Source organism: Thermobifida sp., assembly GCF_017577275.1.
Classification (GTDB): domain Bacteria; phylum Actinomycetota; class Actinomycetes; order Streptosporangiales; family Streptosporangiaceae; genus Thermobifida; species Thermobifida fusca.
Map to the genome: position 1 here is coordinate 576716 of NZ_PITY01000020.1, position 57671 is coordinate 634386.

Below are 57671 nucleotides of genomic sequence, written 5' to 3' on the forward strand. Positions count from 1 at the left end.
GCTGGCTGGAGGTCGTTGGTGAGTGCCGCACCCAGCCGACGGGCGTCCCCGGCGGCGAGCGCGGCGACTAGCGCGTCGTCGAGCGTGGGCTCGGGGGCGTCCGGTCGCAGCCGGTCGTATTCCGCGAATACTTTCGCCGTGGACAGGCCCCCGTCGACGAGGGCGAACACCCAGTGGAACGTCCCCTGGACGGGGAGCGGGGAGAGCTGCTCGCCGCGCCCGGTGCCCACCGCGGTGCAGCCGATCAACGGGAAGGCGACGTCGCTGCCGAGCTCTGCGGCCAGCTCCAGCAGCCGCTCGCGGGGGGTGCCGCCTTCCCAGAGCGCATCGCACGCCACGAGCGCGGCAGCCGCATCAGCGCTTCCCCCAGCCATGCCACCGGCCACAGGAATGGCCTTGTGCACGTGGATGTGCACCCCGGTGGCGTGGGGCACGTGGCGGGCCAGCAGGGCGGCGGCGCGCGCCGCGAGGTTGCTGTCGTCGAGGGGCACGCGGGCCACGTGGTCCGGTCGCTCCCCGTCCACACTGAGCACCGCCTGTCCGGGCGCAAGGTCGGAGCGGGGAGAAACGGTAACCTCGTCGTAGAGCGAGACCGCGTGGAAGACGTTGACCAAGCCGTGGTATCCATCGCCGCGGACCGGCCCCACGGCAAGCCGCAAGTTCACCTTCGCGGGGACCCGCACGGTGACGGAAGTCGGGGCGTTCACGAGTCCCCCATCGTACGGGAAAGCCTGCGCCGATGATTCTGCGCGCCCAATATGGGATTCTTGTGTGGGTCATCTCGTCACTCCTGAGGCGTTGACCCACCAACAGCAGCGATTCTCGTATTACCGACGTCGCTTGCGTTACCACATCTGGACTTGACAATCCGCGTGGGTGGGTATCGGGAGGCAAGGCCCGCTACCGTTAAAGCCAAGACGGAGTTTGGACACCGTCGGGGAGGATCGCTTGCCGTCGGATGGGCTCCCGAAGAACTTGGAACCGCTGGCCGCCGGAGACCCGGCGACCATCGGTCCTTACGTGCTGGTCGGACGTCTAGGCAGCGGAGGCATGGGGACGGTCTACTTGGGCCGCGCCCCGGAGAAGGGAACCCATGTAGCGATCAAGGTCATCCGCCCCGAACTCGCTTTCGACGAGGCCACCCGGGCGCGTTTCCGCGACGAGATGGAAAACGCCCGCAAAGTCGCCTCCTTCTGCACGGCTAAGGTGCTCGACCACGGCACCTTCCAAAACCGGCCGTACATGGTCACCGAGTACATTGCGGGCACGGCCCTCGCCGAGCACATCGCCGAGCACGGTCCGCTCGACTCGGGCACCCTGCACGGTTTCGCATTGGGGGTGGCCGCGGCGCTCGCCGCGATCCACAAGGCCGGTCTGGTCCACCGCGACCTGAAACCCGCCAACGTGCTGCTGTCCCTGTCCGGGCCGCGGGTGATCGACTTCGGTATCGCCCGGGCGCTGAACACGTCCACGAGCCACACCCAGACGGGGATCGTCATGGGCAGCCCGGGGTGGATGGCCCCCGAGCAGTTGCTGGAAGAAAAGGTCACCACCAAGGCCGACATTTTCGCTTGGGGCTGCCTGGTGGCGTTCGCGGGCAACGGCCGACACCCGTTCGGCAACGGCGACGCCATGACCCTCGGCAAGCGGATGCTGTTCGCAGAGCCCGACATCGGGAACCTGGACCCGCCGCTGGACCGCCTCGTCGCCCGGGCGCTGGCGAAGGACCCCGACCAGCGTCCCACCGCCCAGGAGCTGCTGCTGGAGCTGGCAGGGGGCACGGACAGCAACGACACCAACGACGTGGTCAGCCATGCCCTGCACCAGTCGTGGCGGCCGAACTTCCCGCCGATGCCCCCCGGGTATCCGCCGCCGTCCCCCCAGGCGCACTCGGGGATGCCCGGCCCGCAAGCCCAGGCCCAGGCGCCGGGGCAGACCACCATCGCCCCCCAGCCTTACGCGCATCCCCCGCAAGGGGGCCCGGGGCCGATGCCGCCGCAAGCCGCTGGCCCCCAAGGCGGCCCGCAGGGCGGTCCGCAAAGCCCGCCGATGCCGCAGCGGCCGGGACCGCAAGCTCCCCACCACACCGGCCAGATCCCCGTGGTGCCGCCCACCACTGGAAGACAGCCGCCCCGCTCCCCTGCCGCCCAGGGCTCTTCGGGAGGCCCTCAGGCCCGCCCGTACGTGCCGCCCAACCCGCTTCCTCCACACCGCCCGCTCCGCCCCGACAGCTCCCGTTCCCGGCTGCTGATCGTCTTCGCGGTGCTCGGCGCGGTGCTTCTGGCTGTGGTCCTCGTGTTCGGCCTGGTCTTCTTCCAGGACTGGTTCTCCTCCACTAGTGACACCAATCCCCCCGGTCAAGGGCAGGAGCAGCAGTCGTCGGCTCCTAAGGAAGACCCCGACGACGAGTCGGACAAGTCCGACACCCAGGCAGCGGATCCGCAGGCGGGGGAGAGCCTGCGCTTCGACCTCCTCGACTGGTACTGCGGCAACCAGGTGCTGGACCGGCCGCTCATCGTCAACGGCGGCGAATACTGTGTCGCGGAAATCGAGGCGCACAATTCTGCGAACTACCCGGTGAAGTTCCGGCACGACCTGCAGATCCTGGCGCATGCGAGCGGCGAGCAGACCAAGGCCGACGCGCCGCTGCACGGGGAGGGAGCCGACCCGCTGTGGGCGGGACCGATCCAGCCGGGCGACACCGTGCGCGGATACCTGGTGTTCATCGTGCACTCGGAGCTGACCCCCGAGGTCCTCATCCTCCGCAGCACGGTGGACAGCCCTGGCCAGCAGATCGAGATCCCCTCAGGACAGCCCGCTTAAGCCGTGCCGGCCCTGGCACAGGGTCAGGGCCGGTGCTCCGCGATCCGGGCGAAGTCGGCGATCCCCAGGGTCTCACCGCGGCTCCGCGGGTCCACGCCCGCACTGCGCAGCGCAGCCTCTGCGGCCGCGGCCGAGCCCGCCCAGGAGCTGAGGGCAGCGCGCAGGGTTTTGCGGCGCTGCGCGAACGCCGCGTCGACGACAGCGAAGACGTCTTCGCGGCTGGCTTTCGTGGGGGGTGCGGGACGGCGCCGCAGCGCGACCAGACCGGAGTCGACGTTGGGCACCGGCCAGAACACGGTGCGGCCGATCGCCCCGGCCCGGCGGACGTCGGCATACCAGGCGATCTTCGCTGACGGGGCGCCATACGCGCGGTCGCCGGGCCGGGCAGCCAGCCGCTCCGCGACTTCCGCCTGCACCATGACCAGGCCGTGCTCCAGGCTGGGCAGCAGGTTCAGCAGGTGCAGGACGACGGGGACCGCCACGTTGTAGGGGAGGTTCGCGACGAGCGCGGTGGGCTGCGGGTCGGGAAGTTCTGTGATCCGCAGCGCGTCAGCGGTGACCACCCGGAGCCGGTGGGCGTAGGCGGGTGCGTGGTCGGCGACCGTGCCGGGCAGCGCCTCGGCGAGCCGCGGATCGATCTCTACCGCGGTGACGTGCCGCACGTGCGGCAGCAGGGCCAGGGTGAGCGAGCCGAGGCCGGGACCGACCTCGACCACGACGTCGTCGGGGCTGACCTGGGCGGCACGCACGATGCGGCGCACGGTTCCGGGGTCGATGACAAAGTTCTGCCCGAGGGTCTTGGTGGGGCGTATCCCCAACTGGGCGGCGAGCCGCCGCACGTCTGCGGGGGTGAGCAGGCGGGCATCAGCGCTGTCGGATTCGGTCACCCGCCCATTGTGGCAGGCAGGCCGGGGGCGAGGTTCACGTCCGTGCCGCGGGGTCCTTCCAGGTGAGGGTCACTTTGAAGGAGGCGTCCGCGGTGGACTGGGCGATGAACACGTCGGCGGTGGCGGTGAGCCCCACGCCGAGTTCCACGGTGACCTCGTCGGGTTTCCCTGGCAGGTCCTGGACCTTTTCGGCGACGGTCTCGGCAATCTGCCGAATCTGCCCGAAAACCTGGTCAAGCTGCTTTCGCACCCGCTGGGTTCCGGGAAAGGCCACATTGACGGGGCCGGTGCGCTCGCCCGCCGGTTCGATGAGGATTTCTGTTTCGTCGTCAATGGCCAGGGCGACGAGTTGGTTCACCTGCGCTCCCCTCCCCTTCCCATCTGGGAAAGCGACAGTTCCTGGGGAATTTTCAGGGTTTGTTCAGCTTCCATGATGACATGAAGTTTCCCCTTCTTGGGGATATACCCCCTTAGTCACAACAGTCAGGAATTTCTCAGTCAGGGGAGGACCGTGCACCGCATGAGTGCTGCACCGGACCAGGAATGGTCTACCGGGGGACCAGCAGCAAGAAGTCGGACAAGGTCCGGTTTTGTGCAACACCGCCGGCCCGGGGCGTCCGGAGGTCTGGCTTCCCGTGGTGCCGATGGCCTCGAGAGAACGCCCTGGCGGAAATCGAGTCATTCCGAGGGAAAGGATGGGTGCAAATGTGTCGAAGTGCGATTTGTGCGTTCTGAAGGCATAGAGATTCGCGACTCCACTTACCCGGACGGTCCGGTTCTCTCCGTCACCGCCCGGGCGTGGATTCTCTTTATTCACAACGTGAAGAGGAATGACCTCTAGAGTTCTTGTGACTATGTGATTTTTCTGTCCTCGTTACCTTGCATTCTGCTGTGACGAGCTGTCACAGGTTATTGAGGTGAAGGTCAGCGTTTCCCCGCTCTCTCCGACGCATTGACAGTGTCGCGGGATGTTGATCCCCCATGACCTCGGCATACAACCGTTCGACGGCGGCAATCTCCTCTGCCACGTCCTCGTTCATGGCTTTGCGGCCAAGGACGAGGTTGCGCCGGGCCAACAGGGTGAGGGGGTGCCGCTCGGAGAGGGCTCTCCGGCAGCGTGCCAGCGTCTCCGTGTCGCGCCGCACCGACTCAGCGACATCATCGAGGCCAAAGAAATCGCTGGCCAGATTGAGCGCGCTGGAAAGTGTGCTGCTGTGGTACTCCCCGAGCCGGTCCGTGAGCACCTGCAACGCCCGCTCATCGATCACCCGGGCTTCCTCAGTTCTGCCCATCTGGCGTAGGACCACCGCCCGGTTGACGTTGATCGCGGCGACATGGGGGTGGTCTTCGCCGAGGAGTTCGGCGCAACGGCGATACGCCTTCTCCACGAGGTCCAGAGCTTCGTGATAGCGGTTGACTGACCGCAGGGCTGCGGCGTGGTTGGCAGCCGCAACCACCGCAATCATGCTGTCTTCACCGAACCGGTCTTTTGTTTCTCGCCAGACCTCCCCGGAGATCTTGACCGCCCGCTCCAGGTTTCCGGTACGGCGAAGTACGGCAGCGAGAGCTGCCATATTCTCCAGCGTGCCCCGATGGTTGATGCCGAAAAGCGAATAGATCCGCTCAGTGTTGTCTTCCTGGTACCGCAGCGCCTTAAAGTAGTCCCCGGCCTCCATGAGGGAGCCCGCGTATCCGTCGACAGCCGCCAATGTAGAGGGATTATTGGGCCCTAGGATCATCTCGTTGGTCTGGTAGATCTCCCAGAAGAGGTCGGCGGCTCTCCGATGGTCTCCGGCGAGCAGGAGGGCGTAGGCGTAGACGTGGGAGGCGGAGATCGTCTCCGGGTCGTCCGGTCCCAGGATCCGCCGGTAGCGGTCCCGGGTGTCGCGGGCAAGTTCCACCGAGTCATGGAACCGTCCCGCATACCGCAGGTCGCGCACGAACTCGAGGCTGGCCTCCAGCGCCTCTTCTGAATCCGGCCCGTGCTGCTCGGTGAGGATACGCAGCACCCGTTCGCACAGTTCGTAAGCGCGTTTCCGCTCCCCTAGGTTGCGCAGGGCCCGCACCAGGTAAAGCTCTGCCCGCAACGTCTCCGGGGCGGTCTTCCCCAGCTTTTCTCGCCAGACCGACAGCGTGGCCTCCGCCAGCTGTTTGCTGTCACTGTGCTCTCCCCGCAGGTCAGTGACGTAGATCTCTTGGAGGACAAGTCGACGCACCCACGAATCAGTGCAGTCCCACGCCTCGGTCGCCCACACGTGGGGAAGCAGCTGGGCGTAACGGATTCGGGCCCCAGGAGATGAGGTGTCCTGCGGGTCGTTCTTGGCGAGCAGCAGGTGGGCGCAGTGTCGCCGCTGTTCTTGATCGTCCGCGGTCAGCGGAACACGCAACGCTTGCTGGACCAACCGGTGCACTTGGACGGTACGGGTCCGGTGGTTGAGCACCGCCAGTCCATAGCGGCCGATGTCACTGAAGGCGCGGTGGAGCTTGTTGGGTTCCTGTAGCGCGGCCTCCAGCTCAGGAGGTGCCGCCACGTCCTGCGCGTGGCGGAAGAGGGACCGGGGAATCGGCGCGGTAGAGAAGAACGAGCAGACCTGAAGCAGTTGCAGCGCCGCCGGATTGGTGACGGCGAGCCGGTCCAGGGAGACGTTCAGCGCGGTGATCACCGTCTCCGGGTAGTCGGGGTCGGCGGGCGCAAACATCGGCGCCAACTGGGCTTGCTTGTCCCGGTAGAACTCCAGGTATTCGGCGATGGTGGTGGCGCTGTCGTTCATCCACGCCGCTGCCTGACGCAGGGCGATCGGCATGTGGCCGAGTTCTTCGGCGAGTTCCGCTGCTTCGTGTTTGCTGAAGCCCACGAGCCCGCACTTACTGAGGAGCGCAACACTCTCCTGCAGGCTGAAGACTTCCACGGGAAGCGTCTTGAAGTAGCCTCCCTCCGGCCAGGTGAGGTTGCGTGTCGTGATGATGACGTGCCCCGGGCCGGCGATCGGCAGGTAGCGCATGATGTCGTCGGGCTGCCGGACGTCGTCGAAGATGAGCAGCCACCGGGACCGGGGCTTTCCTCTGCGCAGCGCCTCGCGCACCGAGTGGATCGTGCTGTTGATCGACGTGTTGTCGCGGAACACGTCGAGCTCCTGGGCGAGCAGGGTGTACGCCTCGTGGATCTGGTGGGTCTGCCCGCCACGCACCCACCAGACGAGGTCGTATTCGTCCCGGAAGCGGTACAGGTACTCCGTCGCCAACTGCGTCTTCCCGATCCCGGGCATGCCTTTGAGCACGCTGGGCGTCATCCGCCCTTCCTCGCTGGAGGACCGCAGTTGCTCCCGCAGGCGGAGGATCAGGTCGTCGCGGCCGGTGAACAGCGCGTTGCGCGGGGGGATGTCCCCGCCCCAGATCGCGGAAAGCGAGGTGTTTCTCCCCGCACCGATCCCCGTCGATCCACTACCACCCGGGAAGTTGTCAGATATCGAAACAGACCTCTGGGACATCATGCTGCTCTCATCACTCGCGGAATTCGAAGGTGTCTCAGTCGGATGCGGCGCGTGGGGGACACGTTCAGAGGCCGTTGTGCCGTACTGGCCGGACGATCCGGAGACGAGAGGCCCGGTAGGGGCGATCTCCAGGAGAGTGTCGGACCAGTCGTCGGGGTGCCCAGCCCCCTGGTGGGCCAGCATCTGCTCTTTGATGCGGTACACGAGGCCGTGGTGGAGGTCGGCGAGGCCGATGCTCTCCAACGCGGGCAGGGTGTCCGCGGCGAGGCGGAGTGAGGTTTCGTCGAGCTCCGGCAGCTCCCCTACCGGGGAGTCGTCGAGGATGCGGCGCAGCAGCGCGAACCAGGGGTCGTAGCCGGCGAACTCGGCGGCAATGTCGGCGAGAGTGCGCCGGATCCGGGAGCGCCGCCCGCCAAGGGACAGCAGCGCTTCCCGGACTCCTCTCCGGTACTCCCACCGGATCCGCCGCTCCGGGGTGACCACCGGGGAGTCGACTTCGGTCACCAGCCCGCTGAAGAGCACTTCGATGAGTTCGGAGGGCTGCGGGTGCCCGGCGAACCGCTGGCATACCGCGGCGATGACGGGCTCGGTGAGCGGCACCGCGGCGAGGTCCACCGCGATCTGGAACGCGGTTTCGGAGGAGTCGCAGCGGAAGCGCCGCACTCTGGCTTCCGGGGTGGGGGCGGCGGTGGGCCGCTCCCCGGCGGCGTTCGCTGCGGTGTCTCCCGGCACGACCCGCAGCGCTCCCGCGTTGAGGGTGCGCTGCCGGGTGCCCATCACGAACCGGGCCCAGGCGTGGATCATTTCGGGCCGCGACGCCAGCACGGGCAGCACCACGGAGAGCGCGGAGTGCGGAAACTCCGGTTCGGGCAGGGGGAGCCCGTCCGGCCATTGGAAAGGGCGGGCAGTGTAGTGGCGGTTGGCGGGGGCGCGGCCGAGGTGCGCGGCAACGGTCAGCTCCATCGCGGCGGGCCGGATCCCGGTCCTGCTCCACTGCCGCGGGTCGAGGAGGTGGATGATCGCCACGGGCAGGCGTTGAGCGAGACAGCCGAGCCAGCTTTGCACGCTGCCGCGGGCCCATCCTTCACCGATTCCGTCACTGAGTACCACGGCGATGTGGATTCCGCCGGGGTCTTTCCCGCTGCTCGCGCCCCAGCCGGCGGCTGGGACGGGTGCGGGGTCGGCGGAGTCGGAGGTGAAGCGCTCCACCCGCACGCCCCGGAACACCCCGGAGGAGCGCACCAGGCCGATGAAGTCGTTGACCTGGTCCTGGTGGAAGAGCATGGAGACGCTCTCGTCGACGAGGACGGTCAACTGCACTCCGGGCCGGACGAAAGGGGCCCACTGCGGGGTTACGGCGATTGGCCGGTGCCCGCCTCCTGGGTGCGGGGAGGCCAGCAGGCGACGCGCATAGCCGCGCGCGGTCTCTTCCGCGTCGTAGGAGTGCTGCCACGGGTCGGTGGCGGCCAACCGGAACGGGCGCAGCGCCTGGTAGAGCGCGGAGCGGTGCAGCAGCGGGGAAGGGTGGGGGCGCAGCGCGCCGGAGGGGGGCGCGGGTGCCGGGGGAAGGCGGGGCGGTTCGGTGCCCGCAGTTTTTTCTGCTGCGCCGAGGACGGCTGCGGACGGGTCCGTGCCGGGGCGCTGCGGCCCTGCTGCGGGGGCCGTGTCCTTGCCACCGCTGGGACGGGCCGGGGGGTGCTGTGCGGTGTGCTGCTGCCACGCTGCGAGGTAGACCGCGTCGGCGAGTTCCCGCCCGGTGAGTGCCGGGGGCGCTTCACGGTATGCCGGAGCCGCCCCGGGGCTGCGGGGGTCGGGGCCCTGGGGCGTTTCGTGGCTGCGGCGTGACGTCATCCGTGGGTGTCCGTGAGTCGGTGCCACACCATTTCCGCGAGCTCCTGCAGGAACTCGGGGGTGGGTTCGCTGGTCTTGGCGTCGATGACCGTGGTCAGGTAGACCGCGTTGAGGAGCTGGTCGATAGCCAGGGGGGAGCCTTCCGCGATGCGGCGCACGAAGTCGGCGACGACTGCTGGGGTGGCGCTGGGCAGGTTCCCGGAGAAGTGGGCGGCCACGATTCCCGCGAGTTCCTCTTTGCTGGGGTGGGTGAGGCGCAGCGGAATGCACTGGCGGAGGAATTCGGGCGGGAAGGGGTGGTCTTCGTGTGCGGTGATGACGACGACAGGGAGCTGGGAGCAGCGGACTTCTCCGTTGACGATGGTCGCGGTCCGTTGCGGGTCGTCGATCGGAACGGAGATCTGCGGCTCCACTGAGCTGAGCCGGGCGAGTTCGGGAATCGTGTAGCGGCCGCGTTCCAGCAGGTCGAGCAGGTCTCCGAGCAGGTCGTAGTCGCCGTTGTCGAGCCCGTCGATGAGCAGGACGCGCGGCAGGCGGTGCGGCAGGAACGCGGTGCCGAGCGGACCGATCCGCAGGTAGTGTCCGATCCGCTGGGCGCTGCTGCGCACCAGGTCTGCGGCAGCGGGGGCGGGGCCGCTGGTGTCCCGGGTTCCGCCGTGCAGGTTTTCCAGGTTGAGGTCGTGGATCTGCGCGAGCGGATCGTAGTCGTAGAGGCCGGAGCGGAGCGTGCTGCGGCTGTTGACGGTCCACCGCAGCACCCGTCCTAAGCCGAGTTCCCGGGCGATCTGGTCGGCGAGCACGGATTTGCCGACCCCGGGAGGACCGGTGACGAGTAGGGGACGCCGCAGGTAGAGGGCGGCGTTGATGGTGGCGAGGCGTTCCCGGCGGGCGGGGGTGAGCGGGCTGCCTAGCACGGAGAGTTCGGGTTGGGCACCGAGCACCCATCCGGCTTCGTCATCGTCGTAGGGGGGTGCTTCGAGGGCGTCGGTCGGGGCGGTGGTCCGCCGGGTACGCCAGGGCGGGGGCGGGGGCAGTTGGGCGGCGAGGTCGAGGTGCGGCCGCGGAGTGCCCGTCCCGTGGAAAATCCACCAGCGCGGAGCTTCCTCCTGTGGAGAGGAGAATGTTCCGGAAGGGGGAGTTTGTGACGCGGCCATTTGTTGTGCCCTTTGTCCGATCTCCAGGTCTATCGAATGTTGCCGCCGGAGAGCACCTGCCTCTGTTCCCGGGGTTTCGGCTGGTAGTCGTGGTAGATGACGGACAGGTCGTAGCTTTGTCGCGACCTGTTCCGCATCTCTGCTGTACCCCGGTTGATTCGGGAGAGATACAGGTTCTTGGTTAGATTCTTGATACCCCTCTCCAGCCAGTTCATCTCCTGTTTTCCGCTGGCCATTTCCTCTTCACCTCGGAGGATGGACAGGAAATGAGCCTCGGGGTTGCCATTCTTCCCCGTCCACCGCCACGCCACCACCGGAACTCCGCAGATCACGGCAGCGTACACCTGGCGCTGCCAGTCGACCCCAGGAAGCGCATAGGCGACGAAAGCCACAATAGCCTCGTTGCCGAGATAATTCGCCACATTCTCCCAGCCCTCTTCCAGCACAGTTGAGGAGCTGCCGACGCGGCCTCGTCCTTCGTGCAGATTCTGCCAGCGCCGCTGGCATATCCGCTGTGCTCGGGGGTCGCGCGCGAATTCTTCGCTTCTAATGATGATCTCGTATTGGGAGCCCAGGCTCGGCGCGGGCGCGTCCTCGTGAAGCTCCAGCGGCCAATTTTGGACAACAAACCTGAAAAGTAGCGAAAACGGAAATATAAACTCCAATCGGAGTTTTCCGTGGTCAGCGGCCTGCTGGCTTTCCGCCCAAATGATCAACTCGGAGATCCGCCGCGGCAGCTCCTCCTCCGTCACCTCGGTCAACGCCTCGGCCTCGCACACGTCCATCCAGTCGTCGTCCGGATCCGTCACCAGCCGGTAGGCGACCGAGAGCCGCTCAAGATTCCCCAAGTCGTAGCCGATCTTGATGATGAGCCGCGGCGGAGGAAGCGGCCGGAACGGCTCCCCGCCGCCCCACCCGGAGCGCTTCACTACCGTCGCATGCCGCTGGTCCGCGCCCCACTCCGCCACCGCCCGAACCAGCTCCGCACGGCCCATGTACTCCGCGAGAAGCTGCAGGAACCGCTCCCCGGGATCCTCCCCCCGCGGGCCGAGCGTGGCCTCTTTCAAATCGAGGAACGCCTCCCACGCGTTACGCGGGGACGGCGCCTCGATCTGCTCCGGGGGCAGCGGCACCACCCGCTGACAGAGCAGGTCGACCTGGTCGTCGTAGGGCACCTCACGCAGCGCTTTGCGGAGCTGCTCCCACGTGTCCCGTTCCCGCCCCTGCCCGCTGAGCTCCCACTCTTCCGCTTCCAGCAGCCCCTCAGCCAGCTCGCACACCTGCATCGCCGGCTTGGAGTCGTTCTCCAAGCAGCGGAGCCAGCGCAGCATCACCCCGAGCCGCTGCTGGTCGCAGCACTGGATGACCAGGGAAAGCGCAAACCCGTACGGGTCTCCTGCCACGCTGAGCCGGGCCCGCACATCCGCGGGCAGGCAAAGCCAGAACCGCTGGCGCGCATCCTCCTCGTACACCGACCTGACCCGCCACAGCGCGTTCGCGAGTCGTTCATGGGCGCGACTGACCATCGTCACCGCTCGCCCAGCGCTTCCGCCGCCTCCCGTACCTGACGCATCTGCCGGCTCCCCTCCTCCACCATTGCAAGCGTGTCCAGCACCTCTCCCAGCAGCCCGTAGTCCCGCGCCACGTCGACGAGGTCAAAAGCGAAAAACAAGGGCGCCCGGCCGACGTGGATACGTTTCCGAATCCGCTCGTCCAGCAGGGCGCACCAGCTTTTCCGGGCTTCCGGGTCGGCAATCGTCGGCGTGCTCGCCAACGCCTCCGCCAAACGGTGCACGAGACGCGGACTGTCCGGTTCGCGACTGGGCGGCTGCGCCGCGGAACGGTCGCCCCACACGCGGGGGACCGCCTCGATGGGGATCAGCCACCCGCTCGCCCCCAGCCCGCGGTCGTCGCGCATCGCATCGCAAACGATGCCGATCAGCGCCCCGCCAGGGTGCTCGCGCACCCCGCTGCCGCTGAACCCGTGCACCACGCGGGCCGTAGTCGACGAGGTGACGTCGAACTGCACGTATTCGAACCGGCGTCCCCCGCCGTGCCCGACAAGGACCGCCCGGGACCACACCCCGGCGGGCACGGCCTCATGCGAGAACCCCACCATGCTCACCGCACGCCCCGGCTCGCTGCCGCACAGGCGCATCTCGGGCGGATCCGCCGGGGCAGGCCGGTCGAGCAGCAGGACCGCCGCATCCCACGGGGAACGGTCCGCGAACCAGCCGTCGTCGAGGACGGTCGCGGTCGCCTGCCAGGATCCGCCGCCGCGGGGCGCGTCCACGGTGACCGGTTCACGCGGGCGCGGCGTGTCCTCCTCCGCCCAGGGAAGCCCCAGGGCCGTGCAGACCACGTGGGCGCAGGTGAGCACGTGGCGCGGGGAGACGAGGACTCCGGCGCCCGCCGTACCGCCCTGGGACGTCCGGATACGCAACTGCCAGTCGGGAACGGGCGATACCGCGGGGGGACCGGACACCGTAATGGTTCTCCTTCTGCACGGGCGCGGATCGACAGAAGAAATCGACCGTAAGACTTACCTTTCCGGAAAACGGTTCCATTATGAAAAAAATTCCGCTTTCGCGGGCAGCGCCCTCCCGGTCCCCGATCATTTCTGAACAGCGGGTGCGCACGCCTGACCGGATTCATGTCGGCATTCCGTTTCTTTGACCCGCGCCCGATGCTCCCCAGGACCGCCCCGTGCCGCACCCCGGCAGAAACCGCCAGAATGGGACGATACGCCGGGTTTGTCGTGGCACTTCGGAGGCTGTCGCATGGGACCACTCAGCGGAATCCGCGTGGTGGAGTTCGCGGGCATCGGGCCGGGGCCGATGGCTGCCATGCTCCTCGCTGACCTGGGGGCCAGTGTGATCCGGGTGGACCGTCCCGGCTCGCCCATCCTCGCCCCGGGCGCCCAGCGGCCGCAGATGAGCGCGGGACGCCCCGTCCTGGAAGCGAACTTGAAGTCCGAAAAAGACCTGGCCCGGGTCCGTGCCGTGGTCGCCGCCGCCGACGTCCTCCTGGAAGGGTTCCGCCCCGGGGTCATGGAACGGCTCGGTCTAGGCCCTGACGAGTGCCTGGCCGCCAACCCGCGGCTGGTGTACGCGCGGATGACCGGCTGGGGGCAGGACGGGCCGCTCGCCCGCCGCGCCGGACACGACATGAACTACATCTCGCTGACCGGGGCCCTGCACAGTGTGGGCCGCCGCGGACAGGCCCCGGTGCCGCCCGTCAACCTGGTTGGTGACTTCGGCGGCGGCAGCATGTTCGTGGTGACCGGGATCCTCGCCGCCCTGCTGGAACGGGAACGCTCCGGGAAAGGCCAAGTGGTGGACGCGGCCATGGTGGACGGCAGCGCCGTGCTCATGTCGATGATGTACGAGGACCTCGCCCAAGGGCTGTGGCGCGACGAGCGGGGCGTCAACTATTTGGACACGGGCGCGCCGTTCTACGACGTCTACGAATGCGCCGACCACCGCTACCTGGCCGTGGCCTGCCTGGAACCGCAGTTCTACGCGGTCTTCCTCGACAAGCTCGGCCTGGACCCGGCAGAACTCCCCCACCAGTGGGACCCGTCCGGCTGGCCGGTGCTGCGGGAACGGTTCGCGGACGTGCTGCGCACCCGCACCCGGGACGAGTGGGCGGAAGTCTTCGCCGACACGGACGCGTGCGTCTCCCCCGTGCTGAGCATGACCGAAGCCGCCGACCACCCGCACATCAAAGCCCGCGGGTCGCTGGTGCGCGACGGCGACGTCATCTACCCGGGACCAGCACCCCGGTTCAGCCGCACCCCTGCTCGCAGCACGCGGGCACCCCACACCCCCACCCCGGACGTGGCACAAGTCCTGGCGGAGTGGGGGGTGGACGACAATCCGGAGCCCGAAGACTCGTGATCAGGGCAGGGCGAAGGCGCGCCGCGCGTTGGCAGCGACCGTCTCGGCCAGCTCGTCTTCAGCCATGCCTTTGAGCTCGGCGAGGGCACGCAGCGTGTGCGGAATAAGGTAGGGCGCGTTGGGACGGCCCCGATGCGGTTTCGGGGTGAGGAACGGCGCATCCGTCTCCACGAGCAGCAGCTCCGGGGGAACCACCGAGGCAGCGTCCCGCAACTGCTGGGCACTGCCGAAGGTGACGTTGCCCGCGAAACTCATGTAGTAGCCGCGGTCCGCGCAGAGTTTCGCCATGGCGGCATCACCGGAGAAACAGTGGAACACCACCCGCTCCGGAGCGCCTGCGTCTTCCAGCACCCGCAGCACGTCCTCGTGGGCGTCCCGATCGTGGATCATCAGCGCTTTGCCGTGCCGTTGCGCGATGGCAATGTGCGCGCGGAACGACCGTTCCTGGATGTCGAACCCTTCCGGGCCAGTGCGGTAGTAGTCGAGCCCGGTCTCGCCGATCGCGCACACTTTCTCGTGGGCAGCGAGCGCGTCGATCTCGGCGAGCGCTTCTTCGAGCGCGGCCTCACCCCCGGCGGGGCGGGCCGGTTCCCACTCGGTGGCTTCGTCTTCAGGGACGCCGTGCACGATCCGCGGAGCCTCGTTGGGGTGCAAGGCCACGGCCGCCCACACCGTGTCATGCTCGGCAGCGGCCTGCACCGCCCACCGCGACCCGGCCACGTCACAGCCGACCTGGATGATCGGGGTCACCCCCACCGACGCGGCCTTGGCCACGATCTCCGCGACGTCGCCGCCCTGCATGTCCATGTGGGTGTGGCAGTCCGGCACCGCCACCCGCAGCGGTTCGGGAAGCGGCGGCGGCTCGGTGCGGGCCCGGTCCCGCTTTTCTCGCTGGCGCCTGCTCTTACTCACGGAAAGCAAGTCTAGGGAAGAGCGGATTCCCCCCGCCCAACCCGGGTAATCGGAAAAGCCCTACGAAACGCGCCTATCCTGACGTAGTAGGTTTCTTTCTCTCCGTGCTCGGAGCGTTTCTTGTACGTCGCAGAGTTGGCGGTCTCCGGTATCCGCGGGTTTTACGGCGCACGCAGCGTCGAGTTGGGGTTCACCCGCCCCGACGGTGCCCACGCGGGCTGGACGGTGCTGGCCGGACCGAATGGGGCGGGGAAGACCACTCTGCTGCGCGCCCTAGCCCTGGCTTTGGTGGGGCCGTCGGTGGGTCGCGCGCTGATGTCGGATTTCCGCGGCTGGCTGTCGCGGGGGGAAAGCGACGGCTGGGTGCGGGCCCGCCTCGTCCCAGACCCGCAGTGGGACCGGACCCCCCGGGGGCAGGACGTGCTGCGGGAGCCGTTCGAAGCCGAACTGTATTGGAGCGACTTCGGCGGGGCGCGGCCCCAGTTCCTCATCGAACCGGAGCGGACCGTCCTGTTGGAGAACGGGCCGTGGGCAGAGCACCCGCACGGGTGGTTCGTGGTCGGCTATGGGCCGTTCCGGCGACTGGGCGGCCAGTGGTCGCGCCCGGGACGCCCCGTGCCGGTGCCGGGCGCGCTGTCGCGGCTGGCGAACCTGTTCGGGGAGGACGCGTCACTCGCTGAAGGGCTGCGGTGGCTGACCGGCGTGCACCTGGGCTGGCGGGAAGGCACCCATATCGTGCCCAGGTTCGTGCTGTCGCTGTTGGACGACGGTCTGCTGCCCAGTGGTTTCCGGATCGCCCGGCTGGACGGGGAAGGCCTGTGGATAGCCCACGGCGGCGAGGAGTTCCTGCTCGGCGAACTGGGGGACGGCCACCGGTTGATGGTGGCGCTCGTGGTGGACCTGGTGCGGCACGCTTTCGAAATGTACGGGGCGTCAGCGCTTGGCGAGCAGGGCGGCATGCCCGCGGTGGTCTGCCCCGGGGTGGTGCTCATCGACGAGGTGGAAGCGCATTTGCACGCGGGCTGGCAGCAGACGATCGGCGGCTGGCTGCGCCAGCACTTTCCCCGCATCCAGTTCGTGGTGACCACGCACAGCCCGTACATCTGCCGGGACGCTGACGAGGGCGGGCTGATCCGCCTGTCCGCAGTGGACCGCAACGAGCCACCCCAAGTGGTGTCCGCCCCCAAGGAGCTGGCGTCCTGAGCCGGGTCAGGGGCGGGTTTCTGCAGTGGCTGAAGCCCGCTCATTCTCAAAACCCGACGAGTCCAAAACAGCTCGGACGCTAAGGCGTGGTCTCACTTGGCTCAGGCAACCGTGGCGTGTCCATTCCGCACTGCCCAACGGTCTTCCGGACTTCACCTGCGGCCCTGCCACCGCGTCCGACGAAATCTGAGGCAGCCACGCCCTACCAGCTCCACCCCTAAGAAATACCTGATGGGGAACGGGAAGCAGAACCACCCGCTATTCCCAGGCAAACGAAGAAACGTTTCGTATTTCGCGGGAACGTGGTACTGCTGTCCGGTCTAGGTTTACTCGACACCAACGTGCTGGGATCTCTGCATGACTCAACGATCCACAACGCTCTACATCGTGGTGTGCGCTGCCGGAGCCGCCCCTGATGTCGGCACCCTCGTCAGCCTGGCCCAGGAAGAAGGCTGGACTGTCCAGATCATCGCCACCCCGTCCGCGGTCACCTTCATCGACAGCAGTGCTTTGGAAAAACAGACTGGCCGCCCGGTGCGCTCCACGCACCGCAAACCCGGCCAACCCCGCTCTCCCAAAGCTGGTGCCGTCATCGTCGCCCCAGCCACCTTCAACACCATCAACAAGCTCGCCCACGGGATCGCCGACAACTACGCTCTCAGCGTGGTGAACGAGGCCATTGGACTGGGCGTCCCCGTTGTCGTCCTGCCGTTCGTCAACTCCGCCTCCGCCGCCCGCTTGCCCTTCCAAAGAAGCGTGGAGTCCCTCCGCGACGAAGGGGTTGCCGTGCTTATCGGTCCAGGAAAATTCGAACCCCACCCGCCAGGATCTGGCGAAAAAGCCCGAGCAATTTTCCCTTGGGCATCCGCCCTCCACGCACTTCAAGAGATTCTTCAGAAGAAGAGTGTGACTTCCTGAAGAATCCGGGACCTAGAAACAGCTCCGACGGCAAGCTGTCCCAGACAGCACCGTGTTGCCCCATACCAGGGACTGCTCAGCACTCAAGACCTCCTCCCTCGATGAGCCCCAGGGCTTCGGTTCCCGCGACGTTTGATCTACTGAATCTTTCCTGTCTGCGGCTGAGCCCTCGGAACGGTCACACACCACAGCACCTCCCCCGGGTGCTGAGCAGTCCGTGTCTTCTATTCCTTCGAGGAAATCCATTACTTCCGGTTTGTTAGCTCCAGGAATCGAAATGGCGGTACGCTGCGTCTCACCCACCGAAGAAGGAATGGCGGTCCCAGACAGCGAAGGTGCGGGGCGTGCTGCGGCGTGTAGTCGGGTTTTTTCTTATCGCCGCTGTTCTCTCGCTCGTCATGCAGGCTTTGAACCTGCTGTCTGTCTTCCAGATCGAGATACCGCTGATCATCGCCATCGCTGTCGGGGGTGCTGCGATTGCCGAGGTGGCCTTCCCCACGTGGCAGGCCCGCTTTGAACGCGAGTCTGCGCTCCGGGACGAGCAGGCTCGCGCGATCAGGGAAGGCTGTTTCACACTTCCTTCGGGCAAGCTGCCTCAAGTCCGCCAGCTCAGCGACCCCTTGGCGTGGGGCGTGCATCCCACTGCTGCGAGTAGTGGAAGTGATGTCGTGCCGTTTGTGCCTCGCGATGTCGACGAAGAGCTGCGAGCACAACTCACCAAGAACGCGTTTGTGCTCGTGGTGGGGGATTCCACCGCGGGTAAGAGTCGGTGTGCTTTTGAAGCCGTGCGTGCCGTGTTGCCCCGCCACACGCTCATCATCCCTACTGCCGTGGGAAGTATCGCTGCCACCCTGAAAGCTGCTGAGCGGTATTCCCGGTGCGTGCTGTGGCTTGATGACATTAACCGCTGGTTCGCCTCACCTGAGCTCACCCGAGAAGCGATTTCCCAGCTACTGACTCCTGGTAAAAGACGGCATCGCGTTGTCGTAGCCACACTGCGTGCTGCTGAGGCGGACAATTGGAGCACGATGCCTGAGGAGGCCACAGCCCTAGACACTTATCGGAAGGTCCAGGACTTGCTGAAGTTGGCTCGCCTCTTCCGCCTGGATCGTCTGTTTTCCCCTGCTGAACGGGAACGCGCTCGTGACTATGTCTCTGACGCGCGGATTGCCGACGCCCTTGAGCATGCCGATGAGTACGGTCTGGCCGAGTACTTGGCTAATGGCCCGCAGCGGTGGGAGGAGTGGCAAAACGCGTGGAGTGTCAACACCAATCCTCAGGCTCCCACGCACCCCCGCGGTGCTGCCCTGGTCGCTGCCGCCGTTGATCTACGCCGCGCAGGCTATGTATCCCCTATCCCTCGTGCTCTGTTGGAAGAGGTGCATGGCATCTATCTCGAACAGCGCGGTGGGGAACGGCTTAACCCTGAGCCCTTGGCACGCGCATGGAGGTGGGCGACCAGCCCACGCGAAGGCACCACGCGCCTGCTCACCCCGTACGGGGCTGAGCGTGTGGATGTGTTCGACTACCTGGTCGACGAAGTCCAACGCCGCACCCCTGCAGGCAACCACGTTCCCGATCAGGTAATCGTCACAGCGCTTGTATATGCTTCCGCAGCAGATGCGCGCTCTATCGGCACTACGGCATACGCCCAAGGCCGCTACCGACTAGCTGAACGCGCCTATCGCCAGGCATACAACGCAGATCTCACTGAGCACGGCCTAACCCACCCCGACACGCTCACCAGCCGAGGCAACCTCGCCCTAGTACTCCAAGACCTAGGCCGTCTAGACGAAGCAGAAACCGAACACCGCGCAGTCCTAGAAGCCCGCCGCCGCACCCTAGGCGACGAACACCCCCACACACTCACCAGCCGAAACAACCTCGCCTCGGTACTGCGGGAATTGGGCCGACCAGACGAAGCAGAAGAAATCTAAATCTGGAGATTCCTATAGCACAGCTCTTCTTCCCTTGCAGGCGGTTTGCCCTATAGAGGCGGAAAGCTCCTGCACTCTGCTTCTCATTCACACTTGGTATACCATCAGGGTAGAGATCTCTGATATTCGCGAATTATCTAGTATCCGCACGCCATTTTGTTCTCCACCCATTCTGACACAAGAATGAGGAGCGGGCTGTACTTGTGGGATGTCACAACTCTAGAAAAAACTCTGTTACAGGAATTGACACTGGAATTGACGAGGACTTTGGTTGCAAGAAGTCTCCTGTCGGACCTTTCAGAGTGGGTTTCCCTTGGAACACCAAGTGGGATAGTGAGCGTCCATATCAACCAAGATAAGAGCGGTAACACTCCTCAAATCCGGGTTAGATTCTGAGAGAATCGCTTGTTGCAGAATTGGCCGGATTCTTTGCTTAAAAATCCGCTATGGATTTTCTCGCTCACCTGCTTTGTCAGCTCTTCCTGAAAATTCTCTCTATTGAACCTCCTGGGCGAAGTTATCCGCAAAGCTGGTTTGTCGTTAGATACGGTCCCTTCCGAAGACTGAGCGAGAGCTCATCGAACTCCGGGCTTTCAAGCCTGGTCGCGCGAGTGACTACCCTGTTCCATGCCCATGCCTCGCTTTCTGGGGAGCGTGCAGCGGCTGAAACGGTATTTCCCCCGCAACCAGTTCATCGTGGCTACGCACAGCCCTTACCTCTACCAGAGCGCTGATCCAGGCGGTTTTATCCGACTACCAGACGTCACTGAAGAGGAACCGCCATGCGTAGTCTCCCGGGTCTTTACAAGCGCGTTGTCTCCGGCAGCAGTGATGACGCACTGCTCGCTGACCTGTTCGGTATTGATTCGCGCTACTCAGTGCAGGCCGAGGAGAAGCGGCAGCGCCTGGCCCAACTGGAATCTGCTGTGCCGAGAGGGGCAGCCACCCCTGAAGAGATAGACGAGTGCCACGGGGTGCAGCAGGCCGTGGCGAGTCCGTTCACTGCTCGTGTGGACGAAGCGGCGAGGCGGATCAGCCGAGCTTGACATGATGAGGAGTTTTGTCGTCCCAGGGCTGCTCTTCTGAGCTCTGTCTAGTGACAGCACTCAGCTCGGGTAGAAAACCTGGCTGAAAATACCGAGCTCACCGAATCGCTGTGTCACCGGCTAGCAGCGACACGCTCCCAAGCTGCCCTGGAGCGATAGCTACCAGGACCAGTGGATCACCACCTCTTAATAGCCAGGGCTACTTACTCAGAGTGCATCGCGTTTAGCAGCACTCAGGAACGCCGCCCACTCCATAACGGGAAACTCCAAGCGTCCCAGCTCTCGATGCTGACTGTCCCGGACCGCCGACAAACGCGGGACAACCGCAACCTCAACACAGTTGTTGCTACTGGGGTTGCTGTAGCTGGACTTCTTCCACTCGGCGAAGGTCAGGTCCACGGTCTACCTCTACCGTCCGGTTCAAGACTCAGGTGAGCAGCCGTTCGAGGAAGATACGCGAGTCTTCCACAGACATGGCACTTCCCTGAGTGCGACTAAAAATCAGCCTATAACGGGCGATCTCCTCATCAGTGTCCAGGTAGTAACCGTCTTTATGGCTTTCCAAGTAGACGACGCTGCCAGCGGCATCAGTGCCATCGAAACCAAGAATGGTGAAGGGGACACCGGCTGCTGCATGCGCCCCTGCACTGAAGGGGAGTATCTGGATATCGATGCGAGGTCGTTCTGAAAGCTCAAGCAGGTGTCTAACCTGGGCTTTCATCGTCTCGACACCACCGATCTGGCGGCGGATAGCCGCTTCATCGATGACTGCCATGACCATCGGTGGTTCTTCACGGTCCAGGACTGTCCTCTGCCGTTCAGCGCGAATCTCTAGGCGGCGTTGGACTTCCTCTTCCCCATGGATGTCAACCGAGGTGCGCATCAGAGCAGTAGCGTAGTCGCGAGTCTGAAGCAGCCCCGGCACAAGGGCAATGTTGTACTCCTGGATCAGGGTTGCTTCTGCCTCGAGGCCGAGAAAAGCACCGGGAAGCACATCCTTGTACCGGATCCACCAGGGCTTCTCCGCCCGGGAGTCTCTGGCGATTTGGATGAGCTCCTCTGCAACAGCCTTATCAGCCTTGTACACCTGGCATAACGCCATGATGTCTCCCGCTTTGAGCCTTTGGAAGTCTCCGGCTTCAAGGCGTTGAAGCTTGGCTCGGCTCCACCCCAGCGCCTTCCACACCTCGTCCTGGGAAAGTCCTGCCTCGCGTCGGAGCCGTTTCAACTGAATAACCAGGTAGCGCCGCCGGACGGGCATTCTCGCAACCATTGCACCTCCCCGATGGGCTTACCGCTCCACTCCTCTTAAAGCCGCCTCAAAATTCACATATAAGACTTTGATGCACATATATATGATGGACTCAATTTTTGAGGCTGCCTCATTTAATCTATGTATCAGTTAACCCGCGACTACTTAGTCGCCCAGCTCTCCCCTGGAGGTGTCCTGTACCGTCTGCTCGCCTGCCCTCAACACCACCCATGCCGCTCATACGCTGAGAGCCGCGGATCTATCCCGGTTCGCGTCAGCGGGGCAGATGCGTTCGCACCTCCACCGCGATCTGGCTGGGTTTCCCGCTGAACTGGTGGACGACGTGCAACTGTGCGCCAGCGAACTGTTCGCCAACGCGGTCAACCACACCGTCTCCGGTGCCCCTGGCGGCCAAGTCGTGCGCTCCCTGTCGCTTCCCGCAGCCGACCGGCTGCGTCTCGAAGTCACCGACAGCGGCCTGACCCCGCACCGGCCGCGCATTCCCGACCTGAGCGGCACCGCACGGTTCACCGCGGAACACCACCGCGGCCTGCTCCTCGTCTCCGCACTCGCCCTGGACTGGGGGTACCGCCCCGCAGTAGCCCATCCCCCGTTAACCTGGGCTTAGTGGTCTGGGCTGACTTCGCCCTCGCCCCGGCTCAACTCCCGACCAGCCTTCCCGTGCCCATCCCCCACACGTAACCCCGGCTGTTCCAGCCCGCACTGTCCGCCCCCTCCCTGTCTGTCGAGAAAGGCGCCGCACCGCCATGCCTGCAACCTTCACGGAAAGCAACAATTTCGACACCGATCGAAACCAGGACGCCCGCTTGGCGGCCCTCATCCGCCAGCTCGCCGAGATACGCCCCGAGATCCTCCACCCGGCCGCGCCCACACCACAGCCTGCGTCCCGGCCTGCACCGCAGAGCACGGCGCGTCCCCCGCGGCCGCTCCGCCCGCACCCGACCGATCCGGCCTCGCCCCACCACATCACCTACCTGCGCGCCCTGTCCTGCGGCACGCACAAGCCCGGCCAGTACTGGCCCGCCCACGCCACCCAGGAGTACTACGCCCGCAAACTCCGCCTCTGGCTGCGCCGCCGCATCGCATACGCCGGCCACGATGCCAAACCCGCCATCACAGCGGCGCTCGCCTTCACCGCAGGCTGTCTGCTCACCCTGCTCGGCACCACAGTCCTGACGTGAGCGGCTCCCCCGCTCTCGCTGCGGGCACGGCGCGGCGATTTCCGCGAAACCCCTCACCCGCCGTCCAAGCAGCAAGTACAGTACGGCGTGCGCCCCGGTGCAGTCTCTGCTCGCAAGCTCCCCGGGGCACAGCCCTCTTCCACAGGCGAACCGAGTGGTCGCCCGCAATCCGACAACTCCCCTGACAGCCGAAGGGCGGCCCCGTGCGGGACCGCCCTCCTCACACTCCGGTCAGCTCACGCTCACGACCCGGCTGCTGCTTCCAAACGGGCCAGCTCCTCGTCGACCACGGACTGGTCGAGCTTGCGGAACAGCGGCGTCGGCGGCTTCAGCGGGGTGCCCGGCACGATCGGAATCGACTCCCACCGCGCCTCGTTGTCCGCATAGTCGCCGGTGATCACCGGGTAGGTGGACACGCCCTCCTCACCGCCGATCGAGTCGGTGGCCTCCTCCAACCGCGGCATGCCCGTCCACGTTCCCGTGCCGCCCAACATCTCGTACACCTTGTTCGACGACGCGGGCAGGAACGGGGTGAGCAGCGTCTTCGCGTCGCTCACCAGTTGCAGGGCGACGTGCAGGACCGTCTCCATGCGCTTCGGATCGGTCTTCTTCAGCTTCCACGGCGCCTGCTCCGAGAAGTACTTGTTCGCCTCGGCGACCACGCGCATGGCTTCCTGGAGCGCCGCCTTGAACTGGGCCCGGTTCAACCGTTCCCCGACCGTGGCGAACGCGGCCTTCGACGCGTCCAGCACGGCGCGGTCCGCGTCGGTGAGTTCCCCGGCTTCGGGAATGTGGCCGATGTTCTTCGCCGCCATGGAAATCGACCGGTTCACCAGGTTGCCCCAAGTGGCGACCAGCTCGTCGTTGTTCCGGCGCACGAACTCGGCCCACGTGAAGTCAGTGTCCTGGGTCTCCGGGCCGGCCGCGATGATGTAGTAGCGCAGCGCGTCGGCGTCGTAGCGTTCCAGGAAGTCGCGCACGTAGATGACGACACGGCGTGACGAGGAGAACTTGCGTCCCTCCATCGTCAGAAACTCGCTGGACACCACCTCGGTGGGCAGGTTCAGCGCGCCCAGCGAGCCGGGCTCGCCTCCCTTGCTGCCCTTGCCGCTGTAGCCGAGCAGCATGGCAGGCCAGATCTCGGAGTGGAAGACGATGTTGTCCTTCCCCATGAAGTAGAAGGACTCGGCGTCGCTGTTCTGCCACCACTTGCGCCACGCCTCAGGGTCGCCGGTGCGTTTCGCCCATTCGATCGACGCCGACAGGTAGCCGATGACCGCGTCGAACCAGACGTAGAGGCGCTTGTTGGGCTGGTCGCGCCACCCCTCCAACGGGATCGGCACACCCCAGTCGAGGTCGCGGGTGATCGCCCGCGGCTGCAGTTCGTCGAGGAGGTTCAACGAAAACTTCAGCACGTTGGGCCGCCACTCGCCCCCCTTGCTCTTCAGCCATTCGCTGAGCTGCTCGGCGAACGCGGGCAGGTCGAGCATGAAGTGCTCGGTGTCGACGAACTCGGGGGTCTCCCCGTTGATCTTCGACCGGGGGTTGATCAGGTCGGTCGGGTCGAGCTGTTTGCCGCAGTTGTCGCACTGGTCGCCGCGTGCCCCGTCATAACCGCAGATCGGGCAGGTACCTTCGACATAGCGGTCGGGCAGAGTGCGGCCCGTGGACGGCGAGATCGCGCCCTTGGTGGTCTTGCTGAAGATGTAGCCGTTGCGGTACAGGCCGGTGAACAGCTCCTGCACCACTGCGTAGTGGTTGGCGGTGGTGGTCCGCGTGAACAGGTCGTAGGAGAGGCCGAGCGCGACGAGGTCTTCGGCGATGATCCGGTTGTACCGATCCGCGAGCTCCCGAGCGCTCACCCCTTCCTGGTCAGCGAGTACCTGGATGGGTGTTCCGTGTTCGTCTGTGCCACTGACCATCAGCACGTTGTTGCCGGACATTCGCTGGAAGCGCGCGAAGACGTCGGAGGGGACCCCGAACCCGGAAACGTGGCCGATGTGGCGGGGGCCGTTCGCGTAGGGCCAGGCCACCGCGGTCAGAATGTGGCGTTTCGACGACATGGTTTAAGCCTAGAGCCAACCCGGACCGGCTTCATCCAGTTTCTTCCCCGAAAACTACTGCGTGTCTGGGTCTCCCAACCGAAACATCCTCTTATGGGACCTCGACTGCCCATCTCTTTTCTTCTGACACACAGATAAGGTGTGTGTCCGTAATCTCACTGTCCGTTCGCTGCGCACTGGAAGAAGGTGGTCACCACGGTCTCCCGTGTCTTGGCCGTGCTTCTGGCCGTGCTGCTGGCGTTCGGGCAGTCCCTCACGGAGCAGCAGGAGCCGCCGCCCCGGCCCGAGCCCACGCCGTCCACGGTGGTCGCCACCGCCAAACCGTGGCCGCACGCGGTGGTCAAACCCGCGACGAACTCCACGACCATCGCTTTAGTGCTGGCCTACGGGCAGCGCAAGCAGAGCGCACCCCCGCGCGACCTGCCCGACGGGTACGTGCCGTTCCCGGTCGCGGTGCCCGCGCCGGGTGACGCGTGGCGGTTCTCCCCGCGGACGAGCGGCCCCGGCCTGCTGCCCGACACCCACGTGGACCTGCCGTGGGGACGAGCCCCGCCTTTCACGGCGCTCAGTTGAGCATCCACGACAGCGCACCGATGCGCTGCTTTGTCCCCCAACCCCCTTTAACGTCGTGAAAGGTAATCCGTCTTGACTAGTTCACCGGGATCGGGGGCGCGCTGGCTCCGCGCGCTCATATCCCTGCTCATCATGGCCGGCGCGTTCACTGCCGGCTGGTTCCTGAAGCCGAAGCTCGGGCTCGACCTGAGCGGCGGCACCCAGATCGTCTTGGAAACCCGGGACGCCGAGGACGGCACCAAGGCCAACGCGTCCAACACTGACCTCGTCGTCGAGGTGCTGCGCAACCGCATCGACTCGCTCGGGGTCAGCGAAGCCACCCTCTCGCGCTCCGGGGAGAACCGGATCATCGTCGAACTCCCCGGTGTGCAAGACCCCACCGAGGCCGCCGAAGTGCTGGGGCAGACCGCCCAGTTGACCATCCACCCGGTGCTGGGCGTGGACCAGAGCATCGGCACCACGGGCGGCGGGATGTTCGGCGACTTCCGCAACGCCCCAGCTGACAACAGCGCGGAAGCCTCCGACTCCGAGGCGCAGGAGGAGGAGAGCCCGGCCGAAGACGAGGAAGGCTCGGAAGAGTCCACCGAGTCCGGGGAAGAAGCCGAGGCCGTCGACCCGGAGGACATCGCGCTGACCCTGCCCGACGAGTCCGGCACCCTGCTCCAGTTGGGCAAGCCCGCGCTCACCGGCGACCAGGTGGACCGGGCTGAGGCCACGCTCAACGAGCTGCAGACCGAGTGGCTGGTCAACGTCGAGTTCAAGGGTGCTGGCCGGGAAGCCTGGAAGAAGCTGACCGGTGAGGCTGCCTGCCACTCGCCCGGCGACCCGCGGCGGCGTATCGCGATCGTCCTCGACAACGAGATCATCTCCGCGCCCGAGGTGGACGCGAACGATGTGGCTTGCAACGTCGGCATGTCCGGTGGCCGCACCTCGATCACCGGCGGGTTCGACGCTGAAGAGGCCAAAGAGCTGGCCCTGCTGATCGAAGGCGGTTCCCTGCCGCTGCCCGTGGAAGAAGTGCAGCGGCAGACGGTCGGCCCGACCCTGGGTGCCGAGGCCATCAAGGCCAGCTTCATCGCCGGTCTCATCGGTATCGCGCTGACCGCCATCTACATCAGCATCTCCTACCGGTTCGCGGGCTTCCTCGCCTCGGTGGCGCTGCTGTGCTACACGGTCATCGCCTACGCGGCGCTGGTGGCGCTGGGTGCCACGCTCACCCTGCCGGGTCTGGCCGGTTTCGTCCTGTCCATCGGTATGGCGATCGACGCCAACGTGCTGATCTTCGAGCGGACCCGCGAGGAGTATCAGCGGCAGGAGAAGGTCTACCAGGCCAACAAGTCCGCGGGCATGCTGGACGCCACCGAAAAGGAGCAGGACGAGGCGGCTGCCGGCGTGGTAACCCGCCGTCGCCGCCGCGCGATCCCGCCGAACCTGCTCAAGTCGTTCACGGTCGGTTCGCAGCGGGCGTGGAGCGCGGTGCTGGACACCAACATCACCACGCTCATCGCTGCGGTCCTGCTGTTCTTCCTCGCCTCCGGTACCGTCCAGGGCTTCGGTGTGACCCTGGGCCTGGGCACGATCGCGTCGATGATCTCGGCGCTCCTCATCGCCCGCGTGCTCATGGAGTGGACGGTGTCCCGCTTCACTCCGCTGCGCCGGCTGTGGCTGATCGGTGCCGCGGCCGTGGTCGTGGGCCTGGTGGCGGTGCTGTCCGACGGGCTGCGTGTCGACAACGTGCTGCTGCTCGTCTCCGGCGCGCTGGGTGTGCTCGCGGTCTCCGTGGCGATCATTCCGCTGATCGTGCGGAAGTTCCCGCGGAGCAGCGGTATCGCCCACATCAGCGCGGTCCGCAAGTGGCTGGTGGAGCACAACCCGGACCTGATGAAGCGCAGCACGCTGTGGCTGGGCATCACCGGTGTCGTCACCGTGCTGGCGCTGCTCGGCTTCGCGGTGCGCTCCCCCAACCTGGGTGTGGAGTTCACCGGCGGCCGGGTGATGACCTTCTCCGTCACCGAGGAGCTCAACGCCGACCAGGCGCGGGAGCTTGTCGCGGGCGCGGGCTACGCGAACGCGGTGGTCCAGGAGGTCGAGGGCGGCGAGATCTCCGTGCGCACCGGGCACATCTCCGACCAGGAGGCCGCGAAGATCCAGGATGCCCTCGCCGAGGAAGGCGGCGAGGTCGAGCGGACCAGCGACGAGAAGATCGGCCCGAGCATGGGCAGCGAGCTGCGCAACAAGGCGCTGATCGCGCTGATCGTGGCGCTGGTGCTGCAGATGGCCTACCTGGCGTGGCGGTTCCGCTGGTCGTTCGGCTTGGCGACCATGCTGGCGCTGGCCTTCGACATCATCCTGGTGATCGGCCTGTTCGTGTGGCTGGGTAAGCCGATCGACGGCGTGTTCCTCGCCGCGCTGCTGAGCATCATCGGTTTCTCGGTGAACGACTCGGTGGTGGTGTTCGACCGGGTGCGCGACGAGTGGGCGCACAAGCCGAAGGGCGACTTCCGCGAAATCGCGAACTCGGCGGTCCTGCACACGCTGCCGCGGACCGTGAACTCGGGTATCGGCGGCCTGTTCATCCTGGCCGCGCTGGCGGTGCTCGGCGGTTCGTCGCTCACCGACTTCTCGATCGCGATGCTGGTCGGTTTGATCTCCGGCATCTTCTCCACGGTGTTTGTGGCGGTGCCGCTGGCGATCTGGTTGCAGCGGTTCGACCGGACACCGCCGCCGCACGAGGTCAAGGAGCGCAAGACCAAGCAGCGCAAGCAGCAGCGTGCGATCCGGGAGCGGACCGACGGCGCCGTCGTGTAGCCGAACGGTCGGAACCTCCCTGGGCGGGGGCGTGGTCCGGTGCGGGCCGCGCCCCCGTCGGCATGTGCGGGTCAGTCGCTGGGGGTGCGGTGGACCGCGTTGTACACCTCGCGTTTCGGCACCCCGTACTCTTGAGCGACCTGCTGGATGGCCTGTTTGCGGGGAACGCCCTGGTCTTCTCGGGCGGCCACGGCAGCCACCAACGCCTCCGGGGTGGCCTGCGGGGTGGTGCGCTCCGCGCCGCGGACGACGAGGGTGATCTCGCCGCGGGCGTGTTCGGCCGCCCATTCGGCGAGTTCCGCGAGCCCGCCCCGGCGGACCTCCTCGTAGGTTTTGGTGAGCTCCCGGCAGACCGCAGCCGGACGGTCCGGGCCGAACGCGTCAGCCATAGCGGTCAGGGTGGCGGCCAGCCGGTGCGGGGCTTCGAAGAAGACCATGGTGCGGCGCTCATCGGCGAGCCCTGCGAGGTAGGCGGCCAGTCCTTTGCGGGGCGGGAACCCTTCGAAGCAGAACCGGTCGGTGGGCAGGCCGGACAGCACCAGGGCGGCGGTCACCGCGGAAGGGCCGGGGATCACGGTCATCGGCACGCCGGCGTCCACACAGGCGGTGATCAGGCGGTATCCGGGATCGGAGACGCCGGGCATGCCCGCGTCGGTGACGAGAAGCACGTCGTGCCCGGCTTGGAGGTCGGCGAGGAGTTCCGCGGCCCGCTCCCGTTCGTTGGCGTCGTAGTAGGAGACGATGCGGGCGCCGCGTTCCCCGCCGGGACGCACCCCGATACGGGCGGCGAACTGGCGCAGCCGCCGCGTGTCCTCGGCGGCGATGATCTCGGCGTTCTCCAATGCCGCGCGCAGTCGGGGGGTGGTGTCGTCGCGGTGCCCGATCGGCAGGCCGGCGAGGGTGAGCGTGCCTGGCCGGGTGCTGCTCTGCTGGTCGGCCACTGGTTCTCCGTCCACGGTTGGTTAGAGGTTGGTTCGAGCGCGCACCGACCCCTGCTCTTCATGCCTCTTTGGCTCTAGTATGACCGGGACGGCACTGTCGTTTCGAACGGTGACGGGACGCCCGCCCCTCCCACCGTGACTTTCCGACACCATGTCAGGACATTGCGCAATCTGGCGTGACGGTATGTGCCGCCCCATGTCCACCAGGGTGACCCTCGGCTCCGTTCGTCGAACGGGTGCGGGGTCCGGTGGGTGGCGAACAATACCCGCCACCGGGTCGACGGAAAGGAGTCGGCGTCTTTCCTAGGCGTGCGAGCGCCGCAGGGACGTACTCGCCTACCAAGCGCATGAGCACCACAGCCCTACAGGACAAGGTTTCTCCCTCGCCTGAGTCCCAGTCGCTGCGTGAGCGGCTGGTGCCCGCCCTGCCCTCCCCCGCCTGGCTGGGCTGGGTTGTCGCCCTCGTCGTCGCCGCGTTCGCCGGGGCGCTCCGGTTCATCCGCCTCGGTGAACCCGCCCAGATCTACTTCGACGAGACCTACTACGCCAAAGACGCCTACGGGCTACGCGAGTATGGCTACGAGCACGAAACCGTAGAGAACGCCGACGAGCTGCTGCGGAACGGCGTCTCCCACATCTTCGCCGGCGGCGGGGACTTCGTGGTGCACCCGCCGTTCGGCAAATGGCTGATCGCCCTCGGCGACACTGTGTGGGGGCTGCTGCCGTTCGGGGCGACGTTCACCCCGACCGGGTGGCGGTTCGCGGCAGCAGTGTTCGGCACGCTGTCGGTGCTGCTGCTGGTGCGGATCACGCAGCGCATGACCCGTTCGATCGTGCTGGGGGCGTCCGCCGGGCTGATCATGGCGTTGGACGGGCTGCACTTCACCCTGAGCCGCATCGCCATGGTCGACATCTTCTTGACGTTCTGGATCCTGGCGGGGTTCGGCTGCCTGGTGATCGACCGGGACCGCACGCGGGCCCGGCTGGCGGAAGCCACCGAAGCGGGGCGTGCCACGGTCAACGCGTTCACCGCGTGGTGGTGGACGGTGGTCGCGGACGCGGCCCGCGCCTTGGCGCCGTCCCAGACTGCGGCCGAGTCCGACGAGCAGACAGGCAAACACGCCCAGCCGGGGCTGCGGGAGCGGTGGGCTGCTGCCGCGGCCGCCCGCGCCGAACAGGCCCGCTCTCCCGAAGAGGCCGCGGTCCGCTGGCTGGGAGTGCGCTGGTGGCGGATCGCTGCCGGGGTGTGCCTGGGGCTCGCATGCGGTACGAAGTGGACCGCGCTGTTCTACCTTGCCGCGTTCGGCCTGCTCACCGTCGCGTGGGACTACGGGGCGCGGCGCAGCGTGGGACAGCGCCGGGTGTGGGGGCGTTGGCTGGGCTACGACGCAATCCCCGCGTTCTTCCAGATGGTGGGCACCGCCTTCGTCGTCTACCTGGCGACGTGGAGCGGCTGGCTGGCGACGAGCGGCGGCTGGGGCCGCCAGTGGGCGGACCTGACCCCCGAAGTCCAGTCCTACACCGGCTTCCTGCCCGGTCCGCTGCGCGAGGCCGCGAACGCGCTGATCAGCCTGGGTCACTACCACTGGCGGATGTGGAGCTTCCACAAGGACCTGGGGGAGCCGCACGACTTCGCCTCCCAGCCGTGGGACTGGATCATCATGCGGGTCCCGGTGGCGTTCTACTACGACGGGGAAGGCACCGACTGCGGGGCGACGGCGTGCTCGGACGCCATCCTGAGCATCGGCACCCCGGCGATCTGGTGGCTGTCCATCCTGGCCTGCGGGGTGATGCTCGGCTGGTGGGTGACCTACCGGGACTGGCGGGCCGGTGCCGCGCTGCTGGGGGTGGCCGCCGGGTGGCTGCCGTGGTTCGCGTTCCCGCAGCGCACCATGTTCCTCTTCTACGCGCTGCCGTTCCTGCCGTTCCTGGTGCTGGCCATCGTGCTGATGCTGGGGCTGATGCTGGGGTCGCCGGGGGACCGTCCCGGAACTTCCCCGTGGTCCCGGGTGGTGGGCAGCGTCATCTACGGCGTGGTCATGCTGCTGATCATCGCGAACTTCACCTACCTGTACCCGGTGTTGAGCGCGGAGACGATCCCGTACACGGAGTGGGCGGACCGGATGTGGTTCCCCACCTGGATCTACGGCAGCGGCGGCAACTGAGCGTGCCGCGGAAGGCCGGGGGCGCGCTGCAGACCGGGGCGCTCCCGGCCTTCGCTTTACCACAGAATCCGCGTCGTGCGCGTGTTAGAAAAGACACCTTGTAAAAAGCGGTCTTTCCGCGGAAATCGCGGTCGGAAAGTCTGCCCGTTTCGGGGCATGGCTGATACTGTCTAAAGCGGTTGCGGTCGTAGTTTCGGATGCCCTAGGCGTCCGCGGAACTTACGCGGGCGCTAGTCGGTTGGGTAGCTACTCCCGGGGACGGGCGCTCAGCAACCCGGGGCCAGCAGGGTGCGGTCCCGTTGTAGTCCCATAGGGAGAGCAGATGGCTCAGGGCACCGTGAAGTGGTTCAACTCTGAGAAGGGTTTCGGGTTCATCGCCGTGGACGGCGGCGGCCCGGACGTGTTCGTGCACTACTCGGCGATCGCGGGTACCGGCTTCCGGAACCTGGAAGAAAACCAGGCAGTCGAGTTCGAGATCGTTCCAGGCCCCAAGGGCCCCCAGGCTGCTGACGTGCGCGCGCTCTAAGCGCTCCGCCGACGTCGCCTGTTTTTTCTTCTGGTCCTTCGCCCTCGTTTGGCGGAGGGCCGTTTTTCATGCCGTGTGCTCTCCAGTGAGAGCACACGGAAGTTGGAGACTTCCTCCACGGCGACGCCGAGGGCCCGTAACTGGGCGGACAGCACCGCGACCTGGTCGCTGAGCTGCTCCAAGCGGAGCATGACCTGTTCGTGCTGGTGCAGTTCGATCTCCTGGTCCTCTGCCCAGCGGGGGGCGCTGACCTCCTCCTCCATCGTGGTCACGATCACACCGATGATGAGGTTGAGCACGATGAAGGCGCTGACCACGATGTAGCTGACGAAGAAAATCCACGCGTACGGGGCGTCCTCGATCACCGAGTCGGAGATGTCCGGCCAGTTCTCCATGGTCAGCAGCATGAACAGGGTGTAGAGAGTGGTCCCCAGGTTTCCGAAGTACTGGGGGGAGATCTCTCCGAAGAGCTGCTCGCCCATGATCGCCGCGGTGTACATGACGACGAAGAGCAGCGCGATCACCGTGCCGAGCCCGGGCACCGACCGGAAGAGCGCGTCGACGATGTACCGCAGGCTGGGGAGCACGCTGACGAGACGGAGCAGGCGCAGCACCCGCACGAGGCGCAGCACCGCGAACCCGCCGGCGAGCGGGATCAGGGAGATGCCGACGACGACCAGGTCGAACCAGTTCCAGACGTCCCGGAAGAACACGACACCGCGCGCAAGGATTCTGAGGGTCAGCTCCAGGACGAAGAAGGTGAGAAAGCAGCCCTCGATCAGCATCCAGTTGCGGTCCAGCCACACGAATCTGTCCTCGTAGGTCTCCAGCCCGAGGACAACCCCGTTGGCCAGGATCACCGCGACGACCAGGTTCTGGAACCACTGAGAGTCGACGAACCGGGCCAATGTGTCCCGCCACGCCCAGTTCGCCACCTAGACCCCCGTCCTTGGCTGTGTACACAATCCGCTGGGCCACACTAACGGGTCGCCGCCAAGCGTCGGCAAGCCACCCAATGTTCATAATCGTCCCATTGCGTTCCGTGGCGGGAAACGGACTGTCCAGTAAGGTTCGCCGCCCGGTCACGCGATTGCCCGATGCGCGTCGGGAGCGGGCTCTAAGCTGAGCTGCGCTGCAACGATCCCCGGGAGGAGTAGTGACGTCGCACCGGGCTGTTCTTCCGAAAGCACCTGCTCCCCGCCTACTCGCGGGGTGGCTGGCCGTGGCGGCGGGCGCGCTCACCGCGGTCACCTGGCAGGTGATCGTCGGGGGCCCGGTGACAGCACTGGACTGGCCGGTCCACGCGTTCGTCGACCCGCGCCAGCCGGAAGGGCCGCTGCTGTGGGCCGCGGTCGCCACGGCCCGGTTGGGACAGCGGCTGATAACCATCCCGCTGCTGGTCGGGTTGGCGATATGGGCGATGCGGCGGGGACGCGGATGGCGCCCCCTGGGGGCGGTGCTGACCGGTCTCGGGTCGCTGGCGGTGCTGGGCACGCTATTGAAGGTGGGGGTGGGCCGCACTCCCCCGGTGCTTGAAGTGGACACCGTCTCCCCGGGTGCGGGCAACATCGCGGCCTGGGTGTACGCCCTGCTCGTCCCTGGCGCGCCCCCATTCGACGGGTATGTGTCGTTTCCTTCCGGGCATGCGGCGAACGCGGCGCTCACCTACCCGTTAGCGGCCTGGCTGCTGTTCAGCGCCAACGGAGTGTTCCCGCACGCGCGGCGGCTGCGGTACGCGTTGGGCTGCTCCCTGCTTCCCGTGGCGGCCGTGGGCGTGCTGGTGACCGTGCTGGACTACCACTGGCTCAGTGAATCTGTGGCGGGCTGGCTGCTGGGCGCCGTAGTGCTGCTGGTGGCGCTGCTGGTGCTGGAGGCGCGCACCCCCGACCGCGCGGCTCCCCCGCACCAGCACGCCATGAGCCAGGTCATGGCGGACGAACCCCCAGGAAGCGGTTAGTCTGCTACCAGGTCGGTCCGTATGGGGTCTGTGGAGGAAGAGGCATGTTCAACATCGGGGCTGGTGAGTTCCTCGTCCTGAGTGTGCTCGCTCTCCTCATCTTCGGCCCCGACCAGCTTCCCAAAGCGGCGGCGCAGGCCGGGCGCGCGCTGCGGCAGCTCCGGAAGATGGCCGACAACGCGAAGCGGGACATCCGCGAAGGTTTGGGCCCCGAGTACAAGGACTTCGACGTTGCCGACCTCCACCCGAAGCGGTTCGTGCAGAAGCACTTCTGGGAAGCGGTCGATGAGGAGGAGTCGTCGCTGAGCGTGTCGGCCCGGTTGAACGGCCGCCGCCCGCCGTTCGACAACGAAGCGACCTGACCTCGTGCGCTGCTGCTCAGCCCACCATGAGCAGGATGAGCACGACCACGGACAGCACCACCGCGGAGCCGATGATGACGGTGAGGGAGCTCACCGCCGCGGCAAGCACTTCCACGGCGAGCGTGCCGCAGATGAGCGCGGCTGCCCACGGCCACCGGGGCGCGGGATCCCAGTCGTAGAGCCGTTCCCGGTAGAGGGTGATGAGCAGGGCGATGCCCAACGCCAGCCAGAAGAGGACGTGGCCGGTGAGCCGCACGCTGACCGGAAGGTAGTCGGCGCTGCCCGCCGAGCACATCACGTAGAGCGTGGTTCCGCTGATCAGGCCCCAGCGGCCTTGGGGGCGTTCCGGGCGGATGGTTTTGACCCGGGCGGGGGTGGTGCGGCGGAATTCCTGTCCCGGCTCGGGGGCGGGTTCGTGGGGGACGGTCGTGGACTCGGTGGCGGAGGATTCCTCGGCGCGGGGTGAGGGGTCTTCAGCGGGGTAGTAGCCGCCTTCCTCATACTGTTTCGGCCTGTCTGTCACGTCGCTCCTTCCGTTTCTGGCCGCGCCGCAGGCGGACGGCGGTTCAGGGCGCCGCCCGGTCCGTGGTGGTTCCTGCCGAGAATTCGCCTGGAAACATGACCCGGGGACGTGACAGTCAATCCTCAGTTACCCGCGGACAACCTCAGCCACCGGTGTTCGGGGCAGGCCACGGCATCGCCGCGGGTAAAGACACGGTGTTCTCTTCAGCGGGGAGCGTGGTTACGGTCTCCCGTTTCCGGGGTTCGGTCACTGCCGTTAGGAAGCCGCGTGGTGCTGCAGGGCTCCCACACAACCGGCGCCCGGTGCCAAGGCACCGGGCGCCGGAGTCACAGCTAGAGAAGCGTGGGGTTTACCACCACGTCCAGCCGCGGAGGATGGTCACCACGCCGTCGTCGCCGTCGGCGAGAGCGTCAGCCACGTCGTCGACGATCTCGACAACCTCGGTGCCCAGCCACCAGGTCCAGCCTCGGAACTCGGTGCCGGGCGCGTCAGCGGACGCTGTGCCAGCGGATCCGAAAATGACCGCAGCCGTCAAGGCGGCTACTGCGCAAATCTTCTTGATCACAATGCACCCTTCGGTTGTTACTTGCGTCCATCCCCGTGACACAAGATGGCCCATAAGGTGCGAAATACACAATACCCAGAAGGATCACTTTTCTTCGCATCATCCCCATTGGGATTCTTCGCCGACATACTCGCCATTGCACCGCCATCCCGGCAGAGAACACGGAAAAGTCCACGTCAACGGCGGTCTATGCTTTCTCGGCGTGCACAGAACGTGGTCGCAGTGACACGTGGCAAGGGCACTACTGACCGCGTCACCCGCCCCGCAGCACAGGTGCTCAGTGCCCCGCACCCGTCGCAGACTTCGGTTCCGAAACTATTTTTCCCAATAGGGAACTCTTTCCTTTGCGAAAGAGGCACAAAGCAGAGGTTTCGGTACAGGACTTCGGTGATGTTCTCGCTATCCGCAACCTTTCCCCTTTGCCGTCCGCCGCAGCTCTCTACGCCCTGCTCACCACAGCGAATTCCACACTGTTTCCCCAGGCTGTGGACAAGCGCATTCCCCCACTGGCGCGCCTGTTGAGACAATGCCCACACCCTGCTGCGGCGCGGCGGAAAAAGAAAGATCCCGCCCCACCCAGCGGTGGAACGGGATCTGCTGTGGAGCTAAGGGGATTTGAACCCCTGACCCCCTCGATGCGAACGAGGTGCGCTACCGGACTGCGCTATAGCCCCTTGCTTGTACGTCACGTGAGCACGTCACGTACGTATAAGAGATTACCAGCTTTGGAACGCTGCTTCGACCAGCCCGCTCCTTCCCCGGCCCAGGGTTAGGACTCGGGCCCGACCACTCACCAGCGTACCCTGCCCCAGACGAGCCAAGACCCGCCACCGGGCACGGCCACTACCGCCTCCCGGCTCCGCTTGCTGCCTCAGTCCCCCGCCGCCCGACGCTGCGCATCGGTGTACTGGTCGTAGACCTGGTTGCGTTTCAACTCCACAACCCGGGCCCGGCGGGCGGCTTCCGCGGAACGCCGCGCCCGCTGCCGGGCCTGGCGACGCGCCATCATGGCAGCCCGCCGCTCCGCGTCCGCCTTGGCCGCCTCACGCAGCAGCACCACGTGTCCCGCCATGAGCAGAACCGGAGGGACCAGCACCCACCACGGGCCCAACCCCGCCGCCACCGCAATCCCCGTGCCGACCAGCAGCAGCGCCAGAGCAGCGGTACGGCGACGGCGACGCGCGATGATCCGCGCCCGGCTGACCCGGTACGGCCGGGGAGCGACGGGCGGCGGCTCAGCCCGAGCGGCGTGCTCGGCGTCCGGCTCGGTGTCCTCCTCGTCCTCGGCTTCCCCCTCACCGCCGGAAGCCTCGGACAGCTCCTCATCGACCAAGTCGCGGCGCAGTCCTTCGGCATCCGGGTCCGCGGCGTCGCGGCGCAGCAGCATCGGCACGAGGACCAGGATCCACACGGCCACGATGGCCAGGTAGAGAGGAGAGCTACTCACTGCCCCTCCTCGTGTCGCCGATCCGTGAACGCCGCTTGGCGTTGCCTCCGCGTGCCCTCCGGTGCCGGGTCCATGGGGTGGCTCACCCCATAAACGGGCGGCCCGCAGGCAACGACGAGGCCCCCTTGGGAGCCGTTCTGCCCGTCGTCATCCTGCCGTCCCCCACACACCGCATATACACCACACTGTCCGCATCACTGATGCGTCTTCTTCGCACCGTACGACCCGGTGTCCAGGAATGTGCGGTATTGGAACCGGAGTGTCGTGAGATCTATTCTTGTCCCCTATCTCCGAACCATGCTCCCATCACGGAAATCGCTGGTCAAAGACGACAGGACAGAAAGCCTCCCAACAGATACGGAGAGTAGCAAACGGTTGGTCACCACGCCCGGAATTCACACGCTCCGTTTTCCCATTCCGGGAACGTCGCTTCTCTTTCACCCTCGTCCGTTTCGCCCCACCCCAGGGGGTTCAGTGAGGGCGGTCGGGACGGCCTGGTGACGCTCCGCGCGTCTTCTCCGAAACGGTATCGCCCCGCTGTTCTCGCACCTTCCTCCACCGAGCGAGCAAACCGCCCGGAACGTCCTCGACGGTAAGGGCGTAACAGAGATGATCGCGCCACTCACCGTCAATATGCAACTGACGCTTACGGAGCCCTTCCTCACGAAAGCCGAGTTTCTCCACGACCCGCCGGCTTTTGTGGTTCTCCGGGCGGATATTGGCCTCGACGCGGTGCAGCCCCACCGTGAAAAAGGCATGGTCGACCGCCAACGCGACTGCGGTAGGCATCACACCCCGCCCGGCATAGTCGCGGTCAATCCAATAGCCGATCTGCGCAGACCGCGCCGACCCCCACGTGATCGCCCCCACCGTGATCTGGCCGATGAACCGGCCCTCCCAGGTGATAGCCCACGGCATCGCGATCCCCTGCCGGGCCTCCCGGCGGATGGACTGCACCATGGCCACATAGGCGAGCAGGCTGTCGCTCTGCGGCGGAAGTTCTGGATGGGTGGGCTCCCACGGGCGCAGCCATTCACTGTTGCGGGCCCGGGTCTCGCGCAGCGCCGGAGCATCACGCAGCCGGAGCGGACGCAGGACAACCTTCCCCTCCGCTAACGACACCGGCCAACCACGCATCCGTCTCACCGTTCCTCGCACCACCCGACAGAGTCCATCATCCTCCGCCGCGTCCCAAGGCGGGAAGACGCGACAGGGCTTCTCTCTACCCCGGGCTATGCGTGGTGGTCACCGCCCCGGAGCTGAGCGACCGCGTGGCCGAGGATCGGGCCGAGCACCGCCATACCGTCACGCACCCCGCCCACCGAGCCCGGCAGATTGACCACGAGCATGCGATGCCCGCCGCGCCGGGCCACCCCCGCCAGTCCGCGGGAGAGCACCGCCGTCGGGACACCCTTGTCGCGCCCCGCTGCACGCAGCGCCTCAGCCAGCCCGGGGATCTCGTACTCCAAGAGCGGCCGGGTCGCCTCCGGGGTGCGGTCGCGTGGCGCCAAGCCGGTGCCCCCGGTAGTCAGTGCCACATCGTAGCCTTCGGCCAGTGCGCGGCGCAGCGCCTCGGCGACCGGCAGACCGTCAGGCACCACCCGCGGGCCGTCCACCACACACCCCGCCTGCGCGGCGAGCTCGACCAGCAACGGGCCGGACCGGTCCGGGTACTCCCCTGCCGCAGCCCGATCCGAGACAGTGATGACCACGGCACGGGGGGCCGCCGCAGTCATCCCGACCGTCTCCACTGGCCGGTTTTCCCTCCGGTCTTCTCCTCGACCCGCACGTCGGTCACCACCGCTTCCGGGTCGAGGGCCTTGACCATGTCGATCAACGCCAGCGCCGCCGTCATCACACAGGTCAGCGCCTCCATCTCCACCCCTGTGCGGTCCGCGGTGCGGACCGTCGCCCTGATGTCGACGCCGCGGTCCACCACGGTCAGCGCGACATCCACCCCGTGGATCGCGATCGGATGGCACAGCGGGACCAGGTCGGGGGTGCGCTTGGCTCCCTGGATCCCGGCGATCCGGGCCACGGCCAGCGCGTCGCCTTTCGGTACCGCGCCTTCCCGCAGCGCGGCCACCGCGGCAGGCGACAGCAGTACCCGGCCGGTGGCGACAGCGGAGCGGGCCGTGACCTCCTTGCCGGACACGTCAACCATGCGTGCCGCGCCGGAGGCGTCCAGGTGGGGAAAACCAGGAGTCGATGGGTGGGACATGCGGCGGCCAGTGTTCTCTTGGGTGGGGATACCGTGGCGAAGCTTACCGGTGGGGCAACTGGATCGCCTCGACGACACTGCCTTCCGGGAGTTCCGTGACCTGCTCCGGCACGACGACGAGCGCGTTGGTCTTCGCCAGCGCGGACAACTGGTGCGACCCCTGCTGGGCCACGGGCAGCGCCGTGTAGGCGACCTCTTCGCTCTCGATGTCGTAGTCGAGGACCGCGCGCAGATAGGAGCGCCTGCCGCGGGGCGAGGACGTGATAGGAGCGAGCAGCCGGGCCCGGACCGACGGAAGCTGCTCCTGGGGCAGGCCGCTCATCTTCCGCAGCGCGGGCAGCACGAACAGGTAGAAGGAGACATAGGAGCTCACCGGGTTTCCCGGCAGCGCGATGATGGGGATGCTGCTCTCCCCCACAGTGCCGTACCCCTGCGGCATCCCCGGCTGCACCGCCACCTTGTCGAACTGGACCGTGCCGAGCCGCGACAGCACCTCTTTGACCGCGTCGTGGGCGCCCATGCTGACCCCGCCGCTGGTGATGACGATGTCGGCCCGCACCAGGGCGTCCTGGATCGCCTCGAACACCTGGTCCGGGTCGTCGCCCACGAACCCGTACCGGTAGCCCTCGCATCCCGCCTCGATAGCGGCCGCGGTGAGCATGAAGCTGTTGGACTCCCAGATCTGGCCGGGGCTGAGCGGCCGGCCCGGTTCGACCAGCTCTTCACCGGTGCCGAGGACCACCACCCGGGGCCGCGGGTAGACCGACACCGAACGGCGGCCGACCGCGGCCAGCACCGCCACCTCCGCCGGCCCGATCCGGACCCCGGCGGGAAGCACCTCGGTGCCTTCCTTCACGTCGCTTCCCGCCTGGCGGACCGCGTGCCCGGCCTCGACTGCACGGTGCACGGCCACCTCGGCCACACCCGCGTCAGTCCACTCGACCGGCACCACCGCGTCCGCGCCCTTCGGCAGCGCCGCCCCGGTCATGATGCGGGCACAACACCCGACGGGGATGGCTGAGGCGAACACGTCCCCCGCGGGGATGTCCGCGATGACAGGCAGCGTCACCGGGGTCTGCGGAGTAGCCGTGGCCACGTCGGCAGCGCAAACCGCATAGCCGTCCATGGCGGAATTGTCGAACGGGGGAAGCGAGAGCTCCGCCGTTACCGGTTCAGCGAGTACCGCCCCGTGTGCCCGCAGCAGGTCCAACTCGATCGGATCGGGTCGGGACACTACCGCCAGGATGTCGCTGACGTGCTGTTCGACGCTTTTCATCGACTTCCCCCGCCGGATCGTGATCGTTTCGTTCGGTTACCTGGTGGAGTCTGTCGCATACCTCGTCAGGAAGTCACGCAGCCACGGCACGAACTCCTTGGCAAGATCCGGACTCTCACAGGCGAACTCCACCACGGTGCGAAGGTAGTCAAGCTTGTTCCCGGTATCGAAGCGTTGACCGCGGAAAAGCACACCGTGGACCCTTCCTCCCCCATTGGAGCTGCGCTGGGCGAGTTCCCGGAGCGCGTCGGTCAACTGGATCTCCCCGCCGCGTCCCGGTGGGGTCTTGCGCAGCACTTCGAAGATCTCCGGGTCGCAGATGTAGCGGCCGATGATCGCCCAGCGGCTGGGCGCCTGGTCCGCCGGAGGCTTCTCGACAAGGTCGGTGACGGTCACGACGTCGGGCTCGTCGGTGGGTTCGATCGCGGCGCACCCGTACAGCGAGACCTGGTCGGGTTCCACCTCCATCAGGGCGATGACGCTGCCCCCGTAGGTCTGGCGGACCTCGATCATCCGCTGCAGCAGGGTTTCCCGCGCGCCGATGAGGTCGTCGCCGAGCAGGACCGCGAACGGCTCGTTGCCCACGTGGGCGGCGCCGCACAGCACCGCGTGCCCCAGGCCGCGCGGTTCCCCTTGCCGCACGTAGTGCAGTTGGGCGAGGTCACTGGGGTGGCGCACCGCGTTGAGCCGTTCGATGTCACCTTTGGCGCGGAGGGCCTCCTCCAGTTCGTAGGCCCGGTCGAAGTGGTCCTCGATGGAACGCTTGTTGCGCCCGGTGATCATGAGGATGTCGTTGAGCCCGGCGGAGACCGCCTCCTCCACTACGTACTGGATCGCCGGCTTGTCGACGATCGGCAGCATCTCTTTGGGCGTGGACTTAGTGGCGGGGAGGAATCTCGTCCCCAGTCCTGCCACGGGAATGACCGCTTTGGTCACCGGAGTTACAGAGTGCTGTTCATCTGTCATGTTCCGCACGATAAGACACTGCCGCGTCTGAAACGCGTCATCCGCACTTGACGGCGTTTCCCCTTTTCTGCCGCCCCACCCGTCTTGTCGGCCTCGGGATGCTGCCGGTGCGGTCCCGTGCCGCTGGCAGACTGGGTGTCCATGGACACGGGGCAGAGCAAACGCGAGCTGCGGCGCCGCATCCTTGCGGCGCGGCGCGCGCGTTCCGCACAGGAGCGGGCCGCGGCCGGGCTGCGGATCCGCGACGCGGTGCTGGAATTGTGCGCGGCCACCGGCTCCCCCACGGTGGCGGCCTACTACGCGGTGGGCAGCGAACCGGACACCCGTTCCCTGGTGGCTGCCCTCGCGGCGCGCGGGCACCGCGTGCTCCTGCCGATCGTCACCCCCAGCGGGGACTTGGACTGGGCGGTCTACACCGGGCCGGAGTCGCTCGCCCCTGCCGGGCATGGCCTGCTCGAACCGACCGGGACGCGGTTGGGGGCGGATGCGGTCGCCGAAGCCCGGGTTCTGGTCTGCCCGGCGCTGGCAGCAGACCGTGCGGGATACCGGCTGGGCCGTGGTGCGGGCTGCTACGACCGGGTGCTGGCGGCTGCGGGAGAGCAGACGCTGTCACTGGCCGTGGTCTACGACGACGAGCTGGTGGATGCGGTGCCGGTAGAACCGCATGACCGACCCGTCCGGGCAGTCGTGACTCCGGGACGCGGCATAGTGTGGACACATCACCGATAAAGTCACCACTCAGACAAACTGTCTGAGCCCTCACCTGGCGCAGCGGGTGCGCGGCGGATACCGCCTAGGGGCCGCGGAGGAACGCCTCTGACCACCGCGGTTCATCCCCCGTTGTCACGATCACATGGTCAGACAGCGTACTATTTAGCAGTCGTCGGGTGAGAGTGCCAGCTAGGAGGGCCCGTGCCTACGTACCAGTACGCTTGCACCGAATGCGGCGCCGATCTTGAGGTTGTGCAGAGCTTCAGCGACGATCCGCTGACCACCTGCCCCAAGTGCCAGGGCAAGCTCCGCAAGGTGTACTCGGCGGTCGGCATCGTGTTCAAGGGGTCGGGTTTCTACCGCACTGACAACGCGTCGAGCTCCAGCTCCTCGCTGTCGTCGTCCTCGAGCAGCGCCAAGGCCGACTCCTCCTCTTCGGGCTCTGCTTCGTCGTCCAGCGACTCCAGCAAAACCACTTCCGCCGCCTGACCCTCGCGCCGATACGCACTCCGCACCTCGTCACTGAGGGCCGCTCCGTGCCGGGAGCGGCCCTCACCGTGGATCAGGACAGCCGGACGCGGGCAGTGCCCACTGTGTTCCTGGACTGGGACAGAACGGCAGCCTCGCGATGACGGTTCCTGGCCGGGAGTGTGCCCGTCCAGGAACTGGGTTTAGGCGGGCGCGTAGGTGAGGCAGTCTGCCTGGTTGGCGTCGAAACCGATGTTGATGGCCGGGGCCTGGCATTCGAACTGGACGTTGTGCCGGCAGTTGGCCATCTTGCAAGCTCCCACGTGGCCGACCGTGCTGGGGTCGCCTCCCTTGGCCTGGATCGGCAGAAAAGTGTCGCAGTATGCACTGGGCTGATTCCCCACAGTGATCGCCAGTGCGCGGCAGGTGCTGTCAGTGTTGTAGGCGCAGGCCTCCGCCTCACACGAGTTCACCACGGGCATTTTCATCGCAATCCCCCCGGAGCTTCGACGACGCATCAGAGCTCGCCCAGACATCCTGCCCTGATATCGGGTGATTACGCTTTGCACATCCAGCTTTCGACGAAGTCTTGATCGCCGGTTGGCGAAAACCTGCTGTCCGGAGAGGAGCGCCGGTCCCGGGGTGCGGACTCGCCGGGGCCCGCGGTCGTTTTCCGGACTCCGGGGGTTTCCACGGAACTTCTGCCTGTGGAAACCTTGCGTCGCGCCGTAGCGGGCCACCTAGCGTGGTCGGCCATGAAGCTCTTCTCCACCACTGCCCGCCGCCCGTTCTGGGCACGTTGGCACCGCTGGCGCCGACTCTTGGCCGCAACAGCCGCTGCGCTGGCCGCGGCCGGGGCACTGCTGGTGCTCCGTCCCCCTGCCCCGCCTGCCGTGGAAGTGCTGGTCGCCGCCCATGACCTGTCCGGGCTCGTCCCGCTGACCGACGCGGACACGGTGGCCCGCAGCATCCCCGCCGCTGTCGTCCCTGACGGGGCGCTGGCCCCAGGTGATCCCGTGGCGGGGAGGGCACTGCGCTCACCGGTGCGTGCCGGGGAGATCCTCACCGAGGTGCGGCTGGCGGATCCGCCCGCCGCCGGGTACGGCGCCGACCTGGTGGCGGCTCCCGTGCGCCTTGCCGACCCCGGGGCGGCCGCGCTGCTGCGTCCAGGCAGCCGTATCGACGTGCTTGCCGCTGCTGGCGACCCGCTGGTGGTCGACTACCCCGGACCGGACACGGCCCGCAGGATTGTGCGGGACCGGCCGGTGATCACCGTGGTCGCCGAAGACGATGCCGCGCACAGCCTGGGGACTCTCATCGTGCTCGCGGTCACCGACGAGGAGGCGCAAGCGCTCGCCGGGCACGCTGCCGACCGGCTGTCGATTGCGATCCGCGGATGAGGCGGTGGCTGTCTGCTGCCCCGCGTCGCCTCGGCTGCTCGTGCCGTCTGCCCGCGGCTGATCAGGCGGAACACGGTGACGGCAGCCTGCCGTAGCGGGGCCGCCGTCACCGTGTCGCGGGCTGTCCTGCTAGGAGGGGTCGTACTCCCAGTGCCAGGGTTCGAAAGGATTGGAGTAGGCCCACGCCGGGTGGAACCAGTTGTATTCGCCAGCGTGTGCTTCCAACCAGTTGAACTGGGGCGACCCCTGGTTCTGCACGCCGCCGCACAAGTCGACCGCCAAGCCGAGGCCGTGGTTGCTTGTTCCCGGCACTGCCGCGTACCCCGGCGGCTGCTGGGCGTAGACGCGGTGCTGGTTCTGCAGGTCCCGGTAGGAGCTGGTCACGCACATGTCGGTGCCGAACTCCTGGGCGTAGGCCTGGTTCATGCGCAGGAAGTCCACGGCGGCGTCGGCACGCAGGTAGTGGCCTTCGACGTGCAGCTCGCACAGGGAGTCGCTGGGCAGCAGCCCGTTGGGGGCGCCTATCGCCTTCTGGGCAGCACTGGGGTCGCACTCCACCCCGGCCATGTAGGCGTCGACAGAAAGCCCCAGGTCCTCGAGTTTCTTCGTCAGCGCTTCCGTGCTCTCTTCCGACTTCTTCCGCAGCTTCTCCAGCTCGTCTTCGAGCTCCACCCGCTCCAACTGGGTCTGCGACTGGAGTTCCTGTGCTCGGCCGGTCAGTTCGATCTGCTCGTCGCGGAGCGCATTCGCCTCGTCGAGGAGCTGCTCCTGGTCGTAGGAGAGTTTCATGACGTGCGACTCGGCGCGCAGGTCGCTCTCCACCGAATCGGACGCCAAGAAACCCAGCACTCCGACGTCGGGCTGTTTGTAGAGCGTGATGGCGAGTTCGACGAGGGGGACCCGCATGTCTGCGATCCGGCCCTCGATCTGCTGCAGTTCATGCAGCGTCTTGACCAGTTCGTCCTGCGCTTCTTCGAGCGCCTCTTGCCGCTTGGTGTACTCCTCGGTGGCCTGCTCCAGCTCCTCCCTGGCCTGTTCGGCTTCCTCCCTGAGGGATTCCAGTTCTTCGTTGTCGGCGTAGGCGGACGGCAGCGCCACGAGGTTCACCAGCATGAGGATGAGGGTGAACACCGCGGTCACCACAGTCCGCGACCGGGATCTGCCGTTCGAGACGGACGGTGTCCCGTTCCTCGTCGCGCGGCAACGACTCCGCCCGGCATCGAGAACGAACGGCACGTGGCTCCTCCGCTGCCTTGGCTCTGCTGGTTCGCGTGACCGGGTCGCACCATACTCCCAGACCGTCCAGGTCATGGCGTCGCAGCGACAGTCCGCACGGTCGGGTGCCCCTGTTTGCGGGTAGAGCACGAGCCCGACATTGTGCTGCTCAGAGATGCGTTCGGGGGCGCGACGCGGATCCGCCCCAGGCACACTCGTCTCAGGGACGCCACTCCGCCACAGCGTGTGGCAGACATCACCTGGCAGTCATGACAACCTGATCGATACGAAGATTACTCAACGATTAGCCCTGCTTGCCCCTTCCCTGTCACCCGCCGCATCCGCTCGCCGGTTCCGTTACTCTAGAAGTGTCCGGCCTCATAGCTCAGGGGACAGAGCACCGCTCTCCTAAAGCGGGTGTCGCAGGTTCGAATCCTGCTGGGGCCGCCAGTCTGCGCCACATCCGGAGCCCTTCCGCTCGGGTGTGGCGCTTGGTGTATCCGGGGTGCTCTCTGTCCGTCCCACGCGCCCGTGACTCCGTGAGGGATTCCATAGGCGGGTTCCGCGTGGTGTTCCTCACGCTACTGCGGCCGCCAGCTCCCCCATTCTCCAAAAATCGCACAAATCCTCTAGACATCTATATTTCTGAATTCTTCCAACAGACAGCACAAATCTAAAAAACCACACAATCCACACATCGCTCTTTTATGGAGCAAATCTCCCTCCTATCGCCTTCCACCCACTGGACTCCGAGAAATTTAATTCTCAAAGCGAAAACCGTTTACTGACACGGCTTTCCGCGCATCTTCGCAGCTCCGAGGCTGTCTCAGCGAAAAAGTTTTCCGTCGATCCGGTTACTTTTCGACCACTGTCTGGGTAGCCTCATTGATTGCCGGGACCTTTGCAGAACACCTAGGAATCCGCCCTCAAAACCCGGATATTCCCCCTCAAGCGGCGTCCGGATTGGCCTGGTCACCGCCGCGCCCCCCGTTCCTGGACACACCGCTGTCGCACACCGTTCGGCGCGCTATGTCCAGAATCGGCAATTTCGAGAAGGTGATGAGCGCATGCCGGAGAGCCAGCCCGTCAGCCCCTCCCACTCCCGCGGAGAGCACCCCGTTCCACGTCGGCTACGACGCGCCAGGATCGCGTTGTACGCATACTTTTTCGTCACCGGATCAGTCATCTCTATCTGGGCCTCACGTATTCCCGCCATCAAACGTCAGACCGGAGTCGACGAAGGGGAACTGAGTATCGCCCTGCTTGCCCTCGCCCTGGGTGGCGTCGTGACCATCCGGCTGATGGGCGGCCTGCTTGACCGGTTCAACGGCCGCATCATAGTACCGGCTGCCGCCCTCGTCGCCAGTATCGCGCTTGTTGCTCCGGGATACGCCACCAATCTGCAACAGCTCACGCTCTTCTTGCTCCTGCTGGGGTCGAGCCAAGCCCTGCTCAACGTCTCCGCGAATCTGCAAGCAGCACGGCTGCAGCGTGAGTGGGGACGTCCGATCATGGTCTCTTTCCACGCCGTGTGCTCCATCGGCGGCGGGCTCGGAGCTATCGCGGGCACCCTCTGCGTCCGGGCCGGCTTGGACGTCACCACCACCTTCATCGGCGCATCGTCCGTGCTGACGCTCCTCTCCCTCCTGGGGCGCAAGTGGCTGCTCGACACCCCGGCCCTCGCCGCCCAGCGCGCCCCCGCCCGGCCGAGATTCCGCCGCTTCGCCCTCCCCCGGGGCAGAATCCTGCTGCTCGGGGTCCTCGCACTGTGCTGCATGCTCGCCGAAGGGGCAGCCAACGACTGGAGCGCCCTCTACACCCGGGAAATGGTGGGCGGCTCCGAAACCGCTGCGTCCGCCACCTACGCTGCCTACGCCACGATGATGGCCGCGGGCCGTCTCATCGGCGACCGCCTGGTCGCCCTGTTCGGCCCGGTCAACGTGGTGCGGGGCGGCAGCCTCCTCGCATCGTTCGGGCTCTTCTTCGCCCTCGTCCTGCCCCTCCAGATTCCCGTCATCATCGGATTCGCACTGGTCGGGATCGGACTGTCCGGCATCGTGCCGCAAGTGTTCAACGCCGCGGCCAACGACAACCCGGAGCGGTCCGGCCGGGACCTGTCCACGGTCACCGCGATCGGCTACTTCGGACCGTTGCTCGGCCCGCCCACCATCGGCTTCCTCGCTGACCGCGCCGGGCTCTCCGTGGCCCTCCTGTTCCCCGCCTCCCTCGTGCTGTTCATCGCCCTGGGAGCGGGGACCCTGCGCACCGCCGAGCACAGAGAACCCAGAGCGCTCCGCCGCTCCGCCTCGTCCAAAAGTCTCCGTACGGGAAGCATGCGCCTGTGGGTTCCGCCGCTGCGCCACCTGTCCGAGAACATGAACGGCCACCGCAGCGAACAGTCTGAAGAGACTCTGCCCAACAACAACCACCACGACTCCGGACGCGAAACCCGCTGACCCGGGGAGCGCAACGGTATGCGGTGTCGGGCGGAAAACTCACTCAGCCCGCCTCTCCCACACCGGCGGACCCCTGATACTGGGACAAGTACGCCCGCACCGCGTACCCACCAAGGAGTGATCGTGACCGCCGAAATCCCGGCTCGCGCACGAGTCCACACCGTTGTGGACAGTCCCCTCGGCCCGCTGACCCTGGTCGCCGCCGACGGCGCACTCGTCGGCCTCTACCAGGAAGACCAGCGGCACCGGCCTGCCCCGGACTCCTTCGGCGTCCCCGACCCCGCACCGTTCACCGAGGTCATCGCCCAACTGACGGAGTACTTCTCCGGTCAACGCACCGTCTTCGACCTTCCGCTGGCCTTCACCGGCACCCCGTTCCAAACCACGGTCTGGCGTGCCCTCCTGGAGATCCCCTACGGACAGACGGTCTCCTACGGCGAACTCGCGGCCCGGATCGGCAAACCCTCGGCGTCCCGAGCCGTGGGACTCGCCAACGGCCGCAACCCGATCAGCATCATCGTGCCCTGCCACCGGGTGGTGGGCTCGTCCGGCTCGCTCACCGGATACGGCGGGGGCCTGGCCCGCAAGCAGTGGCTCCTCGCGTTAGAGCAGCGCCGCGCCCACCAACCGCCCCTCCTCGACTTCGCCGACGGCCTCGATGCCGGAGAACCGCGGTCCGCCACGCTTCCGATGGGCTCCCACCACTCGGCGTAACCCCACCGCGCCTTCTACAATCAGCCCGTGACCTTCCACCCAGCCGAATCCGCGGCGCGCCCGCCCCACCCCCACGAGGGCGCGATCCGCGAAGTGCCCACCCGAGGCAACCCCACAGTCCTGACCTACGCCCCAGAGCCCGACGGTCTGGCCGACGCCGGAGAGATCGTGTGGACCTGGGTTCCTTTCGAAGAAGACCCGACCCAAGGCAAAGACCGTCCCCTCCTGGTGGTGGGCCGCAAAGGCAACGTGCTGCACGCCCTGATGCTCTCCAGCCAGGAGCCCGACCCGTGGGAAGCAGACGACTGGCTGCTGCTCGGCTCAGGACCGTGGGATAGGGCCGGACGGGTCTCCTACATCCGGTTGGACCGCCTCTTCGAACTGGAAGAGCACGAGATCCGCCGGGAAGGCGCGATCGTCGACCGCGCCACGTTCTGGCGGGTGGCCGCGGTGCTGCGGGACCGCTACGGCTGGACCTGACCGCGCCCGGGCACTGCCCCTACCCGCGTGTACTGTCGGGCCAGGCAGTTTCCCGACGCTCTCCTCCTGCCCGCGGCCAGCGGAGAGAACCGGAGGTCACCGCCGGGCCGCAGCCCGGTGGCGCGCATGCCGCCCTCGGGGCTTTCGGGGACGGCGCAGCACGGCGACGACGAGTCCGACGAGGAGAGCTGCGGCAGCCGCGATCCCGGCGCCGGTGAAGAAAGGCCGGAGCGGGACGCTCCCGTTCTGCGCGCCCACCGTGTTCTCATCATCCGCGCACACCAGAGGGCTGTCTGCTTCCTGCCAGCCCGCGCAGACAGTGGTGGCCACCGTGTCCTGCCCCGGGTCTTCGACAAGGGTGGCGGTCACGGTGCGGGTCTGCTCCTCGCCGGGGCCGAGCGAGACCAGCCAGGCCGCCGTGTTGTCTTCGATCACGCCCCCGCCGTCGGCTTCCCGGAGATCAAGGTGGGCAGGGGCGATCTGGGCCACGAGCAGCTCGGGGGCAGCCTCCTCCCCTTCGTTGCGCACGGTGACCGTGTAGGCCGTGTCCTCCCCGACCGCGATCCGGTCCCGGGAGTCGGTGATGGACAGGGTGATGTCGTTGCTGCGCCCAGGAACGGTGTCGTCCGGCTGCGGGGAGGCATGCCCCAGGCTCGGAAGGGCGAGGAGCCCAGCCAGCCCGCCGAGGAGCACCGCGATGGTGCGATTCCGCACGGTCATGCTCCCCTCCCCCGTTCTCCGCTGTGTCGACAGTGAGGGTAACGCAGAGTAAGAGAACCAGTGCAGGATGACACCGGGATCGCGGGGAGAGCCGGGTCGGATAGCAAAGAAGCCCTCCGCGTGGTGCACGCGGAGGGCTTGTGCGGTCACTTACCGGTCACCGCGAACCGGAGGGGCAGCGTCAGTTGCGCGCCTGGGCCGGGCGGCGGGAAGCGACGATGGTGATCGCACCGACAGCGGTCGTGAGGGAGGCGCCGAGCACGAAGCCGCTGAGGTCCACACCGGTCACCGGCAGGGTCTCGTCGGCCTTGTCGCTCTTCTTGTCGTCGCTGCTGCCCTTGTTGTCGTCGGCGTCGCCGTCTTCGCCGCTACCGTCGCCAGGCTGCTGGCCCGGATTCTTGTCGTCCGGGTCTTCGCCATCGCCGGGCGCCGGAGTGGGCTCGGGTTCGGGCTCCGGCTCAGGGGTGCCCGGGTCACCGCCACCCGGGTCGCCACCGCCCGGGTCACCGCCACCCGGGTCGCCACCGCCCGGGTCGCCACCGCCCGGGTCACCGCCACCCGGGTCGCCACCGCCCGGGTCGCCACCGCCCGGGTCACCGCCACCCGGGTCCTCACCTCCGCCCGGAGGCTCAGGGGTCGGGTTGTCTCCCGGCCCCGGGTCCTCGCCGCCGGGGTTACCACCGCCGGGGGTCTCGCCGGGGGTGTCGTCGCCGCCGTCGTTTCCGTTGGTGAGGATGCCCACCTCCGCGTCGAGCGTCGCGATGCCGAGGTCAGCACCGAGGTCCAGCTCCAGAGCCGAAGCCGGAGCCGAGGCAAGGCCGAAGGCCAGCAGGCCTGCGGCTGTCACGCCCAAGGCGCGTGCCGTATAGGACATGTATCTCCTTAACTTCTCGTTAGGGGTTAATCCGGCAATAAGGCATAAAGATTGGCGTCGGCCATGACTACGGCGTGGCCGTCGAGCAGGCCCCACGGACGGGCGGTGTCGGGTTCCATGGGGGTCACCTCCCCCGCCGCGTTGACCGCGACTTGGCCTTCCTCCAGTTCGCCGTAGACCACGCCGGCGACAGCGTTGAGTGGTGTGAAGCCCGGCAGCACCTGAGTCTGTCCGGACTCCAGGTCGGTCAGGATCGGTCCATAGGCAGCCACCGTCTCCCCTTCGATCCAGGTGGCATCGGCGAGTTCTCCCGCGGTGATCTCCGTCTCCGCGAAGACCGAGCCGTCCCGGGCGTCGTGGGCGGCCAGGATGACTTTGTCTTCCTTCTCACTCTGCCACCGAACGATGACATACCGCTCGGATGCGGTGATCACCCGATCGAGTCCATCGGCGCTCTTGGGTTCCTTCGCCGTGACTTTCGCGGGCTCTTCCCCGGGGGCAGCCCAGTACCAGGGGCCGTCGGCGGCAGCGAGGAGCACTTCGTCCCCGACGACGAGCATGCCCCCCGTTCCCTTGGGCACTTTGACTTCGAGCAGTTCTCCCTCGCGGGGGACCATGGCCTTCTTGTCGGTGGTGACGAGCGGGGCTGTGCCCGCGAAGGTGACCACGCCGTCCTTGGGGAGCTTGTACTCGGTGGGGCCGCTGCCGTCGGCAGACCAGATCCACAGCTTCCCGGTCCCCGCGATCGCCACCTCCCACTGGTCGTCGTTCTTGACGAAGCGGACCGCCCCTTCGATCTCCGCGGGTTGGATCGGCAGGTCGGCTTCCCACAGCCGTTTCCCTTCCGGGCCAGCGACCGCGAGCTTCCCGTCAGCCCCGATGAAAGCGACCCGGCTGCCGTCGTCGGAGACGGCCGGGCGGGTGCCTTCGGTGACGGGAATCCGCCAGAGCGCTTCGCTGGAGAACCCGGGGGGCGCGGAACGTGCTTCGAAGGGGATGGTGTCAGGCGTTTCGGGGGCTTGCTGCGAAGGCGCGGCCTGAGTGCCAAACCCGGGGAGGTACCGGGGAACCACGAGCACTACGGAGACCACGACGAGGACGACCACTGCCAGGCCTGCTGCGGCGAGGGCCAGGACCACGCCGGTCCTGCTCCCCGACTGTTTTCCGCTGTTGCGCGGCGCGGGTGGCGGGATCTGGGGGATGCTCCGGATCACGCCGCGGGGGAGTGCTTCCAGTCGTTGGACTCCGTAGACGTCCCGTGCCTCGATGATCACCGGGCGCCCGATGCGGGCGGCATGGTCGGTGACGTAGTCGAGCGCGGCCCGCCGGGTCGCTTTGGCGTCGGCCCCGTGGACAACGTGCCGGGAGCCGTCGATAAAGACCTCTGCGCTGAGGTCGTCGGCAGCAATAACAATGACCGCGGTGTCCGTTCCGGAACGCGAGGTGCTGTGATTAGTCATCGCACCTCCGATTCCCATTGAACGGCTGGGCAGAACGCAGGTGAGACGACACCGCGATCCTCAAAAACCGGAACACTGTGGTCACCACTGTTGCGAACCTGCCCATAGACGGCCCGTGCGCATTCCCGGGTGCCGAAGCGGCGATGCGGCTTCGGATGGGAGTGATGCGAATGTGAGCGGGGAAATGGACGTGGGGGAGAAGTGCCTGCCGACAGAAGAAATCATACCCACCCAAAACCGTGAATTCCGGTGGTTAGCCAAATCTTTTCCCGGCCGTCGATTCCGCTCGGAAAGACTACCGCTCCCTTCCCGAAGACATCGGGAAAGCCCTTGTCGATCTGTGTGAATGAAGGGAGCGCAACTGTCGGGTGAGCACTCTGCCAACAAACCGATCCCACCTTTTCCAGCACTGTTGTGGCCTATCGGCACGTCACGGCTGGCCACAACCGGCCTTTTTGTGATCTTTTGTCAACCTGATCGGCACTTGAGGAGTCTGAGGACCTCCACGGAGAACAGGAACGACACACCGATGTGTGCTGTCTTGTCCCCAACGTCACATCCCGCCCCAGGAACATATCGGACCTCTCCCGGGGAGGAGTGCACGGGCGAAGAGGCCTGGCTATCCGGGGTGGGATGGGAGAGGACATCCTGTGGGACGCGCCGCTGCCGCACGCGGTTCACCCCATCAGCCGAAAATCATGAATTTTGAGGAAAAGACCTCACATTCACCGGGGGTGACGTGCGGGAAAAGACCGTGCACGTGGGTGGCACCCCCGGCACGGCACACCTCGGGCAGCGCGGTCGTGTCCGCCCATAGGGGCAGTCAGGGGGGCATGTTGGACGGCTGGCAGGGCGGTTGGCCGCACCGGGACGGGGCAGGGCGCGCACACTGCCTTGGTGAGGTCGCAGGAACTCCGATCAGGACGGCGAGAGGAAGCGGGACCGCGTCGCTGGACGTCACGCCTGGCGCCGGGCGGGGGTGTCCTTGCCGCGCTGCTGTGCGGGCTCAGCGGAAGGCGGACAGTGCGGCCGCGGAATCCCAGAGGATCCGGTCCGGCGCCCGGCCGGGCGCCGCGGGTGTGAGCAGCCTGAGGAGAGACGGAGCCCTCAGCTCCGGCTTTCCCGGCACCGGGACGCTGACGGTGCGGAGGGATAGGCGGCGATATTCCCGGGCACGTCACCGTGTCCGGGGCCGTCTGCTTCCCGGTGCCGGGGGTGGTGCGCGGCCGCGCTCAGCGGCCGCTGCCGCCCTTCAGCCTGGCTCTGGCCCGGCGCATTCCGGCCAGCCAGCGGTCGCGGTCGGAGGCGCGGCGCTGCTCCATCACCGCGGCCTTCGGGTGCGGCAGGATGAGGAAACGGCCCTCGTTGAGGGCTTCCACCACGGACTGGGCGACGTCTTCGGGTTCGAGGTAGTCGCCGCCGAGCCGGGTGGCCGCGTCCGGGCCGTCTTTGGCGGTCATCGCGGTGTTGACGCCCATCGGGCACAGGCACGAGATGTCGATGCCCTCGTCCCCGTGCAGGATCGCCAGCCATTCGGCGAGGGCGACCGCGCCGTGCTTGGTCACCGAGTAGGGGGCCGAGTCGATGTTGGTGAGCAGGCCCGCGGCCGATGCGGTGATGAGCAGGTGTCCGCCGCCGCGCTCGACCATGCGGGGCAGCAGGAGCCGGGCCACATACACGTGGGCGAGGACGTGGACCCGCCAGGTGCGGTCCCAGTCCGCGTCGCTACCCAGGCCGCCGCCCGTGGTCACCCCGGCATTAGAGCACCACAGGTCGATAGGGCTGTCCCGCTCGACCTCCTCGATGAGCGCGGCTACCGCTTCGGCGTCGGTGACGTCGAGCTGGTAGCCCTGGGCTCGCGCCCCCAGTTCGGCTGCTGCGGCCGCGGCGCGCTCCCCGTCCAGGTCGGCGAGGACCACTCGGGCCGCCCCTTCGGCGAGGAAGCGTTCCGCGAGCGCGTAGCCGATCCCGTTCGCGCCACCGGTGACGACGATGGTTCGGTCGGGGAAGGTGAACGGTCTCCCCATGGGTCTTCCTCTCTGGTCAGTCCCGCGAGCCGGGCAGGGGTGCGGTGACGGCACTGGCGGGACAACGGCGTCTGGCGACGGGGCCGCGCCAGACGGTTACTGGGCTCCGTGCGGGGTGGCCACCAGGCGTCCCACGGTGGTGCCGTCTGCGAGGCGCTGCACCCCGTCCGGCAGCTCTTCCAGGCTGAGCACCTCGCTGACGGCGGGTTTGATCGCACCGCGCTCCGCGAGGGCGGTGAGTTCTTCGTGGCAGTGGGCCACGAGTGCGGGGTTCCGCTTGTTGTAGAGGCCCCAGTGCAGGCCGAGCAGCGAGTAGTTCTTGACAAGGGCGTGGTTGAGGCCAGGGGTGGGGATCGTCCCGCTGGCGAAGCCGATGATGAGGATGCGTCCTTCGAAGGCGATGCACTTGGTGGAGCGCGTGTAGGACTCGCCGCCCACCGGGTCGTAGATGACGTCGGCACCGCGCCCGTCGGTGGCTTCCTTGACCACGGACACGAAGTCGTCGACATACCGGTCGACGACGATGTCGGCGCCCAGTTTGCGGGCGTATTCGGCTTTGGCCGCGCCCCCGACGACACCGATCACGCGAGCGCCCGCTGCTTTGGCCAACTGGACTGCGGCGCTGCCGACCCCGCCGGCCGCGGCGTGGACGAGGACGGTCTCCCCGGCTTGCAGCCCGGCCCGGCGGTGCAGGGCGAACCATCCGGTCTGGTAGCCGATGAACAGGGCCGCCGCTTCTGTGTCGCTGAGGGAGGGGGGCGCAGGGAAGACACGGCTGATGTCCATGGGCGCGTATTCCGCGAACGATCCGTAGGGCAGGACCGGGGAGCCGATGACGCGGTCGCCTTCGGTGACTGTGGTGACGCCCTCGCCCAGGGCCACGACTTCGCCGCACAGTTCCACGCCGGGGGTGAACGGCAGGGGCGGCTTCTCCTGGTAGAGCCCGCGGCACATCAGCGCGTCGGGGAAGTTGACCGCTGTGGCGAGTACGCGGACCACGATCTGCCCCGGGGCAGGCTCGGGGACAGGGACTTCTTCGAGCTTGAGAACGTCTTTGGGCTCTCCCAGGTTGTGCACCCGCAGCGCTTTCACCGGTGTTCGCCTCCCACCATTGAGATACCGACCAGTCGGTAGTGAGTGAATCGTTTACGGACCGGTTTCGTCAAGGCGGCCTGTGCTACGCAGGTGGGATAGCCTCGCTCAGGACCCTGGAGCAGGAGAAGAACGTGGTGTCTGTCGCAGCGCAAACCTCCACCGGAGCCAACGAGGTCAACCGGGAAGCAGCCCGCCGCCGCACGTTCGCGGTGATCTCCCACCCTGACGCCGGTAAGTCCACGCTGACCGAAGCGCTAGCGCTGCACACGGAGGCGATCACCTCGGCCGGCGCGGTCCACGGCAAAGGGGACCGCAAAGGCGTGATCTCGGACTGGATGGAGATCGAACAGGACCGCGGCATCTCCATCACCTCGGCGGCGTTGCGCCTCGAATACAACGGCTGCGTGCTCAACCTGCTGGACACCCCGGGCCACGCCGACTTCTCCGAGGACACCTACCGGGTGCTGTCCGCCGTGGACTGCGCGGTCATGCTGCTGGACTCGGCCAAAGGCCTCGAGCCGCAGACGCTGAAGCTCTTCGACGTGGCCCGCAGCCGCGGCATCCCGGTGATCACGTTCGTCAACAAGTGGGACCGGCCCGGCCGCGAGCCCTTGGAGCTGCTGGACGAGATCGAGCAGCGCATCGGCCTGCGCCCCACCCCGCTCAACTGGCCGGTGGGTGTCGCCGGGGACTTCCGCGGCCTGATCGACCGCACGGCAGGCAACCGCTACACCAAACTGCACCGCACCCCGGGCGGGGCCACGAAAGCCCGGGAAGAACCCATGGACGCGGTCCAGGCGGCCGAGGTCGAGGGGGCTGCCTGGGAGCAGGCGATGGAAGAGCTGGCACTGCTCGAGGAGATCGGCGCCGACTACGACGAGGAGTCCTTCCTGGCAGGCAAGTCCTCCCCGGTGCTCTTCGGGGCGGCCCTGCCCAACTTCGGCGTCTCCGCACTGCTCCGCGCACTCATCAACCTGGCGCCCGCGCCCGCGGCCCGCCTCGACGTGACCGGCGCCCCGCGGCCGGTGGACGCGCCGTTCTCCGGGTTCGTGTTCAAGATGCAGGCCAACATGGACCGGGCGCACCGGGACCGGATGGCGTTCGTGCGGGTGTGTTCGGGCCGGTTCGACCGGGGCATGGTGCTCACCCACGCGACCACGGGCCGCCCGTTCGCCACCAAGTACGCCCAGGCGGTCCGCGGCGCCCAGCGCCAGACCGTGGACACCGCGTTCCCCGGTGATGTGATCGCGCTGGTCAACGCCCAGGCGCTCCGGGTCGGCGACACCCTGTATGCCGGGCCCAAGGTGGAGTTCCCGCCGATTCCCAGCTTCGCCCCCGAGCATTTCGCGGTGGCCCGTGCCGTGGATTCCAGCCGCTACAAGCAGTTCCGCCGGGGGATCGAGCAGCTCGACAGCGAAGGCGTCGTGCAGGTGCTGGTGTCGGATGTGCGCGGCGAACAGGCCCCGGTGCTGGCCGCGGTGGGCCCCCTCCAGTTCGACGTGGTCACTCACCGGATGGAGCACGAGTTCCGCGCACCGGTGGAGTTGACCCACCTCGATTACAGCGTGGCGCGCCGCACGGACGCCGCGTCAGCCCCCGTACTGCACGGGCTGTCCGGGGCCGAGGTGCTGACCCGGCGCTCCGACGGGGAGCTGCTCGTGCTGGTGCACAACAAGTGGCGGCTCAAGGTCATCCAGCGGGATCACCCCGACCTGGTGATGGAGCCGCTGCTGGCCGGGGGCCTGGTCGAGGAGGAGTAAACCTCCGGCCGCTGGCGCACCCCGGGAGGGGGCGCCTGGTGTGCAGGGTCAGTCGAACTGGAACGCGCGTTTGGATAGCCCGTACCAGAAGCCGTCGATGACGCTGCGGGCGGTTTCGGTGGTGCCGCTGCTGGCCCCGAGGGCGACGAACAGCGGTGCCAGGTGTTCGCTGCGGGGGTGGGCGATCGTGGCGGCTGGCCCCTTGGCCTGCCAATCCAGCAGGGCGTCGACGTCCCCGGTGTGGACGGCTTGGGCAGCCCAGTCGTCGAACTCAGCCGACCAGGACGGGGGCGCGTAGTCGGGGCCCCGGCTCATGTCGACGCACGACAGGTTGTGGGTGAGGAACCCGCTGCCCATGATGAGCACGCCTTCGTCCCGCAGCGGGGCCAGGCGGCGGCCCAGGGCGAACAGCTCCTCGGGGTCGAGAGTGGGCATGGAGATCTGGAGGACCGGCACGTCCGCCTCGGGGTACATCTCTTTCAGCGGCACGTAGGCGCCGTGGTCGAGGCCGCGAGCGGGCGCCTCGGCAACAGGGGTGCCGGAGCCGCTGAGCAGGGCGCGTACCGATGCGGCAAGCTGCGGTGCTCCGGGGGCGGGATAGGTGACCTGGTAGTAGCGCTCGGGGAAGCCCCAGAAGTCGTAGACCAGGGGGACAGTGGTGGTCGCCCCGATGGTGAGCGGGGCGGACTCCCAGTGCGCGGAGATGACGAGGATCGCCTTGGGGCGGGGGAGCTCGGCCGACCATGCGGCGAATTGGCTGGTCCAGAGCTCGTCGTCGGCGAGGGGCGGCGCCCCGTGGCCGAAGTAGAGCACGGGGAGGTTCTCGGGGGTCTCTGCAGTGGCCATGGTCTTCTCCTCGGTGTCGCTCCCCATAAGCCTATCTAGAAAAATTCTTTCTAGAAAGAAATAGAGCAAAAAGAGACCTCGGCTGCCGGACCGCTCCCGTCTCAGGACTTTCCGCCCGGACCAAAGGGACCAGCCGCCCGCAGTGAGCTGCCGCATCGTGGGTAGAGACCCGAGTGTGACGCCACGAAAGTGAGGCAGAGACCTATGGCTGACACACCGACCGGCTGGGTCGTCGTCGGAGTCGACGGCTCCGCCTCCAGCAGGTACGCGCTCGAATGGTCAGCACATGAGGCGCGGCTGCGCGGGCTCGGGCTGCGCATCGTCACCGCCGTGGAGATCCCCGACCCGCGGGACCCGCTCGCTGGCCCGGCCATCCCCGCCAACGTCGAAGAACTCCCCCTGTTCCAAGACGCGCGCGCCCTCCTGGACTACGCCGACCGATGGATCCAGCGGGTCTACCCGGAACTGGAAACCCGC

52 protein-coding genes and 2 tRNA genes (2 of these 54 running past the window's edge) are annotated in these 57671 nt (G+C 67.0%); 24 read left to right on the forward strand and 30 right to left on the reverse strand.

The features are described 5' to 3' along the window. On the reverse strand, nucleotides 1-707 hold the 5' portion of the coding sequence (locus tag CW348_RS07555) for a 4-(cytidine 5'-diphospho)-2-C-methyl-D-erythritol kinase (protein ID WP_061783878.1). The gene continues 217 nt to the left of window position 1, outside the view; 707 of the gene's 924 nt are visible here — the first part of the coding sequence; it begins with the start codon at nucleotides 705-707; its stop codon lies beyond the left edge, outside the window. Between the two features lie 241 nt (nucleotides 708-948). Here CW348_RS07555 and CW348_RS07560 point away from each other — a divergent pair, with 241 nt between their 5' ends. Beyond that, the gene (locus tag CW348_RS07560) at nucleotides 949-2823 is read left to right on the forward strand and encodes a serine/threonine-protein kinase (protein WP_038043214.1); all 1875 of its coding nucleotides are present in this window, start codon (nucleotides 949-951) and stop codon (nucleotides 2821-2823) included. Nucleotides 2824-2846: 23 nt separating this feature from the next. Here the strand turns inward: CW348_RS07560 and rsmA are convergent, their stop codons facing one another. Continuing rightward, nucleotides 2847-3710, reverse strand: coding sequence for a 16S rRNA (adenine(1518)-N(6)/adenine(1519)-N(6))-dimethyltransferase RsmA (gene rsmA, locus CW348_RS07565; protein ID WP_011290852.1), 864 nt, complete (start codon nucleotides 3708-3710; stop codon nucleotides 2847-2849). A 34-nt stretch (nucleotides 3711-3744) separates the two neighbouring features. Beyond that, the gene (locus CW348_RS07570) at nucleotides 3745-4068 is read right to left on the reverse strand and encodes a CU044_2847 family protein (RefSeq protein WP_011290851.1); all 324 of its coding nucleotides are present in this window, start codon (nucleotides 4066-4068) and stop codon (nucleotides 3745-3747) included. Between the two features lie 162 nt (nucleotides 4069-4230). Between CW348_RS07570 and CW348_RS07575 the strand changes: the two genes are divergently transcribed. Beyond that, complete coding sequence (locus tag CW348_RS07575) at nucleotides 4231-4551, forward strand: DUF397 domain-containing protein (RefSeq protein WP_287463277.1); 321 nt, start codon at nucleotides 4231-4233, stop codon at nucleotides 4549-4551. Nucleotides 4552-4612: 61 nt separating this feature from the next. Here CW348_RS07575 and fxsT read toward each other — a convergent pair whose 3' ends face one another. The 4 genes from fxsT to CW348_RS07595 are packed head-to-tail and all read right to left on the reverse strand — an operon-like array spanning nucleotide 4613 to nucleotide 12691. Continuing rightward, nucleotides 4613-9052: an FxSxx-COOH system tetratricopeptide repeat protein gene (gene fxsT, locus CW348_RS07580; protein WP_104612650.1), complete on the reverse strand. Its 4440-nt coding sequence runs from the start codon at nucleotides 9050-9052 to the stop codon at nucleotides 4613-4615. Then, nucleotides 9049-10206: an AAA family ATPase gene (locus tag CW348_RS07585; protein ID WP_011290849.1), complete on the reverse strand. Its 1158-nt coding sequence runs from the start codon at nucleotides 10204-10206 to the stop codon at nucleotides 9049-9051. Before CW348_RS07585 ends, fxsT begins: the two co-directional genes overlap by 4 nt. Nucleotides 10207-10235: 29 nt before the next feature. Beyond that, entirely contained in the window at nucleotides 10236-11732 is a 1497-nt protein-coding gene (locus CW348_RS07590; protein WP_258076847.1) for a hypothetical protein, read from the reverse strand. A gap of 2 nt (nucleotides 11733-11734) precedes the next feature. Then, nucleotides 11735-12691 carry a trypsin-like peptidase domain-containing protein gene (locus CW348_RS07595; protein ID WP_011290847.1) on the reverse strand — a complete coding sequence of 319 codons (957 nt, stop codon included), beginning with the start codon at nucleotides 12689-12691 and terminating at the stop codon, nucleotides 11735-11737. A 295-nt stretch (nucleotides 12692-12986) separates the two neighbouring features. Between CW348_RS07595 and CW348_RS07600 the strand changes: the two genes are divergently transcribed. Further along, a complete protein-coding gene (locus CW348_RS07600) occupies nucleotides 12987-14105 on the forward strand; it encodes a CaiB/BaiF CoA-transferase family protein (protein WP_011290846.1) in 1119 nt (372 codons plus the stop codon). Here CW348_RS07600 and CW348_RS07605 read toward each other — a convergent pair whose 3' ends face one another. Next, the gene (locus CW348_RS07605) at nucleotides 14106-15026 is read right to left on the reverse strand and encodes a TatD family hydrolase (RefSeq protein ID WP_287463280.1); all 921 of its coding nucleotides are present in this window, start codon (nucleotides 15024-15026) and stop codon (nucleotides 14106-14108) included. A gap of 111 nt (nucleotides 15027-15137) precedes the next feature. Here CW348_RS07605 and CW348_RS07610 point away from each other — a divergent pair, with 111 nt between their 5' ends. The 4 genes from CW348_RS07610 (at nucleotide 15138) to CW348_RS07625 (ending at nucleotide 20121) form a co-directional block, all read left to right on the forward strand. Further along, nucleotides 15138-16220, forward strand: a complete 1083-nt coding sequence (locus CW348_RS07610; protein ID WP_104612648.1) for an AAA family ATPase — start codon at nucleotides 15138-15140, stop codon at nucleotides 16218-16220. A 357-nt stretch (nucleotides 16221-16577) separates the two neighbouring features. Continuing rightward, a complete protein-coding gene (locus tag CW348_RS07615) occupies nucleotides 16578-17138 on the forward strand; it encodes a flavoprotein (protein WP_011290843.1) in 561 nt (186 codons plus the stop codon). Between the two features lie 344 nt (nucleotides 17139-17482). Beyond that, nucleotides 17483-19075, forward strand: coding sequence for a tetratricopeptide repeat protein (locus tag CW348_RS07620; protein WP_104612657.1), 1593 nt, complete (start codon nucleotides 17483-17485; stop codon nucleotides 19073-19075). A gap of 782 nt (nucleotides 19076-19857) precedes the next feature. Then, a complete protein-coding gene (locus tag CW348_RS07625; RefSeq protein WP_011290841.1) occupies nucleotides 19858-20121 on the forward strand; it encodes a hypothetical protein in 264 nt (87 codons plus the stop codon). Nucleotides 20122-20328: 207 nt separating this feature from the next. Here CW348_RS07625 and CW348_RS07630 read toward each other — a convergent pair whose 3' ends face one another. Then, nucleotides 20329-20520: a DUF397 domain-containing protein gene (locus CW348_RS07630; protein WP_011290840.1), complete on the reverse strand. Its 192-nt coding sequence runs from the start codon at nucleotides 20518-20520 to the stop codon at nucleotides 20329-20331. Between the two features lie 28 nt (nucleotides 20521-20548). Beyond that, nucleotides 20549-21394 carry a helix-turn-helix transcriptional regulator gene (locus CW348_RS07635; protein WP_011290839.1) on the reverse strand — a complete coding sequence of 282 codons (846 nt, stop codon included), beginning with the start codon at nucleotides 21392-21394 and terminating at the stop codon, nucleotides 20549-20551. A 265-nt stretch (nucleotides 21395-21659) separates the two neighbouring features. Here CW348_RS07635 and CW348_RS07640 point away from each other — a divergent pair, with 265 nt between their 5' ends. Both CW348_RS07640 and CW348_RS07645 read left to right on the forward strand, forming a co-directional pair. Then, entirely contained in the window at nucleotides 21660-22001 is a 342-nt protein-coding gene (locus CW348_RS07640) for an ATP-binding protein (RefSeq protein ID WP_338114559.1), read from the forward strand. A gap of 139 nt (nucleotides 22002-22140) precedes the next feature. Continuing rightward, a complete protein-coding gene (locus CW348_RS07645; protein WP_011290837.1) occupies nucleotides 22141-22575 on the forward strand; it encodes a hypothetical protein in 435 nt (144 codons plus the stop codon). A gap of 242 nt (nucleotides 22576-22817) precedes the next feature. Here CW348_RS07645 and metG read toward each other — a convergent pair whose 3' ends face one another. Then, nucleotides 22818-24638: a methionine--tRNA ligase gene (metG, locus tag CW348_RS07650; RefSeq protein ID WP_104612646.1), complete on the reverse strand. Its 1821-nt coding sequence runs from the start codon at nucleotides 24636-24638 to the stop codon at nucleotides 22818-22820. A 216-nt stretch (nucleotides 24639-24854) separates the two neighbouring features. Between metG and CW348_RS07655 the strand changes: the two genes are divergently transcribed. Together CW348_RS07655 and secD are read left to right on the forward strand one after the other, a co-directional pair. Then, complete coding sequence (locus tag CW348_RS07655) at nucleotides 24855-25211, forward strand: hypothetical protein (RefSeq protein ID WP_234351611.1); 357 nt, start codon at nucleotides 24855-24857, stop codon at nucleotides 25209-25211. Between the two features lie 72 nt (nucleotides 25212-25283). Further along, nucleotides 25284-28019, forward strand: coding sequence for a protein translocase subunit SecD (gene secD, locus CW348_RS07660; protein WP_104612645.1), 2736 nt, complete (start codon nucleotides 25284-25286; stop codon nucleotides 28017-28019). A 71-nt stretch (nucleotides 28020-28090) separates the two neighbouring features. Here secD and rsmI read toward each other — a convergent pair whose 3' ends face one another. Next, nucleotides 28091-28960: a 16S rRNA (cytidine(1402)-2'-O)-methyltransferase gene (gene rsmI / locus CW348_RS07665; RefSeq protein ID WP_016188147.1), complete on the reverse strand. Its 870-nt coding sequence runs from the start codon at nucleotides 28958-28960 to the stop codon at nucleotides 28091-28093. A 347-nt stretch (nucleotides 28961-29307) separates the two neighbouring features. Here rsmI and CW348_RS07670 point away from each other — a divergent pair, with 347 nt between their 5' ends. Continuing rightward, nucleotides 29308-31125 carry a dolichyl-phosphate-mannose--protein mannosyltransferase gene (locus CW348_RS07670; RefSeq protein ID WP_016188146.1) on the forward strand — a complete coding sequence of 606 codons (1818 nt, stop codon included), beginning with the start codon at nucleotides 29308-29310 and terminating at the stop codon, nucleotides 31123-31125. 322 nt (nucleotides 31126-31447) lie between these two features. Further along, nucleotides 31448-31651 carry a cold-shock protein gene (locus tag CW348_RS07675; protein ID WP_011290831.1) on the forward strand — a complete coding sequence of 68 codons (204 nt, stop codon included), beginning with the start codon at nucleotides 31448-31450 and terminating at the stop codon, nucleotides 31649-31651. Here CW348_RS07675 and CW348_RS07680 read toward each other — a convergent pair. Continuing rightward, on the reverse strand, nucleotides 31648-32586 hold the full coding sequence (locus CW348_RS07680; RefSeq protein WP_104612644.1) for an ion transporter: 939 nt from the start codon (nucleotides 32584-32586) through the stop codon (nucleotides 31648-31650). The two genes, CW348_RS07675 and CW348_RS07680, sit on opposite strands and share 4 nt — an antisense overlap. Nucleotides 32587-32807: 221 nt before the next feature. Here CW348_RS07680 and CW348_RS07685 point away from each other — a divergent pair, with 221 nt between their 5' ends. Both CW348_RS07685 and CW348_RS07690 read left to right on the forward strand, forming a co-directional pair. Continuing rightward, entirely contained in the window at nucleotides 32808-33608 is an 801-nt protein-coding gene (locus CW348_RS07685; protein WP_104612643.1) for a phosphatase PAP2 family protein, read from the forward strand. A 44-nt stretch (nucleotides 33609-33652) separates the two neighbouring features. Further along, entirely contained in the window at nucleotides 33653-33970 is a 318-nt protein-coding gene (locus tag CW348_RS07690) for a sec-independent translocase (RefSeq protein ID WP_011290828.1), read from the forward strand. 16 nt (nucleotides 33971-33986) lie between these two features. On the opposite strand, the gene CW348_RS07695 is transcribed toward CW348_RS07690, so the two are convergent. From CW348_RS07695 to galU, 9 genes are all read right to left on the reverse strand, one after another. Further along, nucleotides 33987-34493 (reverse strand): hypothetical protein, encoded by a 507-nt coding sequence (locus CW348_RS07695; protein ID WP_011290827.1) that lies wholly within the window; start codon nucleotides 34491-34493, stop codon nucleotides 33987-33989. Between the two features lie 349 nt (nucleotides 34494-34842). Beyond that, nucleotides 34843-35058, reverse strand: a complete 216-nt coding sequence (locus CW348_RS07700; protein WP_011290826.1) for a hypothetical protein — start codon at nucleotides 35056-35058, stop codon at nucleotides 34843-34845. A 600-nt stretch (nucleotides 35059-35658) separates the two neighbouring features. Next, nucleotides 35659-35732, reverse strand: a tRNA-Ala gene (locus CW348_RS07705). Nucleotides 35733-35929: 197 nt separating this feature from the next. Continuing rightward, nucleotides 35930-36505, reverse strand: a complete 576-nt coding sequence (locus CW348_RS07710) for a hypothetical protein (RefSeq protein ID WP_287463287.1) — start codon at nucleotides 36503-36505, stop codon at nucleotides 35930-35932. A gap of 471 nt (nucleotides 36506-36976) precedes the next feature. Further along, on the reverse strand, nucleotides 36977-37642 hold the full coding sequence (locus tag CW348_RS07715; protein ID WP_011290824.1) for a GNAT family N-acetyltransferase: 666 nt from the start codon (nucleotides 37640-37642) through the stop codon (nucleotides 36977-36979). Nucleotides 37643-37737: 95 nt separating this feature from the next. Further along, nucleotides 37738-38241, reverse strand: coding sequence for a molybdenum cofactor biosynthesis protein B (locus tag CW348_RS07720; protein WP_011290823.1), 504 nt, complete (start codon nucleotides 38239-38241; stop codon nucleotides 37738-37740). Further along, entirely contained in the window at nucleotides 38238-38726 is a 489-nt protein-coding gene (moaC, locus tag CW348_RS07725; protein ID WP_011290822.1) for a cyclic pyranopterin monophosphate synthase MoaC, read from the reverse strand. The genes CW348_RS07720 and moaC overlap by 4 nt, the downstream gene beginning before the upstream one ends. Before the next feature lie 43 nt (nucleotides 38727-38769). Beyond that, nucleotides 38770-40002, reverse strand: a complete 1233-nt coding sequence (gene glp, locus CW348_RS07730) for a gephyrin-like molybdotransferase Glp (RefSeq protein WP_011290821.1) — start codon at nucleotides 40000-40002, stop codon at nucleotides 38770-38772. Between the two features lie 36 nt (nucleotides 40003-40038). Then, entirely contained in the window at nucleotides 40039-40968 is a 930-nt protein-coding gene (gene galU / locus CW348_RS07735; RefSeq protein ID WP_011290820.1) for a UTP--glucose-1-phosphate uridylyltransferase GalU, read from the reverse strand. Nucleotides 40969-41109: 141 nt separating this feature from the next. Here galU and CW348_RS07740 point away from each other — a divergent pair, with 141 nt between their 5' ends. Beyond that, nucleotides 41110-41697: a 5-formyltetrahydrofolate cyclo-ligase gene (locus CW348_RS07740; protein WP_038043197.1), complete on the forward strand. Its 588-nt coding sequence runs from the start codon at nucleotides 41110-41112 to the stop codon at nucleotides 41695-41697. A gap of 183 nt (nucleotides 41698-41880) precedes the next feature. Beyond that, a complete protein-coding gene (locus CW348_RS07745; protein WP_011290818.1) occupies nucleotides 41881-42168 on the forward strand; it encodes an FmdB family zinc ribbon protein in 288 nt (95 codons plus the stop codon). Between the two features lie 182 nt (nucleotides 42169-42350). Here CW348_RS07745 and CW348_RS07750 read toward each other — a convergent pair whose 3' ends face one another. Continuing rightward, nucleotides 42351-42635, reverse strand: a complete 285-nt coding sequence (locus tag CW348_RS07750; protein ID WP_016188140.1) for a DUF1540 domain-containing protein — start codon at nucleotides 42633-42635, stop codon at nucleotides 42351-42353. A 267-nt stretch (nucleotides 42636-42902) separates the two neighbouring features. Between CW348_RS07750 and CW348_RS07755 the strand changes: the two genes are divergently transcribed. Next, on the forward strand, nucleotides 42903-43547 hold the full coding sequence (locus CW348_RS07755; RefSeq protein WP_104612655.1) for an SAF domain-containing protein: 645 nt from the start codon (nucleotides 42903-42905) through the stop codon (nucleotides 43545-43547). 129 nt (nucleotides 43548-43676) lie between these two features. Here the strand turns inward: CW348_RS07755 and CW348_RS07760 are convergent, their stop codons facing one another. Then, a complete protein-coding gene (locus CW348_RS07760) occupies nucleotides 43677-44783 on the reverse strand; it encodes a M15 family metallopeptidase (protein WP_011290815.1) in 1107 nt (368 codons plus the stop codon). Nucleotides 44784-45136: 353 nt separating this feature from the next. Here CW348_RS07760 and CW348_RS07765 point away from each other — a divergent pair. The 4 genes from CW348_RS07765 (at nucleotide 45137) to CW348_RS07780 (ending at nucleotide 48412) form a co-directional block, all read left to right on the forward strand. Next, nucleotides 45137-45212 (forward strand) — tRNA-Arg (locus tag CW348_RS07765). A gap of 701 nt (nucleotides 45213-45913) precedes the next feature. Further along, entirely contained in the window at nucleotides 45914-47218 is a 1305-nt protein-coding gene (locus tag CW348_RS07770) for an MFS transporter (RefSeq protein WP_227480989.1), read from the forward strand. A 123-nt stretch (nucleotides 47219-47341) separates the two neighbouring features. Further along, on the forward strand, nucleotides 47342-47932 hold the full coding sequence (locus CW348_RS07775) for a methylated-DNA--[protein]-cysteine S-methyltransferase (protein ID WP_041427613.1): 591 nt from the start codon (nucleotides 47342-47344) through the stop codon (nucleotides 47930-47932). 27 nt (nucleotides 47933-47959) lie between these two features. Then, the gene (locus CW348_RS07780) at nucleotides 47960-48412 is read left to right on the forward strand and encodes a type II toxin-antitoxin system PemK/MazF family toxin (protein ID WP_011290812.1); all 453 of its coding nucleotides are present in this window, start codon (nucleotides 47960-47962) and stop codon (nucleotides 48410-48412) included. A gap of 96 nt (nucleotides 48413-48508) precedes the next feature. Here the strand turns inward: CW348_RS07780 and CW348_RS07785 are convergent, their stop codons facing one another. The 5 genes from CW348_RS07785 to CW348_RS07805 all read right to left on the reverse strand — a co-directional run bounded on the left by CW348_RS07785 (nucleotide 48509) and on the right by CW348_RS07805 (nucleotide 54585). After that, nucleotides 48509-49132: a DUF11 domain-containing protein gene (locus CW348_RS07785; RefSeq protein WP_011290811.1), complete on the reverse strand. Its 624-nt coding sequence runs from the start codon at nucleotides 49130-49132 to the stop codon at nucleotides 48509-48511. A gap of 181 nt (nucleotides 49133-49313) precedes the next feature. Further along, a complete protein-coding gene (locus tag CW348_RS07790) occupies nucleotides 49314-50006 on the reverse strand; it encodes a hypothetical protein (protein WP_104612641.1) in 693 nt (230 codons plus the stop codon). Nucleotides 50007-50032: 26 nt separating this feature from the next. Beyond that, nucleotides 50033-51466, reverse strand: coding sequence for a hypothetical protein (locus CW348_RS07795; RefSeq protein ID WP_011290809.1), 1434 nt, complete (start codon nucleotides 51464-51466; stop codon nucleotides 50033-50035). Between the two features lie 1232 nt (nucleotides 51467-52698). Beyond that, entirely contained in the window at nucleotides 52699-53493 is a 795-nt protein-coding gene (locus tag CW348_RS07800; RefSeq protein ID WP_011290808.1) for an SDR family oxidoreductase, read from the reverse strand. 96 nt (nucleotides 53494-53589) lie between these two features. Next, entirely contained in the window at nucleotides 53590-54585 is a 996-nt protein-coding gene (locus tag CW348_RS07805; RefSeq protein ID WP_011290807.1) for an NADPH:quinone oxidoreductase family protein, read from the reverse strand. 134 nt (nucleotides 54586-54719) lie between these two features. On the opposite strand from CW348_RS07805, the gene CW348_RS07810 reads away from it, so the two are divergent. Next, nucleotides 54720-56348, forward strand: coding sequence for a peptide chain release factor 3 (locus CW348_RS07810; RefSeq protein ID WP_011290806.1), 1629 nt, complete (start codon nucleotides 54720-54722; stop codon nucleotides 56346-56348). 48 nt (nucleotides 56349-56396) lie between these two features. Here CW348_RS07810 and CW348_RS07815 read toward each other — a convergent pair whose 3' ends face one another. Next, complete coding sequence (locus CW348_RS07815; RefSeq protein ID WP_011290805.1) at nucleotides 56397-57221, reverse strand: dioxygenase; 825 nt, start codon at nucleotides 57219-57221, stop codon at nucleotides 56397-56399. A 177-nt stretch (nucleotides 57222-57398) separates the two neighbouring features. Between CW348_RS07815 and CW348_RS07820 the strand changes: the two genes are divergently transcribed. Further along, nucleotides 57399-57671, forward strand: partial view of a universal stress protein gene (locus tag CW348_RS07820; protein WP_104612639.1) — the beginning only. The gene runs 630 nt beyond the window's last position; only the first 273 of its 903 coding nucleotides appear in the window; the start codon lies at nucleotides 57399-57401; its stop codon lies beyond the right edge, outside the window.

Coding starts and splice junctions, on each gene's coding strand:
- CW348_RS07635 (WP_011290839.1), bottom strand. CDS start 21,394: ATGGTTGCGAGAATGCCCGTCCGGCGGCGCTACCTGGTTATTCAGTTG.
- CW348_RS07800 (WP_011290808.1), bottom strand. CDS start 53,493: ATGGGGAGACCGTTCACCTTCCCCGACCGAACCATCGTCGTCACCGGT.
- CW348_RS07740 (WP_038043197.1), top strand. CDS start 41,110: ATGGACACGGGGCAGAGCAAACGCGAGCTGCGGCGCCGCATCCTTGCG.
- CW348_RS07790 (WP_104612641.1), bottom strand. CDS start 50,006: ATGTCCTATACGGCACGCGCCTTGGGCGTGACAGCCGCAGGCCTGCTG.
- CW348_RS07675 (WP_011290831.1), top strand. CDS start 31,448: ATGGCTCAGGGCACCGTGAAGTGGTTCAACTCTGAGAAGGGTTTCGGG.
- CW348_RS07750 (WP_016188140.1), bottom strand. CDS start 42,635: ATGAAAATGCCCGTGGTGAACTCGTGTGAGGCGGAGGCCTGCGCCTAC.
- CW348_RS07785 (WP_011290811.1), bottom strand. CDS start 49,132: ATGACCGTGCGGAATCGCACCATCGCGGTGCTCCTCGGCGGGCTGGCT.
- galU (WP_011290820.1), bottom strand. CDS start 40,968: ATGACAGATGAACAGCACTCTGTAACTCCGGTGACCAAAGCGGTCATT.
- CW348_RS07585 (WP_011290849.1), bottom strand. CDS start 10,206: ATGGCCGCGTCACAAACTCCCCCTTCCGGAACATTCTCCTCTCCACAG.
- CW348_RS07795 (WP_011290809.1), bottom strand. CDS start 51,466: ATGACTAATCACAGCACCTCGCGTTCCGGAACGGACACCGCGGTCATT.
- CW348_RS07815 (WP_011290805.1), bottom strand. CDS start 57,221: ATGGGGAGCGACACCGAGGAGAAGACCATGGCCACTGCAGAGACCCCC.
- CW348_RS07640 (WP_338114559.1), top strand. CDS start 21,660: ATGCGTTCGCACCTCCACCGCGATCTGGCTGGGTTTCCCGCTGAACTG.
- moaC (WP_011290822.1), bottom strand. CDS start 38,726: ATGTCCCACCCATCGACTCCTGGTTTTCCCCACCTGGACGCCTCCGGC.
- metG (WP_104612646.1), bottom strand. CDS start 24,638: ATGTCGTCGAAACGCCACATTCTGACCGCGGTGGCCTGGCCCTACGCG.
- CW348_RS07755 (WP_104612655.1), top strand. CDS start 42,903: ATGAAGCTCTTCTCCACCACTGCCCGCCGCCCGTTCTGGGCACGTTGG.
- CW348_RS07600 (WP_011290846.1), top strand. CDS start 12,987: ATGGGACCACTCAGCGGAATCCGCGTGGTGGAGTTCGCGGGCATCGGG.
- CW348_RS07690 (WP_011290828.1), top strand. CDS start 33,653: ATGTTCAACATCGGGGCTGGTGAGTTCCTCGTCCTGAGTGTGCTCGCT.
- CW348_RS07720 (WP_011290823.1), bottom strand. CDS start 38,241: ATGACTGCGGCGGCCCCCCGTGCCGTGGTCATCACTGTCTCGGATCGG.
- CW348_RS07590 (WP_258076847.1), bottom strand. CDS start 11,732: ATGGTCAGTCGCGCCCATGAACGACTCGCGAACGCGCTGTGGCGGGTC.
- CW348_RS07670 (WP_016188146.1), top strand. CDS start 29,308: ATGAGCACCACAGCCCTACAGGACAAGGTTTCTCCCTCGCCTGAGTCC.
- CW348_RS07575 (WP_287463277.1), top strand. CDS start 4,231: ATGAGTGCTGCACCGGACCAGGAATGGTCTACCGGGGGACCAGCAGCA.
- glp (WP_011290821.1), bottom strand. CDS start 40,002: ATGAAAAGCGTCGAACAGCACGTCAGCGACATCCTGGCGGTAGTGTCC.
- fxsT (WP_104612650.1), bottom strand. CDS start 9,052: ATGACGTCACGCCGCAGCCACGAAACGCCCCAGGGCCCCGACCCCCGC.
- CW348_RS07615 (WP_011290843.1), top strand. CDS start 16,578: ATGACTCAACGATCCACAACGCTCTACATCGTGGTGTGCGCTGCCGGA.
- CW348_RS07715 (WP_011290824.1), bottom strand. CDS start 37,642: ATGCGTGGTTGGCCGGTGTCGTTAGCGGAGGGGAAGGTTGTCCTGCGT.
- CW348_RS07645 (WP_011290837.1), top strand. CDS start 22,141: ATGCCTGCAACCTTCACGGAAAGCAACAATTTCGACACCGATCGAAAC.
- CW348_RS07625 (WP_011290841.1), top strand. CDS start 19,858: ATGCGTAGTCTCCCGGGTCTTTACAAGCGCGTTGTCTCCGGCAGCAGT.